At 68.5% G+C, this 55,096-nt stretch carries 60 protein-coding genes (1 of these 60 cut by a window edge); 17 read left to right on the forward strand and 43 right to left on the reverse strand.

Features of this window, described 5'->3' with window-relative positions:
* The 11 genes from ku to VK92_RS35050 all read right to left on the reverse strand — a co-directional run.
* The coding region (ku, locus tag VK92_RS35000; RefSeq protein ID WP_048468226.1) for a non-homologous end joining protein Ku at positions 1–956 on the reverse strand (956 nt) is incomplete at its 3' end.
* Positions 957–993: 37 nt separating this feature from the next.
* A complete protein-coding gene (locus VK92_RS35005) occupies positions 994–1,497 on the reverse strand; it encodes a DUF421 domain-containing protein (protein ID WP_021161221.1) in 504 nt (167 codons plus the stop codon).
* Between the two features lie 12 nt (positions 1,498–1,509).
* Positions 1,510–3,615, reverse strand: a complete 2,106-nt coding sequence (gene katE, locus VK92_RS35010; protein ID WP_021161222.1) for a catalase HPII — start codon at positions 3,613–3,615, stop codon at positions 1,510–1,512.
* Between the two features lie 127 nt (positions 3,616–3,742).
* Complete coding sequence (locus VK92_RS35015; RefSeq protein WP_048028564.1) at positions 3,743–4,129, reverse strand: DUF3022 domain-containing protein; 387 nt, start codon at positions 4,127–4,129, stop codon at positions 3,743–3,745.
* Entirely contained in the window at positions 4,126–4,287 is a 162-nt protein-coding gene (locus VK92_RS41125; RefSeq protein WP_021161224.1) for a DUF1328 domain-containing protein, read from the reverse strand. The genes VK92_RS35015 and VK92_RS41125 overlap by 4 nt, the downstream gene beginning before the upstream one ends.
* 46 nt (positions 4,288–4,333) lie before the next feature.
* A complete protein-coding gene (locus VK92_RS35025; protein ID WP_021161225.1) occupies positions 4,334–4,522 on the reverse strand; it encodes a DUF3008 family protein in 189 nt (62 codons plus the stop codon).
* Positions 4,523–4,614: 92 nt separating this feature from the next.
* Entirely contained in the window at positions 4,615–6,048 is a 1,434-nt protein-coding gene (rpoN, locus tag VK92_RS35030; RefSeq protein WP_048028563.1) for an RNA polymerase factor sigma-54, read from the reverse strand.
* 251 nt (positions 6,049–6,299) lie between these two features.
* Positions 6,300–6,614 carry a hypothetical protein gene (locus tag VK92_RS35035; RefSeq protein WP_021161227.1) on the reverse strand — a complete coding sequence of 105 codons (315 nt, stop codon included), beginning with the start codon at positions 6,612–6,614 and terminating at the stop codon, positions 6,300–6,302.
* A gap of 25 nt (positions 6,615–6,639) precedes the next feature.
* Positions 6,640–6,951, reverse strand: coding sequence for a hypothetical protein (locus tag VK92_RS35040; RefSeq protein WP_048028562.1), 312 nt, complete (start codon positions 6,949–6,951; stop codon positions 6,640–6,642).
* Entirely contained in the window at positions 6,948–7,190 is a 243-nt protein-coding gene (locus VK92_RS35045) for a hypothetical protein (RefSeq protein WP_042976180.1), read from the reverse strand. The genes VK92_RS35040 and VK92_RS35045 overlap by 4 nt, the downstream gene beginning before the upstream one ends.
* A gap of 189 nt (positions 7,191–7,379) precedes the next feature.
* A complete protein-coding gene (locus tag VK92_RS35050; protein WP_021161230.1) occupies positions 7,380–7,685 on the reverse strand; it encodes a hypothetical protein in 306 nt (101 codons plus the stop codon).
* 149 nt (positions 7,686–7,834) lie between these two features.
* On the opposite strand from VK92_RS35050, the gene VK92_RS35055 reads away from it, so the two are divergent.
* The 5 genes from VK92_RS35055 (at position 7,835) to VK92_RS35075 (ending at position 11,628) form a co-directional block, all read left to right on the forward strand.
* Positions 7,835–8,092, forward strand: a complete 258-nt coding sequence (locus tag VK92_RS35055; protein WP_021161231.1) for a hypothetical protein — start codon at positions 7,835–7,837, stop codon at positions 8,090–8,092.
* 89 nt (positions 8,093–8,181) lie between these two features.
* A complete protein-coding gene (locus VK92_RS35060; RefSeq protein WP_042976181.1) occupies positions 8,182–8,613 on the forward strand; it encodes a CBS domain-containing protein in 432 nt (143 codons plus the stop codon).
* An 88-nt stretch (positions 8,614–8,701) separates the two neighbouring features.
* Positions 8,702–9,184 (forward strand): PRC-barrel domain-containing protein, encoded by a 483-nt coding sequence (locus VK92_RS35065; protein WP_048028560.1) that lies wholly within the window; start codon positions 8,702–8,704, stop codon positions 9,182–9,184.
* 468 nt (positions 9,185–9,652) lie between these two features.
* Positions 9,653–10,333, forward strand: a complete 681-nt coding sequence (locus VK92_RS35070; protein WP_048028558.1) for a UdgX family uracil-DNA binding protein — start codon at positions 9,653–9,655, stop codon at positions 10,331–10,333.
* Positions 10,330–11,628: an NRAMP family divalent metal transporter gene (locus tag VK92_RS35075; RefSeq protein WP_048028556.1), complete on the forward strand. Its 1,299-nt coding sequence runs from the start codon at positions 10,330–10,332 to the stop codon at positions 11,626–11,628. Before VK92_RS35070 ends, VK92_RS35075 begins: the two co-directional genes overlap by 4 nt.
* A gap of 89 nt (positions 11,629–11,717) precedes the next feature.
* On the opposite strand, the gene VK92_RS35080 is transcribed toward VK92_RS35075, so the two are convergent.
* The 7 genes from VK92_RS35080 to VK92_RS35110 form a co-directional block, all read right to left on the reverse strand.
* Positions 11,718–12,326: a DUF892 family protein gene (locus tag VK92_RS35080; protein ID WP_048028552.1), complete on the reverse strand. Its 609-nt coding sequence runs from the start codon at positions 12,324–12,326 to the stop codon at positions 11,718–11,720.
* Positions 12,327–12,381: 55 nt separating this feature from the next.
* Entirely contained in the window at positions 12,382–12,987 is a 606-nt protein-coding gene (locus VK92_RS35085) for a DUF4142 domain-containing protein (RefSeq protein WP_048028572.1), read from the reverse strand.
* A 36-nt stretch (positions 12,988–13,023) separates the two neighbouring features.
* Entirely contained in the window at positions 13,024–13,881 is an 858-nt protein-coding gene (locus VK92_RS35090) for an SDR family oxidoreductase (protein WP_048028570.1), read from the reverse strand.
* A 128-nt stretch (positions 13,882–14,009) separates the two neighbouring features.
* A complete protein-coding gene (locus VK92_RS35095) occupies positions 14,010–14,576 on the reverse strand; it encodes a hypothetical protein (protein ID WP_021161239.1) in 567 nt (188 codons plus the stop codon).
* A gap of 61 nt (positions 14,577–14,637) precedes the next feature.
* Positions 14,638–14,937 (reverse strand): DUF2795 domain-containing protein, encoded by a 300-nt coding sequence (locus tag VK92_RS35100; protein ID WP_048028569.1) that lies wholly within the window; start codon positions 14,935–14,937, stop codon positions 14,638–14,640.
* A 34-nt stretch (positions 14,938–14,971) separates the two neighbouring features.
* The gene (locus VK92_RS35105; protein WP_021161241.1) at positions 14,972–16,000 is read right to left on the reverse strand and encodes an SDR family oxidoreductase; all 1,029 of its coding nucleotides are present in this window, start codon (positions 15,998–16,000) and stop codon (positions 14,972–14,974) included.
* Positions 16,001–16,026: 26 nt separating this feature from the next.
* A complete protein-coding gene (locus VK92_RS35110) occupies positions 16,027–16,446 on the reverse strand; it encodes a BON domain-containing protein (protein WP_042976175.1) in 420 nt (139 codons plus the stop codon).
* A gap of 420 nt (positions 16,447–16,866) precedes the next feature.
* Between VK92_RS35110 and VK92_RS42225 the strand changes: the two genes are divergently transcribed.
* On the forward strand, positions 16,867–17,082 hold the full coding sequence (locus VK92_RS42225; protein WP_156190777.1) for a hypothetical protein: 216 nt from the start codon (positions 16,867–16,869) through the stop codon (positions 17,080–17,082).
* 48 nt (positions 17,083–17,130) lie between these two features.
* Here the strand turns inward: VK92_RS42225 and VK92_RS35115 are convergent, their stop codons facing one another.
* On the reverse strand, positions 17,131–19,440 hold the full coding sequence (locus VK92_RS35115; protein ID WP_048028550.1) for a hybrid sensor histidine kinase/response regulator: 2,310 nt from the start codon (positions 19,438–19,440) through the stop codon (positions 17,131–17,133).
* A gap of 225 nt (positions 19,441–19,665) precedes the next feature.
* On the reverse strand, positions 19,666–21,033 hold the full coding sequence (locus VK92_RS35120; RefSeq protein WP_048028548.1) for a sigma-54-dependent transcriptional regulator: 1,368 nt from the start codon (positions 21,031–21,033) through the stop codon (positions 19,666–19,668).
* 350 nt (positions 21,034–21,383) lie between these two features.
* Between VK92_RS35120 and VK92_RS35125 the strand changes: the two genes are divergently transcribed.
* Complete coding sequence (locus tag VK92_RS35125; protein ID WP_048028547.1) at positions 21,384–22,433, forward strand: sigma-54 interaction domain-containing protein; 1,050 nt, start codon at positions 21,384–21,386, stop codon at positions 22,431–22,433.
* Positions 22,434–22,699: 266 nt separating this feature from the next.
* On the opposite strand, the gene VK92_RS35130 is transcribed toward VK92_RS35125, so the two are convergent.
* Both VK92_RS35130 and VK92_RS35135 read right to left on the reverse strand, forming a co-directional pair.
* The gene (locus tag VK92_RS35130; RefSeq protein WP_048028546.1) at positions 22,700–23,509 is read right to left on the reverse strand and encodes a BON domain-containing protein; all 810 of its coding nucleotides are present in this window, start codon (positions 23,507–23,509) and stop codon (positions 22,700–22,702) included.
* A 190-nt stretch (positions 23,510–23,699) separates the two neighbouring features.
* Entirely contained in the window at positions 23,700–24,077 is a 378-nt protein-coding gene (locus VK92_RS35135; protein WP_048028567.1) for a hypothetical protein, read from the reverse strand.
* Positions 24,078–24,369: 292 nt separating this feature from the next.
* Between VK92_RS35135 and VK92_RS35140 the strand changes: the two genes are divergently transcribed.
* Positions 24,370–25,959 carry a PAS domain-containing hybrid sensor histidine kinase/response regulator gene (locus VK92_RS35140; RefSeq protein ID WP_048028545.1) on the forward strand — a complete coding sequence of 530 codons (1,590 nt, stop codon included), beginning with the start codon at positions 24,370–24,372 and terminating at the stop codon, positions 25,957–25,959.
* A 61-nt stretch (positions 25,960–26,020) separates the two neighbouring features.
* On the opposite strand, the gene VK92_RS35145 is transcribed toward VK92_RS35140, so the two are convergent.
* The gene (locus tag VK92_RS35145) at positions 26,021–26,659 is read right to left on the reverse strand and encodes a MarC family protein (RefSeq protein WP_027792504.1); all 639 of its coding nucleotides are present in this window, start codon (positions 26,657–26,659) and stop codon (positions 26,021–26,023) included.
* 154 nt (positions 26,660–26,813) lie between these two features.
* On the opposite strand from VK92_RS35145, the gene VK92_RS35150 reads away from it, so the two are divergent.
* Positions 26,814–27,032 (forward strand): DUF6566 family protein, encoded by a 219-nt coding sequence (locus tag VK92_RS35150; protein WP_048028543.1) that lies wholly within the window; start codon positions 26,814–26,816, stop codon positions 27,030–27,032.
* A gap of 49 nt (positions 27,033–27,081) precedes the next feature.
* Here the strand turns inward: VK92_RS35150 and VK92_RS35155 are convergent, their stop codons facing one another.
* Both VK92_RS35155 and VK92_RS35160 read right to left on the reverse strand, forming a co-directional pair.
* Entirely contained in the window at positions 27,082–27,459 is a 378-nt protein-coding gene (locus VK92_RS35155; RefSeq protein ID WP_021163825.1) for a DUF5594 family protein, read from the reverse strand.
* 37 nt (positions 27,460–27,496) lie between these two features.
* Positions 27,497–29,029: an FAD-dependent oxidoreductase gene (locus VK92_RS35160; protein WP_048028542.1), complete on the reverse strand. Its 1,533-nt coding sequence runs from the start codon at positions 29,027–29,029 to the stop codon at positions 27,497–27,499.
* Between the two features lie 235 nt (positions 29,030–29,264).
* Between VK92_RS35160 and VK92_RS35165 the strand changes: the two genes are divergently transcribed.
* Positions 29,265–30,425: an NAD-dependent formate dehydrogenase gene (locus VK92_RS35165; RefSeq protein WP_048028541.1), complete on the forward strand. Its 1,161-nt coding sequence runs from the start codon at positions 29,265–29,267 to the stop codon at positions 30,423–30,425.
* Positions 30,426–30,459: 34 nt separating this feature from the next.
* Here VK92_RS35165 and VK92_RS35170 read toward each other — a convergent pair whose 3' ends face one another.
* The 5 genes from VK92_RS35170 to VK92_RS35190 all read right to left on the reverse strand — a co-directional run bounded on the left by VK92_RS35170 (position 30,460) and on the right by VK92_RS35190 (position 33,994).
* The gene (locus VK92_RS35170) at positions 30,460–31,884 is read right to left on the reverse strand and encodes an aminotransferase-like domain-containing protein (RefSeq protein WP_048028539.1); all 1,425 of its coding nucleotides are present in this window, start codon (positions 31,882–31,884) and stop codon (positions 30,460–30,462) included.
* A 381-nt stretch (positions 31,885–32,265) separates the two neighbouring features.
* Positions 32,266–32,520 (reverse strand): hypothetical protein, encoded by a 255-nt coding sequence (locus VK92_RS35175; RefSeq protein WP_021157957.1) that lies wholly within the window; start codon positions 32,518–32,520, stop codon positions 32,266–32,268.
* A 34-nt stretch (positions 32,521–32,554) separates the two neighbouring features.
* Entirely contained in the window at positions 32,555–33,010 is a 456-nt protein-coding gene (locus tag VK92_RS35180; protein WP_048028537.1) for a DUF1269 domain-containing protein, read from the reverse strand.
* Between the two features lie 112 nt (positions 33,011–33,122).
* The gene (locus VK92_RS35185) at positions 33,123–33,572 is read right to left on the reverse strand and encodes a phosphate-starvation-inducible protein PsiE (protein ID WP_048028536.1); all 450 of its coding nucleotides are present in this window, start codon (positions 33,570–33,572) and stop codon (positions 33,123–33,125) included.
* A complete protein-coding gene (locus tag VK92_RS35190; RefSeq protein ID WP_048028535.1) occupies positions 33,569–33,994 on the reverse strand; it encodes a LysR family transcriptional regulator in 426 nt (141 codons plus the stop codon). The genes VK92_RS35185 and VK92_RS35190 overlap by 4 nt, the downstream gene beginning before the upstream one ends.
* Positions 33,995–34,362: 368 nt before the next feature.
* Here VK92_RS35190 and VK92_RS35195 point away from each other — a divergent pair, with 368 nt between their 5' ends.
* A complete protein-coding gene (locus VK92_RS35195) occupies positions 34,363–35,424 on the forward strand; it encodes a Dyp-type peroxidase (RefSeq protein WP_048028533.1) in 1,062 nt (353 codons plus the stop codon).
* A gap of 176 nt (positions 35,425–35,600) precedes the next feature.
* Here the strand turns inward: VK92_RS35195 and VK92_RS35200 are convergent, their stop codons facing one another.
* Entirely contained in the window at positions 35,601–35,990 is a 390-nt protein-coding gene (locus tag VK92_RS35200; RefSeq protein WP_021157953.1) for a GIY-YIG nuclease family protein, read from the reverse strand.
* A gap of 439 nt (positions 35,991–36,429) precedes the next feature.
* On the opposite strand from VK92_RS35200, the gene VK92_RS35205 reads away from it, so the two are divergent.
* The 4 genes from VK92_RS35205 (at position 36,430) to VK92_RS35220 (ending at position 43,472) form a co-directional block, all read left to right on the forward strand.
* A complete protein-coding gene (locus tag VK92_RS35205; RefSeq protein WP_021157952.1) occupies positions 36,430–37,245 on the forward strand; it encodes a family 1 encapsulin nanocompartment shell protein in 816 nt (271 codons plus the stop codon).
* A 102-nt stretch (positions 37,246–37,347) separates the two neighbouring features.
* Positions 37,348–37,617 (forward strand): hypothetical protein, encoded by a 270-nt coding sequence (locus VK92_RS35210; RefSeq protein WP_048028530.1) that lies wholly within the window; start codon positions 37,348–37,350, stop codon positions 37,615–37,617.
* 628 nt (positions 37,618–38,245) lie between these two features.
* Entirely contained in the window at positions 38,246–41,068 is a 2,823-nt protein-coding gene (locus tag VK92_RS35215) for an ATP-dependent Clp protease ATP-binding subunit (protein ID WP_048028528.1), read from the forward strand.
* Between the two features lie 124 nt (positions 41,069–41,192).
* Positions 41,193–43,472 (forward strand): FdhF/YdeP family oxidoreductase, encoded by a 2,280-nt coding sequence (locus tag VK92_RS35220; protein WP_048028525.1) that lies wholly within the window; start codon positions 41,193–41,195, stop codon positions 43,470–43,472.
* A gap of 137 nt (positions 43,473–43,609) precedes the next feature.
* On the opposite strand, the gene VK92_RS35225 is transcribed toward VK92_RS35220, so the two are convergent.
* A complete protein-coding gene (locus tag VK92_RS35225) occupies positions 43,610–45,031 on the reverse strand; it encodes a purine-cytosine permease family protein (protein ID WP_048028524.1) in 1,422 nt (473 codons plus the stop codon).
* A 402-nt stretch (positions 45,032–45,433) separates the two neighbouring features.
* On the opposite strand from VK92_RS35225, the gene VK92_RS35230 reads away from it, so the two are divergent.
* A complete protein-coding gene (locus tag VK92_RS35230) occupies positions 45,434–46,357 on the forward strand; it encodes a LysR substrate-binding domain-containing protein (protein ID WP_042973786.1) in 924 nt (307 codons plus the stop codon).
* 58 nt (positions 46,358–46,415) lie between these two features.
* Here the strand turns inward: VK92_RS35230 and argE are convergent, their stop codons facing one another.
* From argE to VK92_RS35270, 8 genes are all read right to left on the reverse strand, one after another.
* Entirely contained in the window at positions 46,416–47,579 is a 1,164-nt protein-coding gene (gene argE / locus VK92_RS35235; protein ID WP_048028522.1) for an acetylornithine deacetylase, read from the reverse strand.
* Positions 47,572–48,249: a DUF1028 domain-containing protein gene (locus tag VK92_RS35240; protein WP_048028520.1), complete on the reverse strand. Its 678-nt coding sequence runs from the start codon at positions 48,247–48,249 to the stop codon at positions 47,572–47,574. Before VK92_RS35240 ends, argE begins: the two co-directional genes overlap by 8 nt.
* 8 nt (positions 48,250–48,257) lie before the next feature.
* Positions 48,258–48,695: a RidA family protein gene (locus VK92_RS35245; protein WP_021157943.1), complete on the reverse strand. Its 438-nt coding sequence runs from the start codon at positions 48,693–48,695 to the stop codon at positions 48,258–48,260.
* An 81-nt stretch (positions 48,696–48,776) separates the two neighbouring features.
* The gene (locus VK92_RS35250) at positions 48,777–50,117 is read right to left on the reverse strand and encodes a flavin-containing monooxygenase (protein ID WP_048028518.1); all 1,341 of its coding nucleotides are present in this window, start codon (positions 50,115–50,117) and stop codon (positions 48,777–48,779) included.
* 227 nt (positions 50,118–50,344) lie between these two features.
* Entirely contained in the window at positions 50,345–50,791 is a 447-nt protein-coding gene (locus tag VK92_RS35255; protein WP_048028516.1) for a hypothetical protein, read from the reverse strand.
* A 156-nt stretch (positions 50,792–50,947) separates the two neighbouring features.
* Positions 50,948–51,577 carry a hypothetical protein gene (locus tag VK92_RS35260; protein WP_048028514.1) on the reverse strand — a complete coding sequence of 210 codons (630 nt, stop codon included), beginning with the start codon at positions 51,575–51,577 and terminating at the stop codon, positions 50,948–50,950.
* Between the two features lie 23 nt (positions 51,578–51,600).
* Positions 51,601–51,894: a RebB family R body protein gene (locus VK92_RS35265; RefSeq protein WP_021157938.1), complete on the reverse strand. Its 294-nt coding sequence runs from the start codon at positions 51,892–51,894 to the stop codon at positions 51,601–51,603.
* A gap of 105 nt (positions 51,895–51,999) precedes the next feature.
* Positions 52,000–52,557 (reverse strand): RNA polymerase sigma factor, encoded by a 558-nt coding sequence (locus tag VK92_RS35270; protein WP_048028512.1) that lies wholly within the window; start codon positions 52,555–52,557, stop codon positions 52,000–52,002.
* A 404-nt stretch (positions 52,558–52,961) separates the two neighbouring features.
* Between VK92_RS35270 and VK92_RS35275 the strand changes: the two genes are divergently transcribed.
* Entirely contained in the window at positions 52,962–53,636 is a 675-nt protein-coding gene (locus tag VK92_RS35275; RefSeq protein WP_048028511.1) for a Crp/Fnr family transcriptional regulator, read from the forward strand.
* A 76-nt stretch (positions 53,637–53,712) separates the two neighbouring features.
* Here VK92_RS35275 and VK92_RS35280 read toward each other — a convergent pair whose 3' ends face one another.
* The 3 genes from VK92_RS35280 to VK92_RS35290 all read right to left on the reverse strand — a co-directional run.
* A complete protein-coding gene (locus VK92_RS35280; protein ID WP_048028509.1) occupies positions 53,713–54,036 on the reverse strand; it encodes a RebB family R body protein in 324 nt (107 codons plus the stop codon).
* A 195-nt stretch (positions 54,037–54,231) separates the two neighbouring features.
* On the reverse strand, positions 54,232–54,606 hold the full coding sequence (locus tag VK92_RS35285) for a RebB family R body protein (RefSeq protein ID WP_021157935.1): 375 nt from the start codon (positions 54,604–54,606) through the stop codon (positions 54,232–54,234).
* Positions 54,607–54,812: 206 nt separating this feature from the next.
* A protein-coding gene (locus VK92_RS35290) for a RebB family R body protein (protein WP_021157934.1) crosses the window boundary here: on the reverse strand, positions 54,813–55,096 show its 3' portion. 49 nt of this gene lie beyond the right edge of the window; the window shows 284 of its 333 coding nt (coding positions 50–333); its start codon lies off the right edge, out of view; its stop codon occupies positions 54,813–54,815.

The raw sequence follows: 55,096 nt of genomic DNA on the forward strand, positions 1-55,096 counted from the left end.
TTCTCGGCCCCCTTTGCGGCAGCCTTCGCAGCCCCCCTCGCGCCCCCTTTCGCCGGTGCTTTCGCAGCCGGTTTGCGCCGCGCGCCGGCGGCACGCGAAGATGCCGGCGCCCCGGCATCCGCCTCGTCGCCCGCTTCCTCGCCCGCATCGGCTGCCCGCGCACTGCCGCCCTTCAGGCTGCGTTTCAGCAATTCGGTCAGGTCGACCACGTTGGACGCCGCGCGCCCCGTCTGCGCGGGCCGGTCCTCGATCTCCTCGATCCGGCCCGCGCGCACCTTGCGTTCGACCAGGTCGAGGATGTCGTCGCGAAACGTGTCGTGATACTCGTCCGGCGTCCACGAACCCGACATGTCGTCGATCAGCTTCTTCGCCATCGCGAGTTCGCGCGCACTGACGCCCGCGCGCTTCGCGTCGCCGGCCGGCACCGACAGTTCGTCGAGCGGGCGCAGCTCCTCCTGCCAGCGCAGCGTGTCGAGCGCGAGCAGCGGCCCGACCGGGATCAGCGCGCCGAGATGCTGACGGTCGCGCATCACGACATGCGCGATGCCGATCTTGCCGCTGTCCTTCAGCGCATCGCGCAGCAGCGCGTAGACCTTTTCGCCCTTGCGGTCCGGCACGAGGTAATACGGCGTGTCGAGATACAGGAACGACACCGCGCCTTCGTCGACGAACGTGACGATGTCGACCGTCTGCGTCGATTCGGGGTTCGCCGCGCGGATCTCGTCGTCGGTCAGCACGACATAACGTTCCTTCTCGTACTCGTAGCCGCGCACGATGTCCTCGCGCGTGACTTCCCTGCCGGTGCGCTTGTTGATCTGCCGGTAGCCGACCGGGTCCATCGAGCGCCTGTCGAGCAGGCGGAACGACGGCTTCACGGTACGCGTGGCCGGGAACAGCTGCACGGGCACATGAACGAGCCCGAAGCTGATCGCGCCTTTCCAGATCATCCGTGCCATCGAGGTCCTCCTTGCGGCGTGTGTGGTCCGGCGAACGTCACGGCCTGCGGCAGCGGCTGCGCCGCACGATGCTGACGTGGCCGTTGCGCTCCAGGATCGCCGCGTCGACGTCGGACAGGTCGGTCGCACCGAGCGCCTGCCGCACGCTTTCGCGGATGTCGGTCGGCGTGAGCAGCGCGGCGCGCATCTGCGCGTCGTCGAAGCGGCCGTTGCGATACACCTCGCGCTCGACGCCCACCAGCAGCCGCTCGAGCCGGCGCGAGCGCACGCAGGCCCAGCCGATCGCGCGATGCAGCAGCGCGATCGCGAACGACGCCGCGACGGTCGCCACGAACGGCGACGCACCGACCACCGCGCGGCTCAGGATCGCGCCGAGCAGGATCCCGACCACGTAGTCGAACGGCGAACGCTGGCCGAACGCGCGCCGCCCCGCGATGCGGATCAGCACGAGCGCGACCAGGGACACGACGATCGCGCGCAGCGCCATCTGCCCGGGGCCGAGCATCCGGCCCTGTCCGAACAGCGCGACGACGATGTCCATGATCGCGCGGCGCTAGGCCGGCAACTCGGCGGCCTGCTGCTCGCGCGCCCACACGCGATGGCGGCCGAGGTGGTCGGACAGCGTATTCAGGATCGCGTCGAGATCGACGGCCTGCCCGACGCACACGCCTTCGGCCGGGTCCGGCAGATGCGCGGCGCTCAGCAGTTGCCGACCCGACCCGACGGCCGCGATCGGCTTCAGGTGCTTGAACGCCTCGCGCACGAAATGCCGCGCGTCGGCGCTGTGCGCGAGGTCGCGGCCATCGCCGTCGCCGCCGCACACGAACACCGCGTCGAACATCACCGACGGCATGCCGGCCAGCGTCGCCTGCGGCACGATGCTGCCGATCGGCGCGAGCGTCGGCGCGACGATCGTCGGCACCGCATGCGCGGCCTGCAGCGCGTCGCGCACCTGCTCGACGAGCGCCTGGCTCGCACCCGGCGTCGCGATCAGCGCAATCTTGCGCGAGCGGATGCCGGGCTTCGAGCGGCCGATCAGGCTCAGCGCGGGCGAGCGCTGCGCGACGGCAGGCGTCGCGCCCGCGTGCGGTGCGGGCAGCCCGAGCCGTTCGGCGACCTGCGCGGCCAGCCCCGCGTCGAAGCGCGCGATGATGTCGTTGACCACCCGCTCACGAATCCGCGGCTGCGTCACCTTGCCCAGCTCGAAGCAGTACGCGTCGCGGATATGCCGTTGCTCGATCTCCGTCATGCTCTGGTAGAACAGCGCGGCCTGCGAGAAATGATCGGCGAACGATTCGCTTCGCACGCGTACCTTCTCGCCTTCGAGCGGCTCGTGCACGGTCTCGAAGCCGCCGCCCGACGGCGCCGGCGGGGTCTCGCGCGGCCAGCCGCCGCTCGTCGAATTCGGTTCGTAGGACGCCTGCCCGACGTTGATCGTCTGCCGGTGCATCGCATCGCGCTGGTTGTTCGCGAACGGGCACACCGGCCGGTTGATCGGGATCTCGTGGAAGTTCGGGCCGCCGAGCCGGCTCAGCTGCGTATCGGTGTACGAGAACAGGCGCCCCTGCAACAACGGGTCGTTCGTGAAATCGATGCCCGGCACCACATGGCCCGGGTGAAACGCGACCTGCTCGGTTTCCGCGAAGAAGTTGTCGGGATTGCGGTTCAGCGTCATCCGGCCGATCGGCCGCACCGGCACGCGCTCTTCCGGCACGAGCTTGGTCGGGTCGAGCAGGTCGAAGTCGAACTGGCCCGCATCGGCCGGATCGATCATCTGCACGCCGAGCTCGAACTCCGGGTAGTCGCCGCGCTCGATCGCCATCCACAGGTCACGCCGGTTGAAATCCGGATCGTGGCCGGCAATCCGCTGCGCCTCGTCCCACAGCAGCGAATACGCGCCGCTCACGGGCCGCCAGTGGAATTTCACGAAGCGCTCGGCGCCGTCCGCGTTCACGAAGCGGAACGTATGCACGCCGAAGCCGTCCATCGCGCGAAAGCTCGCGGGCAACGCGCGGTCCGACATCAGCCACAGCACCATGTGGGTGGCCTCCGGCACCAGCGACACGAAATCCCAGAACGTGTCGTGCGCGGACGCGCCGGTCGGCATCTCGTTCGGTGCCTCGGGCTTCACCGCATGCACGAAGTCGGGAAACTTGATCGCGTCCTGGATGAAGAACACCGGCATGTTGTTGCCGACGAGGTCGTAGTTGCCCTCTTCCGTATAGAACTTCACCGCGAAACCGCGTACGTCGCGCACCGTGTCCGCCGAACCGCGCGGGCCCTGCACCGTCGAGAAGCGCACGTACACCGGCGTTTCGGCGGCCGGGTCCTGCAGGAACGCGGCCTTCGTGAAGTCGGCCATCGGTTCGTAGACGCGGAACACGCCATGCGCGGCCGAGCCGCGCGCGTGCACCACGCGCTCCGGAATGCGCTCGTGATCGAAGTGCGTGATCTTCTCGCGCATGATGAAGTCTTCGAGCAGCGACGGGCCGCGCGTACCGCCGCGCAGCGTGTTCTGGTTGTCGGCGATCCGCACGCCCTGGTTGGTGCGCAACGCTTCGTGGTCGGGCCGCGAACGGTGTTCGTCGAGCTGGCGCGACTTCGCGCTGTCGGTCGACTGCGCGGGCGCGGTCTTGCCGGCTGATGTGGAACGGGTCATCGAAAGATCCTCGTGGCATTCGGGTGGGCAGCCGCCACGCAAACCGCCGCGCCGCGGCGCGGGCATGCGGACGGCAGCGAAAACCGGTACGACGGGCGCGATCGCGCCCGCGATGCCGGCTGTGAAATCAGGGCGCGGCCAGCGCCGCGTCGAATTCGGCGCGTGTCACGTCGAGCGTCACGCTGCATTCGATCGCGGCATCCTCGACGCGCGGCTTGCGTTCGTCCACCGCGCGCCGCGCGCGGTCGCACAACCGCGTGCGCACGCGCAGCCGGTCGGCCGCGTCGAGCAATGCATAGCGATCGACGACGTCGGGATCGAACCGCAGGTCGACCGCGCAACGCCATTCGCGCGCGTCCTCGTCGGACGGCACACGCACCCACGACACCTGGATCGTCAGGCCGCCGGATGCGTCGTCCGCATGCACGACGACGGTCGACTGCGACGGAAAGCCGATCGCGAGCGCGTGTTCGAGTTCGGCCACGCGCTGCGACCGGTCGGGCGCGGCACTCATCGTCGCACGACGCCCAGCAGCAGCGTGACCAGGAAGATCACGACGAAGATGTAGAACAGGATCTTCGCGATCTCGGCCGCGCCGGCCGCGATGCCGCCGAAGCCGAACACGGCGGCGACGAGCGCGATGATGAAGAAGATGATGGCGTATCGAAGCATGGAACCCTCCTGGATGACAGCGGTCGTCACCAAACGTCGTCGTCGGTCACGCATCGTGCTTGTGTTTCGGTTTGCCGCGCACGGGCGTGGCAGCCATTTTCTCGAGCTCTTTCTCGCTCATCGACTCGGCCATCGACTTCGCCGGCGGTTTGAGATCCTTCATCTTCGTTTCACCGCGCTTGGCCGACAGCGCCGCGCCTGCGGCACGCTGCTGCGCCTGGGATTTTGCTGGCATGGTTGCACTCCTGTCGTGGATGGATGCGCGGGCCGACACGACGGGCGGCGCCGCGCGCGGTTGAAGATCGGTTCGGCGGGCAAGCCGTCACGTCACGCGGCATCGCGACGCCGCAGGTCGGCCGCGGGAATCTTCATCGCCTGCCGATACTTCGTCACCGTACGACGCGCAAGAAGAATGCCGCGGCCCGCGAGGTTCTCCGTGAGCGCGACGTCGGACAGCGGCTCGGTTTGCCGCTCGGCCGCGATCATGTCGCGGATCAGCACCTTCGCCGCCGACGCCGAGCACACGCCCTTGCCGGCCGCCTCGAGCTTGCGCGGGAAGAAATGCTTGAACTCGAACGTGCCGTGCGGCGTGGCCATGTACTTGTTGCCCGTCGCGCGCGACACCGTCGATTCATGCAGGTCGAGCGCTTCCGCGATGTCGCGCAGCACGAGCGGCTTCATCGCGATCTCGCCGTAACGAAAGAAATCGCGTTGCCGCTCGACGATGCATTCGCCCACGCGCTGGATGGTGTCGAAGCGCTTCTGCACGTTGCGTATCAGCCAGCGCGCTTCCTGCAGCTGCTGGCCGAGCGGCGAATCGCGCTCGCCGCTCGACTGCGCGAACAGCGTCGCGTAGCGCTCGTGCAGGCGCGCGCGCGGCAGCACGGCCGGATTGATCGTCACGATCCATTCGTCGCGTACCTGGCGCACGATCACGTCGGGCACCACGTAGTCGCCGCGCGTGCTGCCGTAGTGATTGCCGGGGCGCGGGTCGAGCCCGCGCACCAGCGCGCAGGCGGCGTGCATCGTCTGCGCGTTGCAGCCGAGACGCCGCTGGATCTCCGCCGTCTCGCGGCGGGCGAGCCGTTCGAGATGCTCGTGCGCGATCGCCTTCGCTTCCGCGAGCGCCGGCGTGCCGGCCGGAATCGCGTCGAGCTGCAGCATCAGGCATTCGGACAGCGAACGCGCCGCGATGCCCGGGCGGTCGAGCATCTGCACGAGCCGCAGCGCGATCGCGAGATCCTGCTCCGACAGCAGCAGCGCCGGATCGGCCGCGGCCCGCAGCTCGGCGAGCTCCTGGCGCAGATAACCGTCGTCGTCGAGCGCGTCGATCACGATGCGCGCGGCCTCGCGATCGTGCCTGTTCAACGGATACAGCCTGAGCGCGTCGTGCAGCTGCTGATGCAGCGACGGTTCGGCGGCGATCCATTCGCCCGGCGACAGGCCGTCTGCATCGTCGCCCTGGCGGTTCGTGCCGCGCGGCGCGGGTGCCGCCGTCAGCGGCACCTCGCCGTCGGGCGGCCGGACATCCTCGGGCTCGGGCGCCGCTTCGGGCGCGGCCGCTTCCGCCGGCTGCTCCGGCGCGCCGTCGGCGGCTTCCTCGTCGCCCGGGCCGTCTTCGAGAAACGGGTTCATGTCGAGCGCCTGCCGCAATTCCTGTTGAAATTCGAGCGAGGACAACTGCAGCAGCCGCAGCGACTGCTGAAGCCTCGGCGTAAGTGCCAGATGCTGTCGCATCTGCAACGCAAGCGAGACGGGCATCGAAAGCCTCCTGATTGTTCGGTTCGCGGTAGGTCGTCTACACGACTTACGCAGCTTTCGTGCCAATCTGGCGAAGCGCGTCGCCTCGCGGTTCTCGCGGGTTCGCACCCCGCTTCGTCGCTGGCCCGGGCCGCTTTTTTACAAGCCTGCGGCAAGTTTGGGGCACGCAATTCGCTCGTCCGGAAGGGCATCCGGATGTGCCCCGAACGCCCTCGCCTGCCTGCCGCGCGTGATGCGCGGAAAACGCCCGATCAGTACTGCATCGGCGGCGGCGTGCCCGGCAACGGCCGGTCGCCCTGCGCACCGTTCGGCCCCGGCGGCGGCACGTCGGCCGGTTCGCCGCCGGCCGCGCCCTGCGGCATCATGTTGCCCGGCGACGGACGCGTGTCGTAGCGCGTATTCGCGTCCGGCATCGTCGTGGTCGACTGCGCGCCGCGGCCATCCGGCGGTGCGGGCGGCGCCCCGCGCGCCCCGTAGGGGCCGTTCGTCGGTTGCGTGCAGGCAGCGAGCGCGCACGCGGCGGCGAACGCAAGGGCGCCCGCGCGTATCGTCTGGATCGTGTTCATCGAATACCTCCGTCGGATCGATGGCTCAGAGCCGGTTGAAATGGAAATCGCCGGCATAGGCGGTCGGCGTGCGGCGCGCCATCATCGTGTCGAATTCGGCCGCGACGCGCGCGAGCGTGCCGCGCTGCCGGTCGATGCCGGCCCGCTCGAGCGCGGCGAATGCGTCGGCGTCGAACGACACCGACAGCGACGCCGGATGGCCGTCGACGCGAAAGCCGATATGCAATGCACCGGCCGGGCGCTCCTCGATGTGGAACGGCATCGCGCGCGTTTCGAAATGGCGGCCGAGCGTCTCGGCGATCTCGCGCAGCACGCCGGGTTTCACGCGGACGCTCATCGCCGTGCCTCCGCATGCAGTCGCGTTATCCCGCCGACCGACGGCGCATGCACGGGAGGCTGCCGCGACGGCGGTTCGCGCTCGGGCGGCGCGGTCCCGGGCGGGTCGCCCGCCGGTTGCCGGTACGGTTCGGGCAGGTCGGGCGGCAAACCGCCGGGATCGGGGTCGTCGGGATCCGGCTCGAGGTCGGGAAACGGCGGGATGGGCCGCTGCAGCCATTGCGCGGGATCGTGTTTCATCGGCATTCCATCGGGGCGGGTTCGGATCGGCATCGTGTGCGGCGGTCGTGACTGGATACGGAAGTCCCGCAATGCGCATGCCGTCCGGTCGCGACGCCCGCATGCGGGCGCCGGCGCGAACACGCGCGGCCCCATGCGACGCGTCGTGCCTTCGCTACACCGTTCGCTGCAAATCTTTCAAGCACCTCGTTATACGTCGTACGCGGCCATCACGAGCCACAGCTCGCGGCCGTTGTCCTTCACGCATGCCGCCAGCGCATACGAATCGGACGGCTCGCACGCGCGCTGCAGCGCGAAACGCGCCGGTTCGGTCGAACCGAACGTCTCGTCGCCCAGCGGCCGCACGTCGGCCTTGCCTTCGAACATCCGGCGCTCGGGCCGGTAGATCAGCGGTTCGTGTTTCCATTCGTTGAAATGGCTCTTCACCGAATCGAATCCGCCGCCGCATACGTTGATCTCATAACGCACGCCTGGTCGTCGTTTCGGAATCGTCATCGTGCCTCCGCTCGAAATGCGCACGGCAGGCACCGGTCGGGCTGCGCGTCGTCATCGCAGTCGATACGGCAAGTCGTGTGCCGCGTCCGCGAGCCGGGCACGGCCGTTGCGGCAAGCCCGGCTCCTCGTCACCGATACGGAGCCACGCGATGAAGGATTCGACCCGGCCCGGCCGCGACACGCCGGCCCACGAGCGGCATCCCGACCCGACGCCGCCGCTGAAGCACCAGGACCGCGCGCGCACGCGCCATTCGGAACGCCATATCGACAAGCAGCTCGAGGACACGTTTCCGGCCAGCGACCCGCCGGCGACCGGCGGCGTCACGCGGATCGAACCGGACACGCCGCCCGGCACGCACGACGAAGGGCCGTGGCGGAGCCCGCGCGAACGCGACGACGGCGCGTGACGTACCCGAGCGACCCGCGCGTGCAGGAAGGCACGCGGCTTGCGGACTCCGCCGACGAATTCACCGAACCCACCTGTAAGGAGGAAGTCATGCATCGCGTCAACGAAATCATGTCGCAGGACGTCGTGCGCATCGCGCCGACCGACTCGATCCGTCATGCCGCGCAACTGATGGAGCGCTACGACATCGGCGCGCTGCCCGTGTGCGACAACAACCGGCTGATCGGGATGGTGACGGACCGCGATCTCGCGGTGCGCGCGATCTCGGCCGGCAAGCCGCCGGAAACGCGGATCCACGAGGTCGCATCGGGCCCGATCGAATGGTGCTTCGACGACGATTCGCTCGACGAGATCCAGCACTACATGGCCGACGCGCAGCTGCGCCGCCTGCCCGTCGTCGATCACGACAAGCGGCTGGTCGGCATGCTGTCGCTCGCGGACATCGCGACGCGCTCGGCCGGCCCGGAGCGCGACGACGTCGCGAACACGCTGGAAGGCGTGTCGCAACCGAAGCAGACGTGACGGCGCGATCCTCGCGCCGCACGCTACCCGCGCGACCCGCAGGGCCCGCCCCGGGCACCGTCGCGCCCCACGCAGACTGGAGGAAACCATGCAGACTTCCGATCAAGGTCAGACCCGCATCATCGGCAAGGGCGCCGCAACGGCGGCCGGCCCCGGCCCCGACGTGATGGCGGCCGATACGCTGGAAGGCGACAAGGTCTATACGACCGACGGCGACGATGTCGGCAAGATCAAGGACATCATGCTCGACGTGCGCTCGGGCCGCGTCGCCTATGCGGTGCTGTCGAGCGGCGGCATCCTCGGCATCGGCGACAAGCTGCACGCCATTCCGTGGAGCGCGCTCACGCTCGACACCGAACGCAAATGCTTCCTGCTGTCGGTGTCGTCCGAGCGCATCCGCAACGCGCCGGGGTTCGACAAGGACCACTGGCCGGCGATGGCCGATCCGCAATGGGCCGAGCCGCTGCACGAGTTCTACGGCAGCGCGCCGTACTGGAGCGCCGGCGACGAACTCGGGCTGACCGACCCGACCGAGGAACTGAACGATCCGCGCGCGCGCGACCGTCACTGATCGCACGACGATGCGGCGCCGGTTCGCCGGCGCATCCGCTTTCTACACGCCCCGCTCGCGCGGGGCGTCTTTTTTGCAAGCGGGGACGGCGCGGGGTGAAGTGCATTGCGTGCGCTAGGTGCGCTATGCGCTTTATGTGCGCAACGGCGCCGCGTCGATCGCGATGGAAAATACGCGCGATGCCGGGCGGCGGCCGGATCGTCGCCGGGGTCGGGTTGCATCGCGTTTCTCCTTTCCCGCTCGCGGGAAACCTGTCGCCGCACAAGCCGCGCCCCCTCCCGACTGCATGCGGCATGCCGGTTGCTGCGTCGTTCGCATCGTCCACACGGAGTGCTTCATGCGCGCGATGCAGTTTCTGCCATCCGGTTTGCTCGGTTTGCTTGCCTCGGCGCGGGCGACGGCCCGGTCGCCACGTTGTTCCGCGCAACAACGTCATGCCGCCGCTCCGACCTGTACATGGGGCGTCTCATGACCCACAAACCGCCGCCCGCTCCCGCCTCGCCGCCCGCCGCCACCGACGACGACGACGACGACGCGCCGACGACGCTCGGCGCGTGCCGCCGCTGCGCGCTGTGGGAACACGCGACGCAGCCGGTGCCCGGTGCGGGACCGCGCGACGCGTCGATCATGCTGGTCGGCGAGCAGCCGGGCGACCAGGAAGACCGCGCCGGCGTGCCGTTCGTCGGCGCGGCCGGCCGCCTGCTCGACCGCGCGCTCGACGAAGCCGGGGTCGAACGCACGCACGTCTACCTGACCAATGCGGTCAAGCACTTCAAATGGGAACCGCGCGGCAAGCGGCGCCTGCACAAGACGCCCGCGCAACGCGAAGTGGCCGCGTGCCGCTACTGGCTCGAACGCGAACTCGATGCGGTGCGCCCGCGCGTGGTCGTCGCACTCGGCGCCACGGCGCTGCGCGCGGTGCTGCAGGACAACGACGCGACGCTCGAGCGCACGCGCGCACCGGTGCGGACCGCCGGCGGGCAACTCGTCGTCGCGACCTTTCACCCGTCGTACGTGCTGCGCACGCGCGGCGCCGATTCGCGCGAGCACGCGTACCGGACACTCGTCGACGCGCTGCGTACCGCGTCGGACCTCGCGCACGACACACGCCGCGGCGGCGGGCGCGATTCGCACGGCAACGCCGGATGAGTGCGCCGGACGAAGGGGCGCCGCCGGCGGCCAATGCCGCGACCGCCGGCGCCACGGCGAAACCCTGGTACAAGCGCCTCGGCCCCGGCCTGCTCGCCGGCGCATCCGACGCCGATCCGAGCAACATCGCGGTCTACGCGCAGGCCGGCAGCCAGTTCGGCTTCAACATGCTGTGGATGATCGTCGTCGCACTGCCGATGATGGTCGCCGTGCAGCTCGCGGCGGCCTTCGTCGGACGCCGCAACCGCGAAGGCCTGGTCGCCGGCATTCGCACGCACTTCTCCGATCGTCTCGCCAAGACGCTGATCGTGATGGTCGTGATCGTCAACATTGCGAACGTCGGCGCCGACCTCGCGGCGATGGGCGACGCGACGGCGCTCGTCGCCGGCGGCCGCAGCTACTGGTATGCACCGCTCTACGGGATCGCGTCGCTCGTGCTGCAGGTCACGCTGTCGTACGAACGCTACGCGCGCTGGCTGAAATGGATGACGCTCGGGCTGATCGCGTACGTGCTCGAACTCGGCTTCGTTCATGTCGACTGGCGCGGCGTGCTGCATGCGCTCGCGCTGCCGCAGATCGCGCTCACGCATGCGTATGCGACGACCGCCGTCGCGGTGCTCGGCACGACGCTGAGCCCCTACCTGTTCGTGTGGCAGGCGGCACTCGAAGTCGAGGAAACCACTACCGAGCAACAACACGCGACGCCGTCTGCCCGTGGCGAGACCGAACGGCGCGTCACGTTCGACACGTGGGCCGGGATGATCGTCACCAATGCGGTGTCGTTCTGCATCATGGTGATCGGTGCGGCCGTGTTCTTCGCGCACGGCAGGCACGATATCGGCACCACGGCGCAAGCTGCCGAGGCGTTGCGGCCGATCGCCGGCGAAGCCGCGTTCGTCGTGTTCGCGTTCGGCATCGTCGGCTGCGGGCTGCTTGCGATTCCGGCGTTCGCGGGCAGCGCCGCGTACGGCTGCGCGGAAGCGTGGCGATTCCGCGAAGGGCTGAACGAACCGGTGAGACGCGCACCCGCGTTTTACGCGGTGCTGGCGCTGTGCGTCATCATCGGCATCGCGATCTGCATCGGCCCGATCGACCCGATCAAGGCGCTGTACTGGAGCGCCGTGCTCAACGGCATCGCGGCGGTGCCGATGCTCGTGCTCGTGATGCTGCTGGCGCGGCAGCGCGAGGCCGCCGGGCAGCCTGGTAGCGGAACGGTGTCGATGGTATTCGGCTGGCTCGCGGTGGGCCTGATGGCGGCGTCGGTGGTCACGATGATCGTCGACCTGCTGACCTGAGCCTCACGAGACGGTTGCGTCGGCAACCGGTGAAACATCACGCGGACAACCAGGCAGCCGCGCGAACGGCTGCCCGCTCATGTCGAGCGTCACATCATCTTGCCGCGCGAGCGTTCGGCGCGCGCCGCCTCCGCCGCCGATTCGACCTTCTTCACTTCCTCCGGCGGCGGCAGCACGGCCTTGAAGCCCATCGAGTCGATCCACATCTCGCGCGCCCAGCCGCGCGTGTGATACAGGTGGTGATCCTCGTCGGCCTCGACCTCGTCGTGCGCGTCCTTCAATATCTTCGCCGCATCGCCCGACAACTGGTCGGCCGCGTAGCCGATCAGCTCCCAGTTCAGGTGGTCCTTGGTCTCGGCGAGCACCACGCATTCCGCCGCAACGACCTGCGCGACGGCCGGATCGGCCTGCTTCCGCGCCTGCTCGATCACGTGCACCAGCGCCTTGCCGGTGGCCGCAACCGCGCTGCGTCCGGGCGACTGCGCATCGGGGTCCATGCCTAACGTCTCGAACACCTTGCGCAGCACTTCCTGGTGATGCAGCGTCTCGCGGTGGTACTTCTCCCATTCCTTGTGCAGATCGCCGTCGGTCGCGCACTGCAGCGCGGCCTCGTAGAGCTTCGCGCCGCCAAGCTCGGTTTCGTATGCCTGACAGAGCAATTCGCGGATGCCTTCGTGTTTCGGTTGCCGATGGGCCATGACTGCCTCTCCGAAAAAACGGGCCGCGCGCGGCCCGGGGATGAACGGGCACGCGTTATCGCGCGCCCACCTTGCGTTCGAGCGCCTGCGCCATGCTCAGGTGATGCCTGAGCGTCGGCAGCGTGGCGCTCGCGAATTCGCGCAGTTGCGGGTCGCTGCCGTCGCGCGCCTCGCCTTCGAACAGCGCGACGGCCTTGCGATGCGCGTCGGGGCCGACCGCCGCGACATACGCGACGTCGAAGTCACGGCCGCTCTTGCCGCGCAGCGCCTCGACGTCGGGGTCCGAAATCTGTTCGACCTGCGGCTTCATGCCCTTGCGCGCGGCGATCGCGGTGAGCCGCGCGTTCGCCTTGCCGTGGTCGTTCACCATCTGCTTCGCGAAGGCGCGCACGTCGGGCGACTGCGCCTGCTTCAGCGCGAGCTGGCTGGCCTGCACCTCGGCCTTGCCGGCGATCGCTGCCTTGTCGATGAATTCCGCGTCACCGCCTTGCGGCGCCTTCGCGATCCGCGCGTCGCCCGCGCCCGACGATGGATTGATCACGCCGCCCGGTACATGCGAATTCGATGCGGGCGGCTCGCTCGGCGCCTGCGCGCCGGCGAGCCCCGATACGGCGAACACACCCGCGGCAAGCACCGCGATCGTCCATTTCGGATGTCTCATCATCTGCCTTCTCCTTTTCTTGCGTGGATGCGGCCGTCAGCCGCCGACGATCGAGCCGCCGTTCGGGTGCAGCGTCTGCCCGGTCATGTAGCTCGCGCCGTCCGACGCGAGCAGCACATAGCAGCCGATCAGCTCGTCCGGCTGCCCCGGCCGCTTGAGCGGCACGTTCGAGCCGAACTTCGCGACCTGCTCGGCGGTGAACGTCGACGGGATCAGCGGCGTCCAGATCGGCCCCGGCGCGACCGCGTTCACGCGAATGTCGCGTTCGGCCAGCTCCATCGACAGCGAACGCGTGAACGCGACGATCGCGCCCTTGGTCGACGAGTAGTCGGGCAGCCTCGGGTTGCCGTGATAGGCCGTCACCGACGCCGTGTTGACGATCCGCCCGCCGTGCTTCATGTGCGGCAGCGCCGCCTGCGTGCAGAAAAACACCCCGTACACGTTCGTGCGGAACGTGCGTTCGAGCTGTTCCTCGGTCACGTCCTCGATGCCCGGCTGCGGATGCTGCTCGCCCGCGTTGTTCACGAGCACGTCGAGCCGGCCGAGCCGTTCGACCGTGCGCGCCACCGCATCCTGTGCCTGCCGGCGGTCGCCCACGTCGCACGCGATCGCCTCGCAGCGACGGCCGGCCTGCTCGATCAGCTGCTTCGTCCGCGCGGCATCGTCCGATTCCTTCAGGTAGACGATCGCGACGTCCGCGCCTTCCTTCGCGAAACCGACCGCGACCGCGCGCCCGATTCCGCTGTCGCCGCCCGTCACGAGCGCGACCTTGCCGGCGAGCTTGCCGCTTCCGACGTAATCGGCCGCGTCGCCGCGCGGCTTCGGATGCATGTCGCGTTCGGTGCCTGGCTGATGCGTCTGATGCTGGGGCGGCGGCGTCTGTGCGGTAGTCATCGGTTCCTCCTTGAACGGGTGCCGTTCGTGCTGCGCAAACGGCATGCCGCTGCCGCCCCGCCGGCTGACGGCGGCGCCGCCGCGTTTTCGCGGCAGGCATTGCAACGCGTGTGCAGGAAAGCGCGGGGTCAGCGAGGGGCGCCCGACGCGGGTTCGTCCGGCCGGCGCACCGGGTCGAAATCGCGCCATTCGCCGTCCTGCCAGTCGCCCTCGACGCGCTCGATCGAACGTGCGCCGGTCGCGCGCAGGACGGCTTCGGCCGCGCTCGCCGTGTCGGGCGTCACGCGCGCGGCGAGAATCACGCCCGTTTCGCTCTGCGCGAGCGTGCCCTTGCCTTCGGCCGGCTCGCCGCGCATCCTGCCGAGCGCGCCGCCGAATGCGCCGAGATAGGCACCGGCCAGCGCGCCGGCGGCCGGTACGAACCAGTAGCGCACGCCGATCGCGTAGACGACGAGCCCCGCGACGGCGCCGATCAGCAGCCCGCGAAACGCACCGATCATCGCGCCGCGGCCGCCCGGCTTCGCCGCCGTATCGGCATATACGTCGCCACCGATCGGAAAGCGCGCATGCTGGCCACCCGGATTCAGAAAGAAGATCGACACGTCGTCCGGACCGAACGCGCGCTCGTAAAGGTGGCGCGCCCCACCTTCCGCTTCATCGAACGTCGTGAAGCGGCCTGCGACGATCATTGCCATGCTCGTCCTCCTCGTGACGGATCGCGTGCCGCGCGCGGCGACACGCGCGACGCGGCCTCGCCTACATCAGCCGCCCGAGTTCCTTCGAGACCGATGCCGGCGTGGCGTACTCGCGGTCGGGAATCCGGCGCAGCATGTCGAGCACGGCGGCGTCCGCGTGCGAGCGTTCCGCGCACTGGACGACCGCCTCCTTGCTCGCCGGGTAGTCCATGCCCTTCAGCGCCTTCTGCACGTCGACCGGGCTCGGCGGCTTGCCGTGGCCGGTCTGGTGCCCGCCCTTGTCGTGGTCCTGCTGCGCGCGCTCGCCTTCGTGCGCGCGGGCGCGGCTGAGTTCGTGGCCCGTGTGTTGTCGGGATGTCATCGAAACCTCCTTGATCGAGTGAACGGAAACGGCATCACGCGGACCCGCGGCGCGCACGCGCGAGCGCGGCGAACACGAGCGCCGCCGCGCCGAGCGCGACCGCGCCGGCCATCTTCGGCCGCTGCACCACCGTGTTGTAGGCACAGCTGCGCAGCACGGGGCCGTCCATCCCTTCACGCTCGTGCAGCGCATGACGCGAGTCGTACAGCGCGTTGTCGTCGCGCGGGCGCGCGGGCCGCACCGTGCGCTGGCCGCGCGAAAACAGCGTGGCCGCGACGCGATCGAACAGGCGCGGCGCGTGGTACGCGCTCGCCGACGTGAATTTCGCGGCACCGCCGACGAACAGCGTGCGGCGCGGATGGGCGGCCGCGAACAGGATCGCGTCGGCCACGAGGTCGGGGTCGTAGATCGGCGGCGGCAGCCTCGGCTCGACGTTCATGTAGTTCTTCGCGTGCATCACGAACATCGTGTCGATCGCGGCCGGCTTGATCAGCGTGACCGACACCGGCAGGTGGTCCGATTCCATCTCGAGCCGCAGCGAATCGGTGAAGCCCTTCACCGCGTGCTTCGACGCGACGTACGCGCTTTGCAGCGGCACCGGCGCATCGGATGCCTCGCTGCCCATGTTGACGATCGCGCCGCCGTGGAAATCGCTCTTGCGGCGGAAGTGGTCCGCCGCGACGAGCGAACCATGCACGACGCCCCAGTAGTTGGTCTCGAACAGACGGCGCTGATCCTCGAGCGGCACGGCGGCCGCCGTGCCGAAGATCGACACGCCCGCGTTGTTGACCCAGGTGTCGAAACCGCCGTAAGTGTCGACCGCCTTCGCGGCCGCGCGCTGCAGGTCCTCGAGGTTCGCGACGTCGCCGGCGACCGGCACCGCGAGGCCGCCGTGCTGCCTGATTTCCTCGCACAACGTATTCAGCGCGCCCTCGTTGCGCGCGAACAGCACGAGCTTCGCGCCGCGCCGTGCCGCCTTGCGCGCGGTGACGAGGCCGATGCCGCTCGTCGCGCCGGTGATCACGATCGTCTGCTCGCCGACCGGTTTGAGCATGCAGTTCATGACGAACTCCTGTTGCGGCAACGCCGTTACTTGGCCCGGATGGTCAGCTGGTCGTGCACGTCCTGCACGCCGTCCACCTGCTTCACGACGCCGACGGCCTGCGTGCGCTGCTGTTCGTCGGGCACGCTGCCGGTCAGCATCACGATGCCGTGCCGCGTCTTCACGTGGATGTCGCCGGACGACAGGCCGCTCGTGCCGACGAGCTCGGCCTTCACCTTGGTCGTGATCGTCGCGTCGCGGATCTTCCTGCCGGTCGTCGAATGCGACGACGTGGATGACGATGACGACATGGATGACGACGCGGCGCTGTCGTCGCCGGCGGCGAACACGTTCGGCGCGATCGACGCGCAGGCGGCGGCCGAGACGATCGCGATCGCCATGCCGACACGCTGGGCGCGATGGCGACGGATTCGCAGGGAACGGGCTGGGAGCGGGAATACCTTCATCGTGACCTCCTTTCGTCGAGCCGGCACGGCCGGCGGGCGGACACGACGGGCGCAAGCCGCGTGCCGCGGCCGCATCGCCGGTTGCAGGCGGCAATCGCCGGCCGGACGCGCTTTCGTCCAATGCGTTGTAATTTTTTCGACATGGCGGCTGGCGGTTTCCCCCGCAGCGTCGCGGGTATGCCGCTTGCCGACAGGCACCCACGGCGGCCCGTGTGCGCGGGCCGGACCTCGGAGCATCGCCCGGCGAGGAAGCGCGTCGATCAGTGAACACGTATCGCGGTTGCGGGAAGCCGGCGGTGTGGACGCGGGCGGTCAGACAATGCCAGAGGATTCAAGTCGCGGACGTCGCAAAGCAATCATTGGAGCGCGACGTCGACCACGATGCCTTGGCGTACTCGCGCACCGCAACGGAAACATTCAATGAAGGACTACGATATAAAACTCGGGTTCGTCGACGGCAACGCCATCTTTCCCGGTTCATGTCCGTGCGAGAGGCACGTGACTGCCGGCCACGACGTACCATCGGTCGAATACTTCCACACGGGTCATGAAGGACAACATCGCACGTCCGTTCAATGCGCCGAATGTCGAGCCGATGCGCCCACCCGCCGGACAATCGCCATGACGGCAGCGTGAATCCGCCGGCACCCTCAACGTCAACGTCGAGTAACCGCGGCCAGTGCGTCAGCCGTCGCGCTTCGTCGCATGCGCGATCTTGTGCACCAGTTCGCGCACGTCGACCGGCTTGCACAGATAGCCGTCGAACCCGGCCTCCAGCGCACGGCGCTGGTCGGCGAGGCCGGCATGCGCGGTGACCGCGAGTACGCACAGGTCGGGCGGCCCGCTGTCGCCGTTCATCGCCCCGTGCCGCAACGCATCGAGCAGCCAGAAGCCGTCGCCGTCGGGCATCGCGAGATCGGACAGCACGACGGTCGGCCGCAAGTCGGCGGCGACCGCGAGCGCCTCGCGGCCCGACGACGCGATCGCGACCGACGCGCCGAACGTGGTCAGCGCGGCCGTGAGGCTCGCCCGCGTCGTCGCATCGTCGTCGACGATCAGGATTCGCTGCGCATCGAGCACAAGCGGCTCGCGCTGCCCGCCCGCCTGCGCGAGCCCCCACGCCATCGCGCCGACCGGCTGCCAGCCGGCCGGCAGCGTCACCGTGAAGGTCGTGCCGCGATTGCGGCCCGCGCTCACGACGGTCACGCCGCCGCCATGCAATTCGGCGATATGCCGCACGATGGACAGGCCGAGACCGAGGCCGCGTCGCGACGATGCAGGCGAATCGTCCGCGCGGCGAAACATGTCGAAGATGTACGGCAGGAATTCCTGCGCGACACCCTGCCCCGTATCGGTCACGGTCAGGATCACCTGCGCGTTGTCGCGCGCGAGCCCGACCGTCACGTTGCCGCCGTCCGGCGTGAACTTCAGCGCGTTCGAAATGAGGTTCGACAACATCTGCCGCAACCGCTCGGCGTCACCCGACACGATGCACGACGAGGTCTCGCAATCGAATTCGAGCGCGATGCCGGCCAATGACGCGGCCGTCCGGAACGCGCCGACCGAATCGGAGAACAGCCGCACGATGTCGACCGGCGTCGCGTCGAGGCGCAGCTTGCCGGTCGCGAGCGACGATGCATCGAGAATGTCGCCGACCATCCGCGTGAGCGAACGCGCGCTGCGGTCGATGGCATCGATCGCCTGGTTCTGCAGCGCCTGGTCGCCGGAATTGCGCAGCACCTCGACCCAGCCATAGATCACGTTCAGCGGTGTGCGCAACTCGTGCGATACCGTCGCCAGCAGCTCGTCCTTCAGCCGGTTCGACGTATCGGCCTGGTCGCGTGCGTCGCGCGCGCCCCGCAACGAGCGCTGCGCGCGGAGGTCGCGCCGGCGCTGCGCACCGGTTTCGCGCAGCGTCAGCGACAGCGCGACGCATTCGCGTGCCTCGCCGCGTACCGGGCACGCCGACATGGTCGCGCGAAAACGCCGGCCGTCGCGCCGCACGCACAGCAGTTCGAGCGGCCCGACCGGATCGCGCATCGCGTCGAAGGATTCCGCCAGCGGATTGCGCCGCAACCAGCGCATGGCGATCAGCGTGTCGAACATGCGGCCGCGCGCGTCGGCCTCGTCGTAACCGAAGATTCGCTGCGCGGCCGGATTCCAGCTGGCAATGCGGCCGTTCGCGTCGATGCCGACGATTGCGTCCGGCGATGCGTCGACCACCGCACGTTGCAAGCGCGACGCGTCGATGCGTGCGCGATCCGCGCCGGCATCGCGGAGCAGCAGCACCGCGCCGTCGAGGTTGCCGTCCAGATCGCCGAGCGGCGCGGCAACCTCGACGATCGGCACCGGATCGCCGGTGCCGCCACGCTGCAGCCAGTGCCGGTCGGACACCGCGTCCGCGCCGTCGAGCGCGCGATCGAGCGGCGTCGTCTGCACGCGGCGGCCTTCACGATCGACGATCCGCAGCACGTCGCGCACCGGCCGCCCCGCCGCGTCGCCAGGCCGGCAGCCGGCGAGTTCGGCCGCCGCCGCGTTGATATAGGTCAGCCGCCCTTTCGTGTCGACCGCGATCACGCCGTGCGGCAGCGCACTCAGCACGGCTTCGAGCTGCCGGCGTACAGCCGCCTCGCGTCGGCTCGCGCGATCGTTCGTGATCCGTGTCTGTCGCAACATCGACGCGATCGCGCAAACGAGCGCACCGATCAGGATGAAGGTGCCGAGCTGCACCAGCCGCTCGGGCAGCGGCGCCGGATAGGCGGCCGGATCGGACAGGAACAGGGTCCACACGAGCAGCCCGCTGACGACGGTCGACACGATCCCGAACACGAACGACGTCGCCCACGCGGCGCCTGCGAGCAGCGGGTAGTACAGCACGAACGGCAGGTTCACGCCGCCGAAGCGGATCGCGAGCACCTGCAGCACGGTCGCGATCGCGACCAGCATCGCGGCCGTCGCGTAGTTTCCGGCCTGCGGCCGGGGACGATCGGTCATCGGACACGCTCCTGCGGGGCCGGCCGACGGCCGCGGCCCCGGACACCGCCGACAGGCACGACGCGCGACGGCCGGCCGGAACCGGCCGCGCAGCCGCCCACCACGGGATGATTCACGCGACGGCCGCGCCGGCACGCGGGCGCGTCTCGCCGCATCCCGGCGATGCCGTCGTCAGGTGCGCACGCGTGATGCGGAAACGGGAGCATGAGTGTGATCGCGACGGCATCAGGAGTCCGGCTTTTCCGTTTCGTCTTCCAGTTGCGCGAGCCGGTTGTAGATCGTTTTCAGGCTGACGTCGAGCACTTCGGCCGCCTGCGCCTTCACGCCGCCGCACTGCGCGATCGTGCCGAGGATCAGCTTGCGGTCGACTTCCTCGAGCGGCGTGCCGAACGGCACCGTCACGCGATCCTCGTGCGAATCGACCATGCTGGACAGTTCCTCCATGATCGGAGGCGGCAGCGAGTCGATCACGTCGGCGTCGGTAAAGATGCTCGCGCGCTGCACGAAGTTGCGCAGTTCGCGTACATTGCCGGGCCATTCGTAGGTCTTCAGCGCCTCGCGCGCGGCCGGCGCAAAGCGCAGGTTGCGGCCGCTTTCCTCGTTGTAGTGCTGCAGGAACGCATCGGCGAGCATCGGGATGTCGTCGCCGCGCTCGCGCAGCGACGGCAGCGGAATCGGAAACACGTTGATCCGGTGAAACAGGTCGGGCCGCAGCTTGCCGTCGGCCATCGCGGCTTCCGGATCGCGGTTCGTCGCGGCGACGATGCGCACGTCGACGTCGATCTCGCGCGTCGAGCCGAGCCGCGTGAGGCGCCCCGTCTCGAGCACGCGCAGCAGCTTCACCTGCGATTCGAGCGGCATCTCGGTGATCTCGTCGAGAAACAGCGTGCCGCCGTCCGCGCGTTCGAAGAAGCCCTTGTGCTGGCGCTCCGCGCCGGTAAAGCTGCCGCGGTCGTGGCCGAACATCTCGCTCTCGACGAGGTTCGCGGCGATCGCACCGCAGTTCACCGCGAGGAACGGGCCGCGGCGGCGCAGGCTCAGGTCGTGCACGGTCTGCGCGGCAAGCTCCTTGCCGGTGCCCGATTCGCCGGTTAGCAACACCGACGCTTCGGTGCGTGCGACGCGCCCGATCGCATCGTAGACGGCCTGCATCGCGGGCGAGCTGCCGAGCATGCGGCCGAATCGGCCGAGGCGCTGCAGTTCCGAGCGCAGCTCCGCGATTTCCTCGTGCAGCGCGGTCGTGCGCGGCACGCGCGCGAAGATGCTGTTCAGCCGCTGCATGTTCAGCGGCTTCACCAGATAGTCGGTCGCGCCGCGCCGCAATGCGTCGATCGCGGTTTCGAGGCTCGCATGGCCGGTGGTCAGCACCATCTCGCAATGCGCGCGCTTGGGCAACGCATCGAACAGGTCCATCCCGTTGCCGTCGGGCAATACGAGATCGCACAGCACGAGATCGGGGGTATGCGTCGACACGAGCGCGCGTGCTTCCTCCAGCGTCGCGGCGGTATCGCAGGCGAGTTGCTGCGTGCGCGCGAGCGTCGCCAGCATCGTGCGCGTATCGGCATCGTCTTCGACGATCAGGACGTAGGGCATCGAGGCTCCTCGTGATGCGAGCCGGTACAAGTGTCGACCGGACATCGCGACAGATGTGCAGCGCATCGCACGCCGCCAGGCACGAGGCAATGCATTCCACGCTGCAGCGAATGAACTGGCAGGCGATGCTGCCATGAAGAAGGAATCGCTTAGCAGTATAGAAGAGCGACGTCGTGCATCGGCCCGTCATCGAATAAATCTATCCGCCCGCATGGCAGGCATTGCGAGATTCAATGCGGCCGCGACGACATAACACGTATGCTTTGCGCATGAATAACGGCGCATAACGTGTCGTTTTTTCATGTGCCTGGGTCATAGTCGGTCAAATCTTCCCCATTCGATATCACGTCATGTCGAAATCCGTCGATGACGGCAAGCGTCTGTCGGGACGCTCGCGTTCGATCCAGACCCTGTTGATGAAGGTGTCGCGCGTGGCCGCGACGCGCATCAGCGTATTGATCGTCGGAGAAAGCGGCGCGGGCAAGGACATCGTCGCGCGGCTGTTGCACGATTTGAGCCCGCGCCGGCGCGGGCCATTCGTCCCCGTGAACTGCGGCGCGATTCCGCCCGATATCGCGGAGTCGCAGTTGTTCGGGCACGAGAAAGGCAGCTTCACCGGCGCGATCGCCCAGCATGTCGGCATGTTCGAAGCCGCTCGCGGCGGCACGCTGTTTCTCGACGAAATCGCCGAGATGCCGGCCGAACTGCAGGTCAAGCTGCTGCGCACGCTCGAATCGAACACGATCATCCGCGTCGGCGGTCACGAGCCGATTCCGCTCGACGTGCGCATCGTCGCGGCCACCCATCACGATCCCGTCGAGGCCGTGCGCAGCGGCCGGCTGCGCGAGGACCTGTTCTACCGGATCGCGCCGGTCGCGCTGCACGTGCCCGCGCTCAGGCAGCGCGAGAACGACGTCGACGACATCGCGCTGCAGATCGTCGAGCGGCTGAATGCGCGGCACCGCACGCGCAAGCGGCTGTCGATGCAGGCGATGAAGGCCCTGCGCGCGTATTCGTGGCCCGGCAACGTGCGCGAGCTGCGCAATGCGCTCGAGCGCGCGTTCATCCTCGCCGACGAGCAGATCGACCTGCAGTTGCCGCGCCGGCTGCAGCCGCGCGACGACGTGCGCCACAACGCGATGACGCTGCATTTCGGCACGACGCTCGCGCATACGCAGCAGCGGTTCATCGTCGCGTCGCTGCGGCATTTCAACGGCGACAAGCCGCGCACCGCGAAAGCGCTCGGCATCAGCCTGAAGACGCTATACAACCGTCTCGCGCTGCTGCCCGAGCATGAACGCAATGCGGTGAACGGCGGCGCCGCGACGAACGCCGCCGGTTCCGCGAATGCGACCGGCGCGACCGACACGACCAGCCCGTCGAACGCGGCGCCCCCGTAAACGCGGCCCGTCACGCTGAACGTCGTCGCCCAGTGCGCGACCCGGCCGCGCGTGAACCGATCAATTCCGAAACGCGCACCCGCGCCGGGCCGTGCGGGCCGTCGGCATGCGCACGCTGCCCGCAGCCTCCATCGCGGCCGCACCGTTTCATGCGCGGCCGGTCAGTGATGCGACTTGCTCTCGCGCTCGCGTTCGACGGTGCCGGGTTCGGGATCGCGCACGGCCGGCAGCCTCCATCGCGGCCACACCGTTTCGTGCACGGCCGGTCAATGATGCGGCTTGCTCTCGCGGTCGCGGTCGCGTTCGACGGCGCCCGGTTCGGGATCGCGCGCGGCCGGCAGCGTCGGCGTGACGGTCCGCTGGTCGGGATGCAGCACCATGCCCGTATCGTGTTCGCCGTCGCGGTGCACGCGCACGCGATTCTCGACGTCGCGCACGCCCAAGCAGCCGTCGGCCAGATCCTCGATGTCGTGCTTCATCCAGCGTGACGGCACGGTGCCGTCCAGCACGACGCAGCCGTCCTGCACCTGCACGGTGACGTCGCTCACGTCGATGTCGAGCGCATGCGCAAGCCGCTCGCACACGTCCTCGCGGATGCGCTCGTCCGAACGCGTATAGCCTTTCGGCCCGCGACGATGGCGCAGTGCGTCGCGTTCGGCGTCGACGCCGTACCGCGACGGGTCGGGCGCGTAGCCGCCGTAGCGCGGCGGGTCTCGCGGGTCGCCGCGATCGTGCTCGCCGCCGTACCGGCCCATCCGGAAATGACCGCGGAATTCCGGGCGGTCGCCGCCATACGGGCCTTCACTGCCCTCCGCACGGCGGCCCGGTTCGCGGTAGCCGCGTTCGGCGTCCCATGCGGGCGAGCGCGCACCGCCCTGCCAGTCCGGGTCGGACATGCGGCGCCGCTGGTCCACCGGCCGCGCGGCGCGCTCGGTCCATTCGCTGCCCCAGTCTTCCGCGCCGACGCTCTCGCTCGCCGAGCGACGGCGGGGCGATTCATGGTCTTCCTCCGGCCATCGTGCCGGGTCGTCCGGGAGGCCGCGCTCGCCGTGCCGTCCGGGATATCGTCGTTGCATCGTGTCTCTCCTTGTTCGCGCCTGCGCCGCGCACGGCCCCATGCCGGGTCGCGACACGGCGCATGCCGGCCGGCTCGAACGCAAGCCGCGTGCCGATATCGTTGCCGTCGCACGACACATGCGCCGCGCCGTCGATCCGCTGCCGGGCGCGCGAATCTGCAATGCGATTGCAGTTTTTGCGTGCCGGGCGTCATGGCGCGCCGCCGGCGCCCCGATCGTCCGGATCGTCCGGGGCCGCGGATTCTTCGTCGCGATCCGGCCCGCTCAGCCGCTCGGTGCGGTCGGGCTCGATATCGGCACCTTCTACGAATGTCGAATCGCCGTCCGCCGATGCGCGCTCGCCGGTGCCCGCGCGGTCCGTATCGCTGTCGAGCGACGCATCGCCGCGTTCGAGTGCGTGCTCGTCGAGCGGCGAATCGATGTCGAACGGATGGCGCCGCGCGCCGGCCGTGTCGCTGCCGCTGTCGGACGAGTCGCTCGGTCCCAGCGCGCGGCCGTCGCGGCCGCGGCTGGCGTTGTCGTCGTCCGGGCCGGCCGGTTCGTTGTCGGGGTTCAACGTGCTGTTCATGTCGTCCTCCTTGCCCGCGTGCCGCTGCATGCCGCTACGGGTGGCCGGGCGGCCGCGGCACGGCACGGCACGCGGACGGGTAGCGCATGCAATCGGCATGCCGCATCGCGCGCCCGGAACGGATGCCCTCGCCGGGATCGCGGACGGCACGGACGATGCGCACCACCCATTGATCAGCCGAATTGAGTTCCCTTATGCTTCCCGGGGTGCCAATCCGATCGACATGGCCGCCGCCGGCCCGCCCGGCGGCGGCCGGGCAGCGTTTGCCTGCCCCTCTTCGACCTGCCACACGATGAAGAAAGACGACGACTCTCCTCGCTCCCATCCGCCGCCCGGCTTACCCGACGCGCGCGACCTGGTGCATCGCTTCGCCGAGTTCCGTTTCCAGACGGTCGTCGGCTCGATTACCGACTACGCGGTGTTCATGCTCGATCCGCACGGCAATGTCGCGACGTGGAATGCGGGTGCCGAGCGCATCAAGGGCTATCGCGCGGCCGAGATCGTCGGCCATCACTTCTCGCGCTTCTATCCGCCCGATGCGATCGCGGCCGGCCGGCCGTCGCACGGGCTCGACGAGGCGGCCGCGCGGGGCCACTTCGTGGATGAAGGCTGGCGCGTGCGCAAGGACGGCTCGCAGTTCTGGGCGAGCGTGACGATCGCCCCCGTGCACGATCACGAGAACCAGCTGTGCGGTTTCATCAAGATCACGCGGGACATGACCGAGCGCAAGCGGCTCGAGGAACTCGAAGCGTCCACGCACCGGCTCAGCGTGTTCATCGCGATGCTCGCGCACGAGTTGCGCAACCATCTCTCGCCGCTGCGCCATTCGGTCGGCGTGCTGCAGAGCCTGCCCGATCCGGCGCCCGTGCTCGCGCAATGCCGCGACGCCGTGCATCGCCAGGTCGGACAACTGACACGGCTCGTCGACGATCTGCTCGACGTCGGCCGCATCACGGCCGGCAAGGTCGAGCTGAACGATCGCCCCGTCGCCGTGCGCGACATCGTGTGCCGCGGCGTCGAAAGCATCCAGCCGAAGCTGGCCGCGCGCGGGCAGCACATCCACGTCGACCTGCCGACCGATCCCGTGCTGCTGCACGGCGACGATGCACGGCTCGTCCAGGTGCTGCACAACCTGCTCGACAACGCGACGAAGTTCTCGCCGCACGGCGGGCGGATCGACGTGGGCGCACGGGTGGAAGGGCCGGTGGTCGCCATCCGCATCACCGATCACGGCGTCGGCATCGCGCACGGCGCGCTCGAAACGATCTTCGACCTGTTCGAGCAGCGCGGCGCGTCAGGCGGCCCGCCGACCGGCGGCTTCGGGCTCGGGCTGGCGATCTGCCGGACGTTCGTCGAGCTGCACGGCGGACGGATTTCCGCGGAAAGCGGCGGCCCCGGGCACGGCGCGACGTTCACGGTGCGGCTGCCGATCGCACGGACGGGACGTGCGGAGCAGGCCGGCGCGCGCGAGCCGGCGGCGCACGCGCCATCGGACACCACGCCGCTGCGCATCGTGATCGTCGACGACAACCGCGACTCGGCCGACACGCTCGCCGTGCTGCTCAAGGTGAAGGGGCATGCGCCGCGCGTCGCGTACAACGCAGGCGATGCGCTGGCGCTCGCCCGCGACTACGCGCCGCAACTGATGATCCTCGACCTGACGATGCCCGACGTCGACGGCTTCACGCTGCTGCACGAACTGCGCACGATCGACGCGCTGCGCGACACGACCTGCGTCGCGCTGTCCGGCCACGCGCGCGCGTCCGACCTCGCACGCACCGAACGCGCGGGCTTCGACGCGCACCTCGTGAAACCCGTCGAGATCAACGTGCTCGACGCACTGCTGCAGCGTGTGGCACGCCGCGTTCGGCGTCCGTCGTAACCGCCCGGGCTCGAGCTGTCGCACGGCACATCACCGCGCACACCGTGGCGCCGCATGGCGTTCAATGCGGCAGCCCGAACGCGGCCTTCAGGCTCGCGACGATCATCTGCATCGCGATCGCCGCGAGGATCATCCCCATCAGGCGCTGGGTCACCGCCGTCACGCGCGGCGAGAGGTAATGGCCGATCAGCGGCGCGGACAGCAACGAAACGGCCAGCAGCACGAGAAACGCGGCGAGCCCGAGCGCGAACGCGAGTTCCTGTCCGGTCGAGAACGCACTGTGCCCAAGCACGATCATCGTCGCGATCGTGCCGGGGCCGACGAGCAGCGGGATCGTCAGCGGATAGATCGCGACGCTCTCGGCCGCCGCCGGGTCGGCGCCTTCGTCCTCGCCCGGCGAATGCTGGCGGCTCGGCGCGCCGTGCAGCATCGACAGCGCGATCAGCAGCACCAGCAGCCCGCCCGCAAGACGGAAATCGTCGATCGTCAGGCCGAATACGTGCAGGATCGCGCCGCCCGCGACGGCCGACACGATGCAGCCGACCGTCACGCCGATCGCGGCCGTCAGCGCGACCTTGCGGCGCACGCCGTCCGCCGCGCCTTCGGTCAGCGACAGGAACACCGGGATGTTCGCGATCGGGTTCATGATCGCGAACAGCGCCGCGAACACCTTGATCGAAAAGGTCAGGTCGAAGGCCACAGGTTCGCTCCCGTCTCACGCGTCGGTTCGTACACCGAATCGCACGCAAATTCCGTTTCGTTTCCGGTGCACGGCGCGCGCCATGCTGCTACGATCGACGCATCGCGTTCACGCACGACGCATCGCGTTCACGCACGACGGAGGGCCCCGACCGATGCAAGCCACCGACACCTTCATGGATCACGAGATTCGCGTCGAGGCGACGCGCAACGCGAACGGCGCGTGGGTCGCGCACGTGCGGATCTTCCGCGACGGCGCGCCGGTCGACCTGCCCGCGCCCGAACTCGTCACGCCCGAATGGCTCACGTGCGACGAAGCGCTGCGCGGCGGTATCGACCAGGGCCGCGTGATCGTCAAGACGCGCGACCGCTAAGGTCGCGCGGTTCATCGCCGCATCCTCGGCGGGCAGCGCGCCGCGCGTTTCACGCATCGAAATCGAGATCGCCGATCAGGATTTCGCGGTCGCGCTGGGTCCGTGAACTGAAGTCGACCGGCAATTCCATCTGCCAGCGTTCGATCGTGACCGGCAGCGCCGCGAGATAGCGGTCGAAGCGGCTGCGGTCGGGCTCGGCCAGCAACGCATCGATCGCGTCGTCGCGCCACGCGAGCCGCGCGTTCAGCCGGTTCGGCAGCCCGGCCGTCGACGTGAGGCCGATCACGTCCACACAGGTCGGGCTCCCCTGCCCGTCGTGCGGCACGACTTCCACGCGCACTTCACCAGGCTGATACAGGCCGAGCACGCGCGCCGCGATGTGCGGCGCGAACTCGGTTTCGAAACGTGCGCGGATTTCAGGGCTCATCTTGCCTCCGGGTTCGAATCATGTCGTCACATGGCCGTCATGCGGCTGCAATCTGCCGCTCGAATGCCGCTTCCGCCTTCAGGCTGTCGAGATCGCGGCCGATCGTCGCGACCGCGAGCCGCGTGTCGCCGCGCCAGTACGCGATCGCGCAGTCGTGCGCGCCGAGGTCGCCGTCGATCTCGACGCGATCCCATTGCTCCGCATGCCCGACGTAGTTGATCGTCAGGTCGTAATGCTGGCTCCAGAAGAACGGCACCGCGTCGAACGGGCACTGCTGGCCAAGCATGTTGCGCGCCGCGACGATGCCCTGCCGCTCGGCGACGACCCAGTGCTCGACGCGAATGCGCTGGCCCGTCAGCGGATCGGGCCAGCGCGCGATGTCGCCGGCCGCGTAGATGCCGGGCACACTCGTCTGAAGGAAGCGGTCGACCGTCACGCCGCGCTCGACGGCCAGCCCCGCGTCCTGCGCGAGCGCGACGTTCGGGTGCACGCCGATGCCGACCAGCACGACGTCGGCCGGCAGCACGTCGCCGGTCGACAGCGTCACGCTGTCCGGCGTGATCCGCGCCGGCGTCGCACCGAGATGGAACACGACGCCGTGCGATTCGTGCAGGGCCTTGATCGTGTCGCCGAGCGCTTCGCCGAGCACGCGCGCCATCGGATGCGCATCGGGCGCGACGACCTGCACGTCGAGCCCGCGCGTGCGCAACGCGGCGGCCGCTTCGAGCCCGATGAAGCTCGCGCCGACCACCACGCAGCGGCGCGCCGTTTTCAGCTTGCCGATCAGCGCGTCGCAATCGGCGCGCGAGCGCAGCACGCACACGTGCGGCAGATCCGCGCCGGGCACGGTCAGCCGGTTCGGCTCGGCGCCCGTTGCCAGCAGCAGCGCGCCGTACCCGACACGGCTGCCGTCGGCCAGTTCGACCGCCTGCCGCGCGGGGTCGATCCGCGCGACACGCGTGCCGCACCGCACGTCGATCCGGTGGTCGGTATAGAACGACGGCGCACGCAGCGGCAGCCAGTCGGCGTCGGCCGTGCCGGCGAGATAGTCTTTCGACAGGTTCGGCCGGTCGTACGGCAGATCGGCATCGGCGGTGAGCATCGTGACGGGATGCGGATAACCGGCCTGTCGCAGCGTCACGGCGGCCGCGATCGCAGCGGCGCCGCCGCCGACGATCACCACCGACGCGGGCAGCCCGGCCGCATTCAGCGCGGGAGGCGCGGCGGCCGGCCGCGCATCGAGCACGACGGCACGGCCGTCGCGGCGTTCGACGCGCCAGCACGGGAGCCCGTCGAGCGCCGGTGCGCGCAGCAGTGCGCCCGTGCGCAGGCAGAACGCCGCGTGATGCCATGGGCAGTGGATCGTGTCGCCCTCCAGCAGGCCGTCGGCCAATGGCGCGCCGTAGTGCGGGCACTGCGCACCCACGGCAAACAGTTCGTCGGCGCGGCGCACGAGCAGCACCGCGGTATCGCCGACATGGCCCTCGATCATCGCGCCGTCGGCGAGATCGTCGAGCGCGATGCCTTGCGTGAGGTCGGGGCGTGAAGACGAAGCGTCGCTTCCAGTCATGACGTGGCTCCCTGAGAGTCAGGTAAGGATCCCATTATCGACATCCCATTTGAAAAGAACAGGTACAGACGCCTCCGCAGCGCACGCAAACACCGACTGTAGCTTGTACGCGAGCCATGACGGGCGTAGAACGTCATCAACGTTGCGGCGCAACACACCCGTTGCCTGCGAGGGCACGTCGCGCGTCCTGCGCAATCCGCGTGCCGCATCCCCCTTTCACCAGGAGTGCTACCCGATGGCCACCGTCCTGTGCGTGCTCTACCCCGATCCGGTCGACGGCTACCCGCCGCGCTACGTGCGCGATGCGATTCCGGTCATCACGCGCTACGCGGACGGGCAAACCGCGCCGACGCCGGCCGGCCCGCCCGGCTTCCGGCCCGGCGAACTCGTCGGCTCGGTGTCCGGCGCGCTCGGGTTGCGCGGTTATCTGGAGGCGCACGGCCACACGCTGATCGTCACGAGCGACAAGGACGGCCCCGATTCCGAATTCGAGCGCCGGCTGCCCGAAGCGGACGTGGTGATCTCGCAGCCGTTCTGGCCCGCGTACCTGACGGCCGAACGGATCGCCCGCGCGCCGAAGCTGAAGCTCGCGCTGACGGCCGGCATCGGCTCCGATCACGTCGATCTCGACGCCGCCGCTCGCGCGCATGTCACCGTCGCCGAAGTCACCGGCTCGAACAGCATCAGCGTGGCCGAGCACGTGGTAATGACGACGCTCGCGCTGGTGCGCAACTACTTGCCGTCGCATGCGATCGCGCAACAAGGCGGCTGGAACATCGCCGATTGCGTGTCGCGCAGCTACGACGTCGAGGGCATGCATTTCGGCACGGTCGGCGCGGGCCGCATCGGGCTCGCCGTGCTGCGCCGGCTGAAGCCGTTCGGCCTGCAGCTGCACTACACGCAGCGCCACCGGCTCGACGCGTCGGTCGAGCAGGAACTCGCGCTCACGTATCACGCCGATGCCGCGTCGCTCGCGAGCGCCGTCGACATCGTCAACCTGCAGATCCCGCTTTACCCGTCGACCGAGCACCTGTTCGACGCGGCGATGATCGCGCGCATGAAGCGCGGCGCATACCTGATCAACACCGCGCGCGCGAAGCTGGTCGACCGCGACGCGGTCGTGAATGCCGTCACGTCCGGACATCTCGCGGGCTACGGCGGCGACGTGTGGTTTCCCCAGCCGGCGCCGGCCGATCACCCTTGGCGTGCGATGCCGTTCAACGGGATGACCCCGCACATCTCCGGCACGTCGCTGTCCGCGCAGGCACGCTATGCGGCCGGCACGCTGGAGATCCTGCAGTGCTGGTTCGACGGCAAGCCGATCCGCAACGAATACCTGATCGTCGACGGCGGCACGCTCGCGGGAACGGGCGCGCAGTCGTACCGGCTGACGTGACGCCACGCGCCGCGCCCGACGCGCGGCGGTACGGTCAGTCGACGCAGCAGGCGGCGAGCTTGCCGACGGTCACGACCGCCTGCTCGATCTCCGGCGACCACGGGCTGCTGTAGTTGAGGCGGATGAAATTCCGGTAGCTGTCCGCGATCGAGAACATGTAGCCGGGCCCGATCGTGATGCCCTGCTCCAGCGCGAGCTGGTACAGCCGCATCGCGTCGACCTGCGCGGGCAACTCGACCCACAGCACGTACCCCCCCGCGGGGCTCGAGATGCGCGTGCCTTCCGGGAAGAACCGCGACACCATCGCCCGCATCAGGTTCGCCTGCTGCGCATATGCCTTGCGAATCCGCCGCAGGTGATGCTCGTAGCCGTCGCGTTCGAGAAACTCCGCGATCGCGAGCTGCGGCAACGACGGCGTCGCGAGCGTGTTCAGGAATTTCAGCTTCTCGACCTGCTCGCGATAACGGCCCGGCAGCGCCCAGCCGATCCGGTATGCGGCCGTCAGGCTCTTCGAGAACGACGCACAATGCAGCACGATGTCGTGGCGGTCGAACGACTTCAGCGTGCTCGGATGCATGTTGCCGAAGTACAGTTCGTTGTACACACCATTCTCGATGACCGGCAAGTCGGCCTTCGTCGCGAACTCGACCAGTTCGCGCTTGCGTTCGTCGGGCATCTGGAAGCCGAGCGGGTTCTGGAAGTTCGGCATCACCATGCACGCGGCGATCGGCTGCGACTTCGCGATCGCGGCCAGCGCCGCGATGTCGATTCCGTATTCCGGATGCGTGGCCACCTCGATCGCCTTCATCCCCATCCGCTCGATCGCGTGCAGCATCGCGTAGAACGTCGGCGATTCCACCGCGATCGTGTCGCCCGGCTTCGCCACCGCCTGCAGGCACAGGTTGATCGCCTCGGTCGCACCGACCGTCACGATGATCTCGTTCGGGTCCACCGACATCCCGTTTTCCAGGTAGCGGCGTGCGATCTGACGGATCAGCCGCGGATGCCCGGGCGGCAATCCGTCCGTCACGCCCCACAGCGACTTGTCGCGGCCGGCCGCATACGCGTAGCGGTTCAGCTTCTCGAACGGGAACAGGCTCGGGTCCGGGTACGGCGAACCGAGCGGCACGGCGTCGTCGGTGCCGATCGAACGCAGCGTCGACAGCACGAGCCGGCTCACGTCGACCGACGACGAGATCGCGATCGGCTTCGACGGTCGCAACTCGCGCACCGGCGCATGACCGTCGTCGCGCCGCAGGTTCACGAAATAGCCGGACTGCGGGCGGCTTTCGAGCAACCCGCGGCTTTCCAGCAGCAGATACGCGTGCAGCACGGTCGTGATGCTGATCCGGTGCTGCTGGCTCGCCTGCCGCACCGACGGCACACGATCGCCGTGTCGATATACGCGTTGCCGGATGAGTCTCTCTACGTCGTTTGCAAATTTCTCGTAGAGCTTCATCCGCCTCGCCCCGCCAGCGGTGAACCGGCCTGCGCTGCACGGGCGGCATGGCCGCGCCGGTGCACGAAGCCGGATAGCCGTGCCCGGGCGCGGGGGGCCCGGTTCGAACCTCGTCCGTTATCGAAATTGAAGGCGGATAGCAACGCGAATCTCATCTAGACAAGGTTCGGCATCCTACTGCGTCATTTCGACGAATGTAAGTGACAGTTTGGCGAGGAAACGCCAAATCCGGTTGGCGTGGTGAACAGATTCGAACGCGGCGGAACGGCCCGGCGCGGGGCCATTCATCGGGCGCACATGCAGGCGCATGGGCGCGCGTATTGCCGACGACCGGCGGCCGGCCACCCGCGAAGCCCGGTCATGCGCGGGCCTCGCGTGTGATCAAGCGTCGTCGACGTTGTCCGCGTAGTGGTCGATCGCGACCTTGCACTCGTCGAACACCACCGTCAGCCACGCGACGTCGTTCGACTCGACCCACTTGCGGATCTGCAGGAATTGCCCAGTGCCGAGATCGGCGACGCGGGCCGGATCGTCGGTCGTCACGTCGACGGCCGCGATCGCGCGCTTGCCGCTGCCGGGCAGCGGCGTCAACGTCGCCGCGATGTCGAAGCGACGGTACGATTGATCGATGCGCATGCGGTTCTCCAGAAGCAGGCCAAAAGGAAGCGTCTCAATCGAGCGCCTGGCGAAACACCTTGCCGCCGAATCCGGTCACGACGTTGTCGACCGAGAACGGCGTGTCCTCCTTCGCTTCGAGGATGACCGCGACGCTGCCGGGCACGAGCCGCGCCGCAATCGTCTCGACGAACGTGCCGTCGAGCAGCGCGTTGCCGGCCGCTTCCGCGAGAATGCCGGCCCCCGCGCCGGCCGCCATGCCGGTGACCACGCCGAGCGGACCGGCGAGCAGACCGAGCAGCCCGCCTGCGATCGCGCCGATCACGCCGCCCTTGAACGGCCGCGATTCGGCATCGAGCACCGCGAGCTTGCCGGTCGCGTCCTTCTCGACGACGACGCCGTTCTCGATGTGGAATCCCTCATGCTTGTCCGACAGCGCCCCGAAATCGCTCGCGGCCCGACGGGCCGTGTCGACGCTGCCGAACACGGCGACGATCAGTTGCCTGGTCATTCGATACCTCGCCCGGTTGGTTGGTCAGTTTGATCAGTTTGGCCGCTTTGGCTACTTTGGCCGCCTTGGCTGCTTACAGCCGCCGCGCCGCATGCGGCACGCCGCCCGCTCCTCACCGGCGCGCATGCACATCGTCCTCGACATCGTCGACGTCCGCCGGAAAGCGATGCTGGCCGAAACTCAGGATCAGCACGCCCACCGCGAGCAACACGATTCCGAACGTCGTCATCAGCATCCGCTCGGGGCTGTCGGTCGCCCCGCGCAGGATCAGGTCGCGCGCGAGCGACGTCATCGCAATGAACAGCGGAAACCGCACGGGCAGCCGGCCGAGCCGCAGGTAACGCACGTCCATCGCGAGCACTTCCAGGTACAGGAACATCAGCAGCAGGTCGGTCAGCGACACTTCGCCCGCCAGCACGACCTTCCACGCTTCCTGCGCCATCGCGAACGCGGTCGCGAGCCCGATCACGATCAGCCCGGCCAGCTCGGCCGCGTGAAGGAAATGGCCGAAGCGGCGGCGAATGCGCTCGGCCGGCGAGCAGGGAACGGTGGTCGTATTCAAGGTGACAGTCGCGTTGAGGAAACTTGAACGGCGCCGGGTGGCGGGAACGCCGCGTCGCGCGCGGCAGCATGCACGGTCCCGCTATCGGGTGCGTCGGGTGCGTCGGGTGCGTCGGGTGCATCGTGCGCGTCGGCCGCGTCAGGCGCATCCGGCACCGCCGGCGCGTGCGGGCCGGCGCCGATCGCCTGCTCGACCGCGGACAGCGTCCGGCGGCAGCATACGTGGAACGCGACGCCCGCATCGGAGCAGGCCACGTCGTCGTGCTCGCGGCACAGCAGCAGGCGGCAGCCGAGATACCGTTCGAGGCAGTCGATCCGTTCGCTCACCTGCGCTTCGTCGAGCCGCAGTTCGGACGCCGCGTCGGACAGGCCGCCACGCTCGACCACCGCGACATACACACGCATCGCTTCCAGCAGGTTCATGATGACGCTCCTCGTCGGCGGGCGCAGCGGAACCTAATCTACTGCACGCGGCATGCACGCTCAAGAGCACAGCGCCGCGCACGCCAGGAGTACAGCTGCGCGTGCGCCGCCCGAAACCCGGCCCTGTTTGACGCATTCGCATGACAGTTCGGCGATACGGGTTCCAAAGCCCCGCCGAAGCTGCTAGATTGCTTGCTCGACGACGTTACGCGGTGCGGGCCGGTCACGCGCCGCGCGGCCGGCCGCCACCGCCGCGGCCCGTTGCGCGAGGCACGCGCGACGTCCTTCATCCGCATGACACAAAGAGAACAGTCGCATGACACAGTTCAACCGTTCGCCTTCGCGCGCCACGGCCCGCCCGTCCCGACATGACTGACCGGCAGCCCGCGATGCAGACACCTCCCCCGCTCTCCCAGGCCGTTCACAGCCCGATCACGCGCAGCGCGATCTTCCTCGTGGCGACGATCAATCCCGGCGCCGAGCACGCCGACACGATCCGTTCGTGGTGCGGCGACATCGCCGCGCTCGTGCGCTCGGTCGGCAAGCGCGTGCCGGGCGGCAACCTCACCTGCGTATGCGGCTTCGGCGCCGACGCATGGGACGCGCTGTTCGGCGCCCCGCGCCCCGCCGCGCTGCATCCGTTCCGCGAGTTCGGCGCGGGGCAGCGCGTTGCGGTCGCGACGCCGGGCGACATCCTGCTGCACATCCGCGCGGAAGCGATGGACCTGTGCTTCGAACTCGCGACGCAGTTGCTCGGCGCGCTCGGCGATGCCGTCACGGTGGTCGACGAGGTGCACGGCTTCCGCAATTTCGACCAGCGCGCGATGATCGGCTTCGTCGACGGCACCGAGAACCCGGAAGGCCGCGAGGCGGTCGACTTCACGGTGATCGGCGACGAAGACGCGGAATTCGCGGGCGGCAGCTACGTGATCGTGCAGAAGTACCTGCACGACATGGCCGGCTGGAATGCGCTCGCGGTCGAGACGCAGGAACGCATCATCGGCCGCACCAAGTTGTCGGACATCGAACTCGCGCCGGACGTGAAGCCGTCGTGCTCGCACAGCTCGCTGACCACGCTCGACGAGAACGGCCAGGAAGTGAAGATCCTGCGCGACAACATGCCGTTCGGGCGCCCGGGCGCGGGCGAATTCGGCACCTACTTCATCGGCTACGCGCGCTCGCCGGCGCCGATCGAGCAGATGCTCGAGAACATGTTCGTCGGCCGGCCGCCCGGCAACTACGACCGCCTGCTCGACTACAGCCGCGCGGTCACCGGCTCGCTGTTCTTCGTGCCGTCCGCCGACCTGCTCGAAGCGCTCGCCGATCGCGCGGCGCCGGCCGCCGACGCCGCGCAGCCGGAAGCGTCGCCGTCCGCGCCGCATCGCGACGGTTCGCTGAAAATCGGCTCGCTGAAAGGCATCCCGTCGTAACGCAGGGCGCCGATGGCCGTCCGGCGCGCGACCGCGCGCCGGGCATGTCCGGAACCGCCTCTGTTCAGTCGGCCGCAGTGCGCGTGCAGCGCTGCGCAACAGCCCCCTCCACCGCGCCGCCGCTTATGGACGGTTACGCGCACAGGCTCGCATTCCCGGCACGCCGCCCACGCGACTCAACCCACCAGAATATAGAGCCAGTTCTTCGGCAACGCCCCGCCCGGGCCGTTGCTGCATGCCAGCAGCCGTTCGCCGGATTGGGGGTGCGTGATGCCGGTACGGAACGTCTCGATGGCCTTGCGCTCCAGACGGTCGAACGCGTTCCCGACCAGGTTGTGCGCTTCGAGATAGATCGGTGCCATCAGCTTGAAGTCAGGCTTGGTGGCGCGATGTTTCGCCAGCCGGGTGTACAGGTCGCTGGTGATGCCGATATAGAACTTGCTGTACTCCGGCTTCGCGGCGAACGCGTTCAATACCTGCCGCAAATGCCCGATCACATCCTCGTGATTGATGACGCCCGTCTTCAGCATGTATTTGTCTTCGGGCGAGACGAGTTGTAATGCCATGAACGACCTCCACTTGTTGTGAAGCATCAATAGGCTGCGTCTATGACTCATCCGGGCCCGGCTCCGACGACCGCCCAACCCCTGCTGGCAGACACCCGGCTGGATGAATGTTCGTAAGAATGCACGACTCGCGACAGGACGTCGACCGGAATTGATTCCGCACAGCGTCGAACGCGGCCCGGGCGACGGTGCCGCCGGCACGCCCCGGGTATCGCGGCAATCCAATCGCGGCATTCCGTGTTCGCCCACCTCCGCACCGCGCGAATTGCATCACAGTTGCGCGACCGCACGGTGTCGTTTCGATTTGTGCTGCAGCGGTGTCGATCGAGCCTGCTAATATTCATTTTCGTCCGCGATCGGCAGGCTGGCATCACGCACAGCCCGTCAGCCGATCGGCCCGCCATCAAGTGTTTCCGCTGACGTGAGGCAATCCAAATCCATGAATAACCTGCACCGCGAACTCGCCCCGATCTCGTCTTCCGCCTGGGAACAAATCGAGGAGGAAGTGGCACGCACGTTCAAACGATCGGTGGCCGGCCGCCGCGTCGTCGATGTCGACGGCCCCGAAGGCCCCGAGCTGTCGGCCGTCGGCACCGGGCACCTGGTCGCCGTCGACGCGCCGCGCGAGCACGTGAACGCGCGGCTGCGCGAAGTCCGCACGATCGTCGAGCTGACGGTGCCGTTCGAGTTGAGCCGCGATGCGATCGACAGCGTCGAGCGCGGCGCGCGCGATGCCGACTGGCAACCGGCGAAGGACGCCGCGCAGCGGCTCGCGTTCGCCGAAGACAACGCGATCTTCGACGGCTACCGGGCCGCCGGCATCGTCGGCATCCGCGAAGGCACGTCGAATCGCAAGCTCACGCTGCCGGCGGACGTCAGCGCGTATCCCGACGCGATCAGCGATGCGCTCGAGGCGCTCCGCCTCGCCGGCGTCGACGGCCCGTATTCGGTGGTGCTCGGCTCGGATGCGTACACGGCGCTCAGCGAGGCGCGCGACCAGGGTTATCCGGTCCTCGGCCATATCAAACGGATCGTCAGCGGCGAGATCATCTGGGCGCCGGCGATCAGCGGCGGCTGCGTGCTGTCCACGCGCGGCGGCGATTACGAGCTGCATCTCGGGGAAGACGTATCGATCGGCTACACGAGCCATACCGACAAGGTCGTCCGCCTGTACCTGCGCGAAACGTTCACGTTCCTGATGCTGACGAGCGAAGCATCGGTGGCCGTCGCGCCGCAGGGCAACCCAACGGCCTGACCTCGGCTGTCCGCGCGATGCCCGCCGGGCGTCGCGCGCGGCCGGCCGCACCGCCGGCCGCATGTTCGTCGCCGATCGAGCCCACTTTGCATGGAGTGTGTGATGAGCGAGTCGAATGAGGCATTACAGGCGCTGCAGGCGTCGGCCGACCAGTTGAAGAAGGCGGTCGACGCGAACGCGAGCCGCCAGGCCGGCGATACCGCCGTGCTGTTCACCGTCCTGTCGCTGGTCCTGGCCGAGTTGCCGCCCGACACACGCAACCTGATCGAGGATTCGTTCTCCGTCTGGGCCAATGGCCTGCCGGATACGGCACTGTCAACCGACGTGAAGCAGATCGCCCGGCAACGGCTCGCGATGACCCTCCCGGACTGACCGCGGCACGCCGCGGTTGCGCCTCGTCCGCGCCGGACCGTGCAACCCGCCTGCTCCTTCGGCCGCCACGCACGCATCGTCCGCGGTGCGCGCATGGTTGCATCCGGCCGCTCGCCGCATGCGCTCCGTGCGGCGCTTCCGTCGCGCCCGGCCACCCGCGGCACCCGCCATCCACCTGCAACCGGCGCCCTGCGCGCCCATGTCGCACCGCGCCCCGCTCGCGTGGCGCCCGCCCCGCTTTCCCGTCACCACGCGTTACGCGTGCCGCGCACGCCCGCGCCGCCGTGCATCCGCGCGTCTGTGCTCCTCTTCGTCCGCGCGCGCCCGCATCCGAGGGTGCAATTCGCGGCCGGGCCGGCGTGGAACTGTGTCTTGGATGGCCTCCGCCGATTCGCTATTTTGAACGCAGTCGAAGCGATGCCGTGGGCTCCTCCCGGCACGCACGCCTGCCGTCCTGACCGCGACCGCGCACGACGCCGGCGCGCACTGCGCGACAGCCCGGGCACGGCCCGCGCGCCGCCGTGCCGCCCTGCTTCATGTCGTGCGTTCGCGGTCGGGCCGCGCAAGCGCCGCACCGCATCGGGACTTCACCCTTCGACCCACTTTCACCGACAGGAGCCAGACCACCATGCCCGCACTTTGCGATATCTGCCACGCCCGGCCGGCCGTCGCGCGCGCAACCGTGATGCAGGACGGCGAGCGCAAGACCATCTCGATCTGCGACTACCACTTCCGTCAGCTGATGCGGCATCAAAGCATGCTGAACCCGTTCGATTCGCTGCTGGGCGGCGGCTCGTCGTCGCTGTTCGGCGGGCTCGGTGACGAATCGCCGCTCGCCGCCGAAGTCCCGCGCGAATCGGTCGACCCGACCGACGCGTTCAGCGAGCAGACGCTGGAACTGCTGCAGCGCGCGGCCGAGAAGGCGCACGAGCTGCGCCGCAGCGAGCTCGATTCCGAACACCTGCTTTACGCGCTCGCGGACACCGACGTGTGCGCCGCGCTGCTGAAGGAACTGAAGCTGTCGCCGCAGGACATCCGGTCGTACATCGACGAGCACGCGCACACCGGCACGGCCGACCCCGATGCGCCGCTCGACAAGCTGTCGATCTCGCCGCGCGTGAAGAAGGCCGTGCAGTACGCGTTCCAGGCGTCGCGCGATCTCGGCCATTCGTACATCGGCCCCGAGCACCTGCTGATCGGGCTCGCGTCGGTGCCGGACAGCGTCGCCGGCACGCTGCTGAAGAAATACGGCGTGACGCCCGAGGCGTTGCGCCAGAAAGTCGTGAAGGTGGTCGGCAAGGGTGCTGAGGACGGCCGCGTCGATGCGCCGACCGGCACGCCGAACCTCGACAAGTTCGGCCGCGACCTCACCGCGATCGCGCGCCAGGGCAAGCTCGACCCGGTGCTCGGCCGCGCGCAGGAAATCGAGAGCACGATCGAGGTGCTCGCGCGCCGCAAGAAGAACAACCCGGTGCTGATCGGCGAGCCGGGTGTCGGCAAGACGGCGATCGTCGAGGGGCTCGCGCAGCGGATCGTCAACGGCGACGTGCCCGAGGTGCTGCGCGACAAGCGGCTCGTCGAAGTCAACATCAACTCGATGGTGGCAGGCGCCAAGTATCGCGGCGAGTTCGAGGAGCGCGCGAAGCAGCTGATCGACGAAGTCACGGCGAAGCAGGACGAACTGATCCTGTTCATCGACGAGCTGCATACGATCGTCGGCGCCGGACAGGGCGGCGGCGAAGGCGGCCTCGACATCGCGAACGTGCTGAAACCCGCGCTCGCGCGCGGCGAGCTGAGCCTGATCGGCGCGACGACGCTCAACGAATACCAGAAGTACATCGAGAAGGACGCCGCGCTCGAGCGGCGCTTCCAGCCGGTGTTCGTGCCGGAGCCGAGCGTCGAGCAGACGATCGTGATCCTGCGCGGGCTGCGCGACAGCCTCGAGGCGCATCACCAGGTGACGTTCGCCGACGACGCATTCGTCGCGGCCGCGGAATTCGCCGACCGCTACATCACGTCGCGCTTCCTCCCCGACAAGGCGATCGACCTGATCGACCAGGCCGCCGCACGCGTGCGGATCGGCGCGACGTCGCGCCCGGTCGACATTCAGGAAGGCGAAGCGCAGATCGCGCAACTGAAGCGCGAGCAGGACTACGCGACCTCGCGCAAGCGCTTCGACGAAGCGAAGCAGTTCGAGGAGCAGATCAACGCGAAGCAGAAGGCCGTCGACGAGATGATGGAGGCGTGGCAGCGCAAGACGGGCTCCGAGACGCTCGAGGTGACGGTCGAATCCGTGGCCGAGGTCGTGTCGCGCCTGACCGGCATCCCCGTGTCCGAACTCACGCAGGAAGAACGCCAGAAGCTGCTGAAGATGGAAGAGCAACTGCGCGAGCGCGTGGTCGGCCAGAGCGACGCGGTGGTGGCCGTCAGCGATGCCGTGCGGCTGTCGCGCGCGGGGCTCGGCCAGACGCACCGGCCGATCGCGACGTTCCTGTTCCTCGGGCCGACGGGCGTCGGCAAGACCGAGCTCGCGAAGGCGCTCGCGGAGACCGTGTTCGGCGACGAACAGGCGATCATCCGCATCGACATGTCCGAGTACATGGAGCGGCACGCGGTCGCGCGGCTGATCGGCGCGCCGCCCGGCTACGTCGGCTACGACGAAGGCGGCCAGCTCACCGAGCGCGTGCGGCGGCGCCCGTACAGCGTGATCCTGCTCGACGAGATCGAGAAGGCGCACCCCGATGTGTACAACGTGCTGCTGCAGGTATTCGACGACGGCCGCCTGACCGACGGCAAGGGCCGCGTGGTCGACTTCAGCAACACGATCATCATCGCAACGAGCAACCTCGGCGCCGCGATCATCATGGACAACCTCACGCAGCCGGAAGTCGCGCGCAAGACCGACAAGGCGATCCGCGAGGAACTGATGCAGGTGCTGAAGGGCCATTTCCGCCCCGAGTTCCTGAACCGCATCGACGAGGTGATCGTCTTCCACGCGCTGTCGAAGGAAAACATCCGCTCGATCGTGCAGATCCAGCTCGACCGCGTGATCCGCACGGCCGCCGCGCAGGACATCACGCTCGTGATGGGCGATTCGCTCGTCGAGCACCTGACCGAAGCCGGTTACCAGCCGGAATTCGGCGCGCGCGAGCTGAAGCGCCAGATCCGCCAGACCATCGAGACGCGGCTCGCCAAGGAGATCCTCGCCAACCGGCTGAAGTCGGGCGACAAGTGCGAGGTCGACTACGACAAGGACAGCGACGAAGTGAAGTTCAACAAGCTCGCCGCGCCTGAAGCGAAGGAAGCGAAGGAAGCCGACGGCAAGGCCAAGCCCAACGGCAAGGCCGCCAAGGCAGCAGACGCGAAGCCGGACGACACGCCCGCCGACGCCCCGCCGCCCGCGGCGAAGCCCGGCAAGAAGTCGTCCGGCGCGAAGAAGGACGCACACTAAAACAACGCATGCCCTGCAACCCGGGGCACGCATGACCGGCTCCGTCCGCCGGACGGAGCCGCCCCACGCCGCGACACGGCGCAACCGAGCCACCCGCACCGGGCCCGGCTATTGGAGATTCACCATGACAAATCGACGCGAAGTGCCAGGCATCAGGAAGTACGACGGGCCCGCCGGCGGTTGGGGCGCGCTTCGCGCGACAGCCGACGCGGTGCGCACCCAGATGGAGACCATCGAGGCGCCGATCGTGCTGATGCGGACCAACCAGCCCGACGGCTTCGACTGCCCCGGCTGCGCGTGGCCCGACAAGGAACACAAGTCGACGTTCCAGTTCTGCGAGAACGGCGCGAAGGCCGTCACGTGGGAAGCGACGACCAAGCGCGTGACGCCCGAGTTCTTCGCGGCGAACACCGTGTCGTCGCTGCTGCGCATGTCGGACTACGAACTGGAGAACATGGGCCGGCTCACGCATCCGCTCGTCTACGATCGCGCGACGGACACGTTCCGCGAGATCGCATGGGACGATGCGTTCGCCCGCATCGGCGAAGTGCTGCGCGCGCTGCCGCCGGAGCAGGTCGAGTTCTACACGTCGGGCCGCGCATCGAATGAAGCCGCGTACCTGTACCAGCTGTTCGCGCGCGAGCTCGGCACCAACAACTTCCCCGACTGCTCGAACATGTGCCACGAGCCGACCAGCGTCGGCCTGCCGCAGTCGATCGGCATCGGCAAGGGCACCGTGTCGCTGGAGGATTTCGACCACTGCGAGCTGATCATCTCGATCGGCCACAACCCCGGCACGAACCACCCGCGGATGATGGGCACGCTGCACGAGTGCTCGCGGCGCAACGTGCCGATCATCGTGTTCAACCCGCTGCGCGAGCGCGCGCTCGAACGCTTCGCGGACCCGCAGGACATGATCGAGATGGCGTCGTTCGGCTCGACGCGGATCGCGTCGACGTACTACCAGGTCGACGCCGGCGGCGACGCGGCCGCGCTGAAGGGCATCATGAAGGCGTTGCTGAAGCTCGAAGCCGAGCAAGGCAACGTGCTCGACCGCGATTTCATCGCGCAGCACACCGACGGCTTCGACGCGTTCTCGGCCGACCTCGAAGCCACGTCGTGGGACGACATCGAACGCGCGAGCGGCCTCAGCCAGGCGCAGCTCGAACAGGTCGCGATCGCGTACGCGAAGTCGAACGCGACGATCGTCACGTACGGGATGGGCGTCACGCAGCACAACAAGGGCACCGCAACCGTGCGCCTGATCGCCGACCTGCTGCTGATGCGCGGCAACATCGGCAAGCCGGGCGCCGGCGTGTGCCCGCTGCGCGGCCATTCGAACGTGCAGGGCAACCGCACGGTCGGCATCACCGAGAAGCCGTCGGCCGAGTTCCTGAAGAAGATCGAGGACGTGTGCGGCTTCACGCCGCCCGCGCATCACGGGCACGACGCGGTGCAGGCGATGCAGGCGATGATCGACGGCACCGCGAAGGCGCTGCTGTGCCTCGGCGGCAACTTCGCGGTCGCGCTGCCCGATCCGGAACAGTCGTTCCCGGCGATGGCAAAGCTCGACCTGAGCGTGCATCTCGGCACGAAGCTGAACCGCTCGCACCTGCTGGTCGCGAAGGAAACCTTCGTCCTGCCGGTGCTCGGCCGCACCGAACTCGACATGCAGGCCACCGGCCGCCAGTCGATCACCGTCGAGGATTCGATGTCGATGGTCCACGCGTCGGCCGGCAAGCTCAAGCCGGCGTCCGACCAGCTGCGCTCGGAGCCCGCGATCGTTGCGGGAATCGCGCTTGCGACGCTGCCGAACAGCAAGGTCGCATGGCTCGACCTGATCGCCGACTACGACCGCATCCGCGACCTGATCGACCGCACGGTGGCCGGCTTCGAGGCGTTCAACGAGCGCATCCGCACGCCGGGCGGCTTCCGGCTGCCGCTGCCGCCCACCGAACGCGTGTGGCCGACGCCGACCGGCAAGGCGATGTTCTCGGTCTACAAGGGCGTGAAGGAGGATGCCGACGTGCTCGGCGGCGAGCAGGTGCTGCGGCTCATCACGCTGCGCAGCCACGACCAGTACAACACGACGATCTACGGGCTCGACGATCGTTATCGCGGCGTGTTCGGGCGTCGCGACGTGCTGTTCATGAACCCGGCCGATCTCGCGAAGTACGGGCTCGAACACGGCGACCTCGTCGACATCGAGACGATCACCGCCTCGGGCCGCACGCTGCGTCTCGAGAAGATCACCGCGATCGAGTACGACATCGCGCCGGGTTCGGTCGGCGCGTACTACCCGGAAGCGAACGTGCTCGTGCCGCTCGACTACATCGACAAGGAAAGCGGCACGCCGTCGTACAAGTCGGTGCCGGTGCACGTCGTGCGCTCGGCGGTGGTCTGATCCGCGGGCAGGCAGGTTCGCGTCGCGGCACGCCGCGCGCCTGAACCCGCCTGCCGCCCCGCGCCCGCCTTTCCCGGCCGCCGCATCCCAACCGATGCGGCGGCCGTTTCGTTTCATCGCGCCGAACGACGCCCGGTTTACCGCACCGCCGTCGGCGGCATCGTCGCGCCCGTCTGCCGGCGCCGATACGCGCTGTCGCGCGTCGCGAGCCAGTAGTACAGCGGCGACGTCAGCGCGAGCCCCACGAGCCACGACAGGTCCGCGCCGCCGAGATGCGCGGGAATCGGGCCCGCATACATCGGCGTGTTCATGAACGGGATCTGCACGAGGATGCCGATCGCATACGCGAGCAGCGCCTGCGGGTTGAAGCGGCCGTAGATCCCGCCGTCGGCCATGAAGATCGACTGGATGTCGTACTTGCCCTTGTGGATCACGTAGAAGTCGATCAGGTTGATCGCGGTCCACGGCACCAGCACGACGAGCAGCGCGAGCACGAGATCGACGAGGTTGCCGACGAAGTTCGTCGACGCGCCGATCGCCGCGTAGCAGCACGCGACGAAGGTCACGACCGACACCACCGCGCGCGCCTTCGCGGTCGGAATCCATTTGTACGCGAACGTCTGCACCGACGTGATCACCGCGAGCACCGCGCCATACAGGTTCAGCGCGTTGTGGCTGATCACGCTCAGCAGGAACAGCACGAGCATCAGCGGGCCGAGCGGGCCGGTCGCCTGCTTGACCGCATCCATCGTGTCCGCGCCGGCCGGCACCGCGAGCACCGCGACCGCGCCGAAGATGAACGCGAGCGTCGAGCCGATCGTGCAGCCGAGGTAGGTCGCCCAGAACGTCGACGCCACGCCGACGTTTTCCGGCAGATAGCGCGAATAGTCCGACACGTACGGTGCGAACGCGATCTGCCACAACGCCGACAGCGACACCGTCGCGAGCCAGCCCGCGAAGTCGAAGCCGCCGCGCGTCAGGAAATCGCCGGTCGTCACGTGCGTGAGGATCATCCAGAAGCCGACGACGATGCCGATGCCGAGCACCCACGTGCCGATCCGGTTCAGGATGTGGATGAACCGGTATCCGACGATCCCGATCAGCCCCGAGCCCACCGCGCCGATCACGATGCCGACGGGCACCGGCACCGACGCTGCGATGCCGTGCACCGACTTGCCGGCGAGCACGATGTTCGACGCGAAGAAGCCGACATACATCACGGCCGCGATCACGGTCACGAGCAGCGCGCCCCACGAGCCGAACTGCGCGCGGCTCTGGATCATCTGCGGGATGCCCATCTGCGGCCCCTGCGCCGAATGCAGCGCCATCAGCACGCCGCCCACCGCCTGGCCGACGACGATCGCGACGATGCCCCATAGCAGGTTCAGGTGGAACATCTGCACGCCGAGCGCGCCGGTCACGATCGGCAGCGGCGCGATGTTGCCGCCGAACCAGAGCGTGAACAGGTCGCGCACCTTGCCGTGGCGCTCGGCGGGCGGCACGTAGCCGATCGTGTGCTTCTCTATCATCGGGGACGCATTGCGTTCCGCGTTCGTCATGGTGAAGTCTCCTGTCCTGCGCGGCGATGCGCGCGTGCCGTGTCAGCCGGCGCGCGTCGGGGTGCGCGCCTGCAATCGGGTCCGGATACGCGAACGACGACGCACCGCGTGCACGCGCGGCGGAGTCGAACGCAGCAGCCAAAACACTCGCGGGGACGGATGACATGCCCCGCCGGCGCGTGTGCGGCCGCTTCGTGATCGTGGTGATCGTCGCGATCCAGGTTGGAGACGATGGTGCGCCACGGGTATCGCGACCGGAAAATACTAAAAATATTTCCGGGACATACGAAAAAGCTCTGCAGCGGAAATTCCGGCGCCGGGGCCTTTCAGGTAAGGTGCTACGCACAACCATGGACAGATTGCGCCCGGGCGGCACGCCGGGGCCGTGCATCAGAGGTGCGTGTGGCTCACTACACTTTGCGGCAACTGAAATACTTCGTGACGACGGTGGAGTCCGGCAGCGTGGCCGAGGCCTCGCGCCAGCTCTTCATCGCGCAGCCGTCGATCTCCAGCGCGATCAAGGGGCTGGAAGAAAGCTTCGGCGTGAAGCTGTTCATTCGTCATCATGCGCAGGGCGTATCGCTGACGCCGGGCGGCACGCGCTTCTACCGGAAAGCGCAGGAGCTGCTGCGCATCGCGCACGAATTCGAACAGAACGCGCTCGCCGACAACGACGTGATCACCGGGCAGATCGACATCGGCTGCTTCGAGACGGTCGCGCCGCTCTACCTGCCGCAACTGATCGCGGGCTTTCGCGAGCGCTACCCGGGCGTGAACATCCGGCTGCGCGACGGCGACCAGCAGGAACTCGTGCAGGGCCTCACGTCCGGCACGTTCGATCTCGCGCTCATGTACGACCACGATCTCGACGGCACGATCGAGACCGAGCCGCTGATGCCGCCGCAGCAGCCGTACGTGCTGCTGCCGGAGAACCACCGGTTCGCGGGCCAGACGCACGTGTCGTTGCGCGACCTCTGCGTCGAGCCGATGATCCTGCTCGACGTGCAGCCGAGCCGCACGTATTTCGTCAGCCTCTTTCACGAACTCGGGCTGACGCCGAACATCGTGTTCGGGTCGCCGTCGATCGAGATGGTGCGCGGGATGGTCGGCCAGGGATTCGGCTTCTCGCTGCTCGTCACGCGCCCGCATTCCGAATACACATACGACGGCCAGCGGGTCGTGACGATCGGCCTCAGCGAAACGGTGAGCCCGTCGGGGCTCGTGAGCGCGCGGTTGAAGCGCGGCCAGCTCACGAAGCAGGCGCAGTCGTTCGTCGACTTCTGTCGCGAGCGGCTCGCGCAGATCGTCGCGGAAACGGCGAGATAAGACGCGCAAACACGCACGCACCGCGCGAGGCAGTGCGTGCGTGTTTGCAGTGACGATTTCAGGCGGCCGACGACAAATAGGCGGCCAGACGACCCAGCATCGCGTCGCATCCATGCAGCTGGTCGAGCGTGACGAACTCGTCGGGCTTGTGCCCCTGGTCCATGCTGCCGGGCCCGCATACCACGGCCGGAATCCCGGCCTGCCCGAACAGCCCGCCTTCGGTGCCGAATGCGACCGTGCCGAACGCATCGGAACCGCTCAGCATCGCGAGCAGGCGCGCGGCCTCGCTGTCCGGCGCAGTGGCCAGCCCCGGATACGCGCCCAGCGGCTGCAATCGAATGTCGGTATCGGGCTGCACCGCACGCATTCGCGGCAACAGTTCGGATTCCGCATAGTCCTGCAGCTTGCGCGGCACGTCGTGCGCGTCGAAATCCGGCAGTGCTCGCACCTCGAAGTCGAATTCGCATTCGGCCGGCACGATGTTCAGCGCGCGGCCGCCCTTGATCAGCCCCGTCTGCACGGTCGAGAACGGCGGATCGAAACGGCCGTCGTGCCGTTCGGGCCGCGCGAGCGCCGCGCCGATCTCGCCGAGCCGGCCGATCAGCTTCGCCGCATAGTCGATCGCGTTGACGCCCGACGGCGCATACGCCGAATGGCACGCGGCCCCCTTCACGTGGCAGCGCATCGCGAGCTTGCCCTTGTGGCCGAGCACCGGCTTCAGCCCGGTCGGCTCGCCGATCAGGCACAGGCGCGGCCGGTGCGGGCGCGCGGCCAGGGCGTCGAGCATCGGCCGCACGCCGAGGCAGCCGACTTCCTCGTCGTACGAGAACGCGAGATGCACGGGCACGCGCAGCGGCCGTGCGACGAACGCCGGCACGGCGGCGAGCGCCGACGCGATGAAGCCCTTCATGTCGGCCGTGCCGCGCCCGTACAGGCGGCCGTCGCGCTCGGTCAGCCGGAACGGCTCGACCGTCCACGCCTGCCCGTCGACCGGCACCACGTCGGTATGGCCCGACAGCGCGATGCCGCCGCGATCGCGCGGACCGATCGTCGCGTACAGGCTCGCCTTCGTCCGTTCCGCGTTGTAGAACAGTTCGCTCTCGACGCCGAAGCCCGCGAGATAGTCGCGGATGAAACCGATCATCTCGAGATTCGAATCGCGGCTGACCGTCGCGAAACCGATCAGCCGCTCGAGCAGCACGCGGCTCGACGTGTCATTCATCGCCCGGTACTCCGTAGCTCGGCGCGGCGGTCGGGTTCAGCGCGCGTGTCTGGTAGTCCTGCATCTGCGGCCGATACGCTCGCCACAGCGCATCGAGCTGCCCGACCGGATCGGCTTCGGCCCAGTCGACGCGCAGGTCGACGATCGGCCAGGTCACATCGCCGGCCACCTTCAGCGCGGCCGAATGCACCGGCCCCGCCTCGCCGCCGGCCGCCATCGCCGCATGCATCGCGGCGAGCAGGCGATCGGCGAGCAGGCCGGGCGCCTGTTCGAAGGCGCGCGCCATCGCGTCGATCACGTCCGGCGAAGCCAGCAGGTTGCCGGCCGCCACGCACTGTTCGCCGCGCACCGCGTGATGCGTGCCGAGCGCTTCCTTGCCGGTGAAGCACGCCGTCTGCCCGTGCCCGTCGATCACCGTGACCTGCCGGTACTGGCTCCAGCCGTTCGCGCTTAGCGCGCGGTCGAGCGCCGCGGCGGGCGCGAGCTGTTCGTGCTCGATCAGGTCGAGTATCTGCGGGCCGAGCGCCGGCAGCGTGATGTTCTGCGTCGCGACGGCGCCGACGCCCGCGCGCACCCACGGGCAGCGCGCGCCCACCGCGATGCTCGACGAGCTGATCGCGATGCCGAGCTGGCCCGTCTCCGGGCAGCGCCCGACGATGGAAAAAGTCATGTCGCCTCCTATGCGCGGTTCGGCTGCCAGTTGTCCGGAATCACGGCGATCACGTCGATTTCCATCAGCCACTGCGGCTGGCCGAGCGCGGACACGACGAGCCCCGTCGAGATCGGATACACGCCCTTCAGCCACTTGCCGACTTCCTGGTACACCGGCTCGCGATAACGCGGGTCGATCAGGTAGGTCGTCGTCTTCACGATGTGCGTGAGGTCGCTGCCGGCTTCCTCCAGCAACTGCCTGACGTTCTTCATCGCCTGCTCGGCCTGCGCGCGCGGGTCGCCGAGGCCGACCAGGTTGCCGTCGAAGTCGGTGCCGACCTGGCCGCGCACGTAGACGGTGTTGCCGGCCCGCACGGCCTGGCACAGGTCGTTGTCGAGCGTCTGGTTCGGGTAGGTATCCTTCGTGTTGAACATGCGGATACGGGTATGGGTCGGTTGGCTCATCGAAATCCTTCAGTCGTCAGGGGGCACGCCGCCGCACCGGGCGCGAACACCATCGCGGTACGGCAGGCAGCATGGGGTCGGTCAGTTGACCGCGTCGGCGAGCGGCCGCGCGTCGGCCTGCGACGCGGCGCCGCCCGGCTCCGGGCGCGATGCCGAGCGGCGCTGCGATGCGTCGTGGTATTCGAGGTAGGTGCGCTGCGTCGCGATGTGATCGGCGATGTGCCGCGCGTCGTGCCACACGCCCCAGATGAAGCTGGAGCCGCGCCGCGACAGCCATGGCAGCCCGAGGAAATAGATGCCCGGCTCTTTCGACACGCCGCGCTGGTGCTGCGGCTTGCCGTTCGCGTCGAACGCATCGACCTTCAGCCAGCCGTAGTCGACCGCATATCCCGTCGCCCAGACGATCGACGTGACGCCCGCGCCGGCGAGATCGAGCGCGAGGATCGGGTGCGCGACGCAGTCCGGGTTCGGCAGGATGTGGCGCGCGTCGGGTTCGGCCGGCAGGTCGAGGCCGTTGCGGGCCGCATAGGCGTCGGCCGCGTCGAGCAGCGACAGGTAGTTCTCGTCGCCGCGCGCGAGATTGATCGCGAGGTCGCGCTCGAACGTGGCCACGCCGCCGCTGAACGACTTCGTCAGCCCGACGAGCGTCACGCCCTGGTTCGCGAGCTTGCGGAAATCGACCGTATGGCCGCCGCGCGCGCCGCTCACTGCGATCGTCACGTGTTCGCGGCCGGGCGTCGCGACTTCCTTGTCCCATTCGCCGAGCACGCCGAGCCACCAGCAGAAGTCGCGGCCGCGATACGCGCGCGGCGGGCGGTCGTGCGGGCCCACCGACAGGTAGACCCGGCGGCCCGCGCGCTGCAGCTCGTCGGCGATCTGCACGCCCGACGAACCCGCGCCGACCACCAGCACCGCGCCGTCCGGGAGCTGGCCCGGGTTGCGGTAGTCGGCGGAATGAAACTGCACGAGGCGCGCGTCGTCCGGTGCGATCGGCGGAATCACCGGGCGCTGGAACGGCCCCGTCGCGACGACCACGCGGTTCGCCTCGATCGTGCCGTCGGACGTCTCGACGACGAAACCCGGCTTGCCCGTATTGCGCACGACCCGCTTCACCTCGACGCCGGTGCGGATCGGCGCGTCGAACTTGCGCGCATACGCTTCGAAGTAGTCCGCGACCTGGTCTTTCGACGCGAATGCGTCGGGGTCGAGGCCGTCGAATTCGAGCCCCGGGAAGCGGTCGTGCCACGCGGGGCCGTTCGCGACCAGCGAATCCCAGCGCCCCGTGCGCCAGCGTTCGGCGATGCGGCTGCGCTCCAGCACGAGATGCGGCACGCCCAGCTTGCCCAGGTGCTCGCTCATGGCCACGCCGGCCTGACCGGCGCCGACGACGAGCGTATCGATTGAGGTTGTTTCGACTGCCACGGCTGTCTCCTTCTGAAGTGCGGCTCGGCGCGACCCGCGTGCTGTCGCTCGAGCTGGAATGGAGACATTCTGCTGACACGCCGCTTGCGGCGAAATGATGATTTTTGTTGGTGTTGATGAGCAAAAAGCTGGGGGGCGCGCGGGCGGCGAGCGGCACAGGACGACACGCCTGTGTTGCACCGGCGCCCGCCCGGACGGCGGGCGCCGGCTTCAACCGGTCGCGCCGGCTACGCGTTCGTCCATGCGCCGGCGCCCTGCCGATACTGGATCACGCCGCCGTTGATCCGCACCCGCAGGTTGCCGTCCGGCAGCGGCACCCAGTTCTGCATGTCGAGGCTCAGCATCAGCGCGGCGAAGAAATCCCGCAGCTGTTGCGACTCGCTGGCCTGCCAGAGATCGATGCGCCCGAGGCAGGTACGCAGGTCGCCGCTCTGCTGCATGATCGTCTCGACCTGCCCGGCCACGTTCGCCGACGGGTCGTACACCTTCGTACCGTCGTCGCTGACGATCGACAGATGGATCGCGCGCACCGACGCCGGCTGGCCCGGCGTCTGCTCGACGAGCGCGATGCAGCTCGTCATCGCGCCGAAATCGATTTCCGTCGCATCTCCCCAGATGCGCTCGCCAACCGCCAGCGGCGCGGGACCTTGTACGTTCCGAATGTCGTAGGGCATGGGTTCCTCACTTGACTCGATGGGACTGCCGGTGGCGGGCCCGCGACATGTCCGGGAAGCGGACACGCGTCGTTCCCGCCGCTCACCTCCCGCGTCAGGCCTGGCGGCCCGGCGGGTCGTGTCGATTGATTCCTGGTCGCCGCGCGCGGTCGCGCGCTACGCACCCTTCTTGTCCAGCAGCGCCTGATACCGCTGCAGGCTCTCGTCGATCTTGTCGAGCGCGATGCTCGCGGCCTCGCCTTCGATCGCCTCCGCGGCACCTGCGACGACCGCCGCCGTCGCGACGAACAGGTCGGTCAACAGCAGGCCCACCGCATCCATCGCCATCCCGCGCACGTTCTCGTCGATGGTCTTCTGCGCCAGGTCCTTCATCAGCACGCTCTTGCCCGCGATCGCCAGCGACGTCGACGCCTCGAAGTAGTTGGCCGCCGCCTGCGCGACCATCCCGCCCGCCTGCGTGATCATCATGTTCGGGCCGACGGCGATCTGCGTCGTCGCGTAGGACGCCGCCTCCGCGTTGATCGCCTGCACGGTCTGCAGCGTCGAACCGCCGCCCCCGGCCGGACCGGCGACCTGGTTCGGCGCCTTCAGCGCATCGGTGAGCCTGCGCAGCCGGTTGACCGGCCATGCGCGCGCGCCGGCCTTCGGCGCCGCGACGGGCGGCGCGACATCGGCGGGTGTCGTTGCGTCGGCCGGCGTCGTTGCGCCTGCTGCCGCGGACGCGCCATCGTGCGGCGCCTGCGGCGCACCGTCGCCGCGTCCGCCCAAAAGGCCTTTCATGTTCATGGTTCAGGTATCCCGAGAGTCGACTAATGCGTGGAACCCGTCTGCGGCCCGGCCGCCGGGGCTTGCGCCGCGCCGCCCGATGCCGGCTTCGGCGACGCTTCGACGGACAGGATCATGGCCACCGCCTTCGACACGACGGCGTTCGAAATCTGGTTCAGCGCCGCCTGCTGCTGCGTCATGTTCTGCGCCGAGATGCCGACGGCCTGGCTGAACATCTGGTAAAGCATGCCCAGCGCCTGGGCCGGGGATCCCGCGACGACGTTGACATTGGTCTGCGTCAGCGCGTCGGTAACCTGCTCATTGACTTTGTCTGCCACGAGGCCTCCTCGGATCTCGGCTCCGGCATGCGATTGAAGGAACGGCGGGCCATCGACGCCGCGCATGCCGTTAGGAACGCTGCATGCCCGTGTTCGTGAACGCGCTCACGCGAGTTCCTCGCGCAATTTCCTGCGCAGCAGCTCGACACGCTTCCTGGCCAGCGGCTCGTTGATCCCGAGCGTCGCCGCGATGTGCAGATAGGGCCGGTCCTCCTCGAACTTCAGCGTGAACAGCATCTGCTGCTGCGACGGGAGCGTGGACAGCACCTGCTCGAGACGCAGCAGCTGTTGCCGGAGCAGCAGCTGCTGCTCCACCGACGGCGCGTGGCCGGCCAGCTCGACGGTGTGATCGTCGTCCCAGCCCGGGTCGAATTCGAGCATGCCGCTTTCGCGCACACGGCGGCGCGCGCCGTCGAGGAACGCGTGGTTCAGCGCCAGAAAGAGAAAGCCGGCCAGGTTCCGGACGCGCTCGGGCGAACGTTGCAGGTAGATGTGGACCTTGAGCGCGGTATCGGAGAGCAGTTCGTCGGCACGGTGGATATCGCCCTTGCACAACAGGCGCGCGCGGCGCCGCAATTTCCCCTGCATTTCCCGCCACGTGTGATCGAGCTGCTGCGCCGGTGACTCAGGCGTCGAAACAGCGTGCTGGTTCGAGGTTGTCATCCCGTGCCTTCCTTTTTTATGGAAAACACAGAATCGATTCGGTGCCGGGAATGGCGCTGTTACCCGCGTAACACCGTTTTAAAGATAATCGCTTCGTGTAAATTTTCTTGATTATTGTGAACGGAAACTTTAATTCCCCGGCATCTCCTCATCCGTCGTTTCGGGCGCGCCGCCGAGCGTAACCAATGGCATTTGGATGAAAAATGGCGACTGCCGCCGCGATGCGATTACGCCGGCACGCTGCTGCCGATGTCGGTCGACCAAAGGTCCCTGGCGCCGAAGCAAAACCATATCGGGATCACTTTCCCATTATCTGGTTATTTTCATCATTCATTTTCACGTAATGCCAAAGGCAGCGTTTTTCGCTAGGTGGCCGCATCGTCAAACAACCTTGCACGGAAAACATGCCTGCCCTCGTCAACGGTCGAACGCTGTGCAATATCCCGATACTCGCCGATCTTCCGGAAAGCCTGCTCGCTCACATCGAGCGGCATCTCACGCCCTGGCCCGAACACGGCAATCGCCTGTTGTTCTTCAAGGGCGATCCGGGCGATTTCGTCGCCTTCGTGCACTGCGGCCGCGTGTACAAGACGCTGCACGAACCCGGCGGACGCGAACTCATTCTCGGCCACTCGTTGCCGGGTGAACTCATCGGCGAAAACACGCTGGTTCGTGCCCACCGGCGCAGCTTCACCGCGCAGTTGAGCCCCGACTGCCGCGTGTCGCTACTGCATCGCCAGTACTTCGCACCGCTGCTGGCCAACGCGGATTTCATGGAGCGCATCCACGAGCAGCTGTGCCGGCACGTGCACCAGCTGAGCGACTTCGTCGAATCGACGTGCCTGTACCGGCTCGAAGCCAGGCTCGCGCGCCATCTGCTGAACCGCATGCAAGGGAACGATCTCGAGGTGCGGCTGCCGGAGAGCCAGAGCATCCTCGCCGCGATGCTCAACGTCAGCCGGCCGCGACTGAACAGCAGCCTGCAGAAGATGCAGCGCGACGGCCTGATCCGGCTTCACGCGCACGGCGTGACGATCGAGAAGCCGGAGCAGCTGCGGACCATCGTCAACGCCAATTGACGCGCCGGGCGCGTGCGCCGCGACGCCGCGGCGGCAGGAGGTCGCGCGCGCCGGGTTGCGCGGCGCGCGGTGAAGATCAGCCGCGCCAGTGGCCGATGGCGTTCATCAGCTGCGCGACGGCGGTCAGTTGCGACGCAAGGTTGTCGTTCGCGGAGCGCGCCGCGGCGGCCACCGCCACCGGCGAGCCGGCGTAGAGCTGCATGATGCCGACGGTCGTGGCGGCGAGGTTGGACATCGCCTGGTTCGCCTGCATCTGCACCGCGTTGTGAAGCAGGATCGCGGACGCATGGCTGTTCGACTGCATGAGCGTGCCCAAGGCCACGGCGGGCGCTTCGCCCACCACCTTGACGTTGGCTTGCGTGACCGCATCGGTCACCGCGGCGGAAACCTGTTCCGGCATGTCGTTGCTCCTGGTTTGCCCGCCGCTGCGAGGCAGTCACGGCGAACGCATGAATGGGTCGGTCGGCGACGTGCGCCGGGCGGTTGCATCGGTGCGTGCGAGCGCTCGTCGTCGCGAGCGCCGGGACGACGACGGGCGCCGGGCGACAGCCGCGAGGATCGGGGCCGCCGCCCGGCGTCGACGCCGGGTTACGCGTCAGGCCAGCGCCTTGCCGAGCGCGAGCACATCGGCCAGCACGGACAGCACGCCGTTCGAGCCGATTTCCGTCGCGGCGGCGCCGGCGCTCGCCGGGCCGAGCGTGTAGAGCTGCATCGTGCCCACGTTCGTCGAGGTCGGCAGCTGTACCGCGGCCTGCGACTGCTGCTGCACGGCGTTCTCGAACAGCACGCTGAGCGAATGGCTCTGGGCCTGGTACAGCGAGCCCGTTGCCATCGCCGGCGCTTCACCCACCACCTTGACGTTGGTCTGCGTGACGGCGTCGGTGATCGCGGCATTGACCGCGCACGTCTTGCAGTTGCAGGGGTCTTTCGGATCCTTCGGATCCGTCGGGGCGCTTGTATCATTTGCCATCGAATTTCTCCTGGTTTGCGAACGGGCGCCGCATCGAATCGGCTCTACCCGTCCTGTCGTTTGCTCCGGAACACCACGCGGCACCGCTGTTCAGGCGCCGGCGGACGTGCTGCGGTTCGGCGACGCGGCGGCACGGCGACGCGGCGGCGATATCGGCGGCCCGAGCCGCTTGCGCCGCCGCTCGACCACGGCGCGGCGACCGCACGTTACGGGCGCATCGCCTTCCCGATCGCGATCACGTCGGCCAGAATGGAGATGATCCCGTTCGCGCCGATTTCCGTGGCGGCCGCCCCCGCGCTTTCCGGCCCGATCGTGTAGAGCTGCATCGTCCCCACGTTCGTCGACGTCTGCGACTGGATCGCGGCCTGCGACTGCTGCTGCACCGCGTTCTCGAACAGGATGCTGAGCGAATGGCTCTGGGCCTGGTACAGCGAGCCCATCGCCATCGCCGGCGCCTCGGCGACCACCTTGACGTTGACCTGCGTGACGG

This window comes from Burkholderia sp. LK4, assembly GCF_001043615.1.
Classification (GTDB): domain Bacteria; phylum Pseudomonadota; class Gammaproteobacteria; order Burkholderiales; family Burkholderiaceae; genus Burkholderia; species Burkholderia cepacia.

Bases quoted from the DNA above. Each gene is read 5' to 3' on its own strand.
- VK92_RS35150 (WP_048028543.1), top strand. From the start codon at position 26,814: ATGCAAGCCACCGACACCTTCATGGATCACGAGATTCGCGTCGAGGCG.
- VK92_RS35040 (WP_048028562.1), bottom strand. From the start codon at position 6,951: ATGAGCGTCCGCGTGAAACCCGGCGTGCTGCGCGAGATCGCCGAGACG.
- VK92_RS35115 (WP_048028550.1), bottom strand. From the start codon at position 19,440: ATGACCGATCGTCCCCGGCCGCAGGCCGGAAACTACGCGACGGCCGCG.
- VK92_RS35260 (WP_048028514.1), bottom strand. From the start codon at position 51,577: ATGAACATGAAAGGCCTTTTGGGCGGACGCGGCGACGGTGCGCCGCAG.
- VK92_RS35165 (WP_048028541.1), top strand. From the start codon at position 29,265: ATGGCCACCGTCCTGTGCGTGCTCTACCCCGATCCGGTCGACGGCTAC.
- VK92_RS35200 (WP_021157953.1), bottom strand. From the start codon at position 35,990: ATGGCATTACAACTCGTCTCGCCCGAAGACAAATACATGCTGAAGACG.
- VK92_RS35255 (WP_048028516.1), bottom strand. From the start codon at position 50,791: ATGCCCTACGACATTCGGAACGTACAAGGTCCCGCGCCGCTGGCGGTT.
- VK92_RS35210 (WP_048028530.1), top strand. From the start codon at position 37,348: ATGAGCGAGTCGAATGAGGCATTACAGGCGCTGCAGGCGTCGGCCGAC.
- VK92_RS35015 (WP_048028564.1), bottom strand. From the start codon at position 4,129: ATGAGTGCCGCGCCCGACCGGTCGCAGCGCGTGGCCGAACTCGAACAC.
- VK92_RS35065 (WP_048028560.1), top strand. From the start codon at position 8,702: ATGCAGACTTCCGATCAAGGTCAGACCCGCATCATCGGCAAGGGCGCC.
- VK92_RS35045 (WP_042976180.1), bottom strand. From the start codon at position 7,190: ATGAAACACGATCCCGCGCAATGGCTGCAGCGGCCCATCCCGCCGTTT.
- VK92_RS35105 (WP_021161241.1), bottom strand. From the start codon at position 16,000: ATGAACTGCATGCTCAAACCGGTCGGCGAGCAGACGATCGTGATCACC.
- VK92_RS35005 (WP_021161221.1), bottom strand. From the start codon at position 1,497: ATGGACATCGTCGTCGCGCTGTTCGGACAGGGCCGGATGCTCGGCCCC.
- VK92_RS35080 (WP_048028552.1), bottom strand. From the start codon at position 12,326: ATGGCCCATCGGCAACCGAAACACGAAGGCATCCGCGAATTGCTCTGT.
- VK92_RS35280 (WP_048028509.1), bottom strand. From the start codon at position 54,036: ATGCCGGAACAGGTTTCCGCCGCGGTGACCGATGCGGTCACGCAAGCC.
- VK92_RS35070 (WP_048028558.1), top strand. From the start codon at position 9,653: ATGACCCACAAACCGCCGCCCGCTCCCGCCTCGCCGCCCGCCGCCACC.
- VK92_RS35160 (WP_048028542.1), bottom strand. From the start codon at position 29,029: ATGACTGGAAGCGACGCTTCGTCTTCACGCCCCGACCTCACGCAAGGC.
- VK92_RS35060 (WP_042976181.1), top strand. From the start codon at position 8,182: ATGCATCGCGTCAACGAAATCATGTCGCAGGACGTCGTGCGCATCGCG.
- VK92_RS35110 (WP_042976175.1), bottom strand. From the start codon at position 16,446: ATGAAGGTATTCCCGCTCCCAGCCCGTTCCCTGCGAATCCGTCGCCAT.
- VK92_RS35120 (WP_048028548.1), bottom strand. From the start codon at position 21,033: ATGCCCTACGTCCTGATCGTCGAAGACGATGCCGATACGCGCACGATG.
- VK92_RS35195 (WP_048028533.1), top strand. From the start codon at position 34,363: ATGACTGACCGGCAGCCCGCGATGCAGACACCTCCCCCGCTCTCCCAG.
- VK92_RS35140 (WP_048028545.1), top strand. From the start codon at position 24,370: ATGAAGAAAGACGACGACTCTCCTCGCTCCCATCCGCCGCCCGGCTTA.
- VK92_RS35180 (WP_048028537.1), bottom strand. From the start codon at position 33,010: ATGACCAGGCAACTGATCGTCGCCGTGTTCGGCAGCGTCGACACGGCC.
- VK92_RS35270 (WP_048028512.1), bottom strand. From the start codon at position 52,557: ATGACAACCTCGAACCAGCACGCTGTTTCGACGCCTGAGTCACCGGCG.
- VK92_RS35100 (WP_048028569.1), bottom strand. From the start codon at position 14,937: ATGACATCCCGACAACACACGGGCCACGAACTCAGCCGCGCCCGCGCG.
- VK92_RS35205 (WP_021157952.1), top strand. From the start codon at position 36,430: ATGAATAACCTGCACCGCGAACTCGCCCCGATCTCGTCTTCCGCCTGG.
- VK92_RS35245 (WP_021157943.1), bottom strand. From the start codon at position 48,695: ATGAGCCAACCGACCCATACCCGTATCCGCATGTTCAACACGAAGGAT.
- VK92_RS35275 (WP_048028511.1), top strand. From the start codon at position 52,962: ATGCCTGCCCTCGTCAACGGTCGAACGCTGTGCAATATCCCGATACTC.
- VK92_RS35175 (WP_021157957.1), bottom strand. From the start codon at position 32,520: ATGCGCATCGATCAATCGTACCGTCGCTTCGACATCGCGGCGACGTTG.
- VK92_RS35285 (WP_021157935.1), bottom strand. From the start codon at position 54,606: ATGGCAAATGATACAAGCGCCCCGACGGATCCGAAGGATCCGAAAGAC.
- VK92_RS35170 (WP_048028539.1), bottom strand. From the start codon at position 31,884: ATGAAGCTCTACGAGAAATTTGCAAACGACGTAGAGAGACTCATCCGG.
- VK92_RS42225 (WP_156190777.1), top strand. From the start codon at position 16,867: ATGAAGGACTACGATATAAAACTCGGGTTCGTCGACGGCAACGCCATC.
- VK92_RS35220 (WP_048028525.1), top strand. From the start codon at position 41,193: ATGACAAATCGACGCGAAGTGCCAGGCATCAGGAAGTACGACGGGCCC.
- VK92_RS35035 (WP_021161227.1), bottom strand. From the start codon at position 6,614: ATGAACACGATCCAGACGATACGCGCGGGCGCCCTTGCGTTCGCCGCC.
- VK92_RS35090 (WP_048028570.1), bottom strand. From the start codon at position 13,881: ATGACTACCGCACAGACGCCGCCGCCCCAGCATCAGACGCATCAGCCA.
- VK92_RS35095 (WP_021161239.1), bottom strand. From the start codon at position 14,576: ATGGCAATGATCGTCGCAGGCCGCTTCACGACGTTCGATGAAGCGGAA.
- katE (WP_021161222.1), bottom strand. From the start codon at position 3,615: ATGACCCGTTCCACATCAGCCGGCAAGACCGCGCCCGCGCAGTCGACC.
- VK92_RS41125 (WP_021161224.1), bottom strand. From the start codon at position 4,287: ATGCTTCGATACGCCATCATCTTCTTCATCATCGCGCTCGTCGCCGCC.
- VK92_RS35055 (WP_021161231.1), top strand. From the start codon at position 7,835: ATGAAGGATTCGACCCGGCCCGGCCGCGACACGCCGGCCCACGAGCGG.
- VK92_RS35155 (WP_021163825.1), bottom strand. From the start codon at position 27,459: ATGAGCCCTGAAATCCGCGCACGTTTCGAAACCGAGTTCGCGCCGCAC.
- VK92_RS35240 (WP_048028520.1), bottom strand. From the start codon at position 48,249: ATGACTTTTTCCATCGTCGGGCGCTGCCCGGAGACGGGCCAGCTCGGC.
- VK92_RS35085 (WP_048028572.1), bottom strand. From the start codon at position 12,987: ATGAGACATCCGAAATGGACGATCGCGGTGCTTGCCGCGGGTGTGTTC.
- VK92_RS35125 (WP_048028547.1), top strand. From the start codon at position 21,384: ATGTCGAAATCCGTCGATGACGGCAAGCGTCTGTCGGGACGCTCGCGT.
- VK92_RS35215 (WP_048028528.1), top strand. From the start codon at position 38,246: ATGCCCGCACTTTGCGATATCTGCCACGCCCGGCCGGCCGTCGCGCGC.
- VK92_RS35050 (WP_021161230.1), bottom strand. From the start codon at position 7,685: ATGACGATTCCGAAACGACGACCAGGCGTGCGTTATGAGATCAACGTA.
- VK92_RS35075 (WP_048028556.1), top strand. From the start codon at position 10,330: ATGAGTGCGCCGGACGAAGGGGCGCCGCCGGCGGCCAATGCCGCGACC.
- rpoN (WP_048028563.1), bottom strand. From the start codon at position 6,048: ATGCCCGTCTCGCTTGCGTTGCAGATGCGACAGCATCTGGCACTTACG.
- argE (WP_048028522.1), bottom strand. From the start codon at position 47,579: ATGAATGACACGTCGAGCCGCGTGCTGCTCGAGCGGCTGATCGGTTTC.
- VK92_RS35190 (WP_048028535.1), bottom strand. From the start codon at position 33,994: ATGAACCTGCTGGAAGCGATGCGTGTGTATGTCGCGGTGGTCGAGCGT.
- VK92_RS35025 (WP_021161225.1), bottom strand. From the start codon at position 4,522: ATGCCAGCAAAATCCCAGGCGCAGCAGCGTGCCGCAGGCGCGGCGCTG.
- VK92_RS35130 (WP_048028546.1), bottom strand. From the start codon at position 23,509: ATGCAACGACGATATCCCGGACGGCACGGCGAGCGCGGCCTCCCGGAC.
- VK92_RS35225 (WP_048028524.1), bottom strand. From the start codon at position 45,031: ATGACGAACGCGGAACGCAATGCGTCCCCGATGATAGAGAAGCACACG.
- VK92_RS35135 (WP_048028567.1), bottom strand. From the start codon at position 24,077: ATGAACAGCACGTTGAACCCCGACAACGAACCGGCCGGCCCGGACGAC.